Below are 57,062 nucleotides of genomic sequence, written 5' to 3'. Positions count from 1 at the left end.
CACGGGGAACGCGGGCAGTGCGGGAGAAACGCGGGGAACGCGGGCAGTGCGGGAGAAACGCGGGGAGTGCGGGCAGTGCGGGAGAAACGCGGGGAGTGCGGGCAGTGCGGGAGAAACGCGGGAGTGCGGGAGAGGGGTGTGCGGCGCTGCGGAGCGGACAGGAGACAGCGCCGCACACCGACCGGGCCCGGGGACGGCGGGGGCGAGGGGCCGGGCACACCCTCGGGTGCCCGGCCGGCAGAGTGTGCGGTTCTGCGTGTCCGCCCGAACCGCCGTACCCGGGACCGGTGTTCAGGGGGAGCGGTGCGTCACGCCGCCGGGGGAGGAGGGCGCGAAGCGGGTGAAGTACTCCAGCGCGGCGATGTCGTCGACCGCCTCGCGGCCCGCGACCTGGTCGAGGCCGGCGCCCTGGAGCAGACGCTTGACGGGGACCTCCAGCTTCTTGCCGGTACGGGTGTGCGGCAGGGCCGGCACCTCGATGACGGTGTCGGGGACGTGCCGCGGCGAGGCGTGGGTGCGGATCGCGGCCGCGATGCCGTCCCGCAGCTCGTCGGTGAGTCCGTGTCCGGGCTCCAGGACGACGAACAGCGGCATCCAGTAACCGCCGTCGGGGAGTTCGGCGCCGATGACGAGACTCTCGCGGATGCCGGGCAGCTCGTCGACGACGGCGTAGATGTCGGCGCTGCCCAGCCGTACGCCGTGCCGGTTGAGGGTGGAGTCGGAGCGCCCGGAGACGACGACGCTGCCGTGCGAGGTGCGGGTCATCCAGTCGCCGTGCCGCCAGACACCGGGGAACGCGCCGAAGTAGGCGTCCCGGTAGCGGCTGCCGTCCGCGTCGTTCCAGAAGTACAGCGGCATCGAGGGCATCGGCCGGGTGACCACCAGCTCGCCGACCTCGTCGGTCACGGGCTCTCCGTGCGCGTCGAACGCCTGGAGCGCGACGCCCAGGAGCGGGGCGGAGATCTCCCCGGGCCACACCGCGGTGAGGGGGGTGCTCCCGGCGAAACCGCTGACGATGTCGGTGCCGCCGCTGGTGGAGCCGACCTGGACGCGCGGGCCGACATGCTCGTGGACCCAGTGGTACGACCGGGCGGGCAGCGGCGCGCCGGTGCAGCCGAGGACGCGCAGCGCCGACAGGTCGAGATCCCGTCCGGGTTCGAGGCCGGCCTTCGCGGACGCCTGGAGGTAGCCGGGGGAGACGCCGAGGACGGAGGTGCGGTGCTCGGCGGCCAGCTCCCACAGGCGTTGCGGACCCGGATGGGAGGGGCTTCCGTCGTAGAGCACGATCGTCGTGCCGACCAGCAGGCCGGAGACGACCATGTTCCACATCATCCAGTTGGTGGTGGTGTACCAGCAGAAGCGGTCGCCGGGGCCGAGGCCGAGGTGCAGACCGAGGAGTTTGTGGTGGTCCAGCAGGACCCCGCCGTGGCCGTGCACGATGCCCTTGGGGGTCCCGGTGGTGCCGGAGGAGTACAGCACCCACAGCGGCGCGTCGAAGGGCACATGCGCGAAGACGCACTCCGCGGGCTCGGCGAGCGCGTCCTCCCAGCGCACCGCGTCGCCGCCCGTGCCGCCCGTGCCGCCCGTGCCGCCCGTGCCGCCCGTGCCGCCCGTGCCGTCATCCGCGTCGTCGGGCAGGCCGAGGACGGGGATCCGCACGGTGACGCGGACGGACGGCAGCGCCTCCCGCAGTGCGGCGGCCTCGGCACGGCGGTCGTGCCGGTGCCCGTTCCACCGGTAGCCGTCGGCGGCGAACAGCACGACCGGTTCGAGCTGGGCGAAGCGGTTCGCGGCACCGTCGGCGCCGTAGTCCTGGCCGCAGGCCGACCACACGGCGCCGATGCTGGCCGAGGCCAGGAACGCGACCACCGAGTGGAGGGTGTCGGGCAGGTACCCCACCACCCGGTCGCCGGCCGTCACACCCCGGCCGCGCAGCCAGGCGGCCAGCGCGCCGACCTGCCGGCGCAGTTCGTCCCGGCCGGTGTACGTGGTGGTGCCGTCCTCGTCGACCGAGATCACCGCGGTGCCGTCGGGGTCGCCGGAACGCAGCGCGTGCTCGGCGTAGTTCAGCCGGGCGCCGGGGAACCACCGGGTGGCCGGCATCGGGGCGTCGTCGAGGACCTGCTCCCAGGTGCCGCCGAGCCGGATGTCGAAGAACGCGGCGACGGCCGTCCAGAAGCCGGGCAGGTCCTCGACCGACCAGGTCCACAGGGACTCGTAGTCGGGGTGGACGACGCCGGTGCGCCGGGCGACGAGGTCGACGAACCGCGCGAGGTGCGAGGCCGCCGCCTCGGACGGGTCGGGCCGCCAGATCGGCTCGGCGGCCGTGTCCTGCTGTGCCGTGCTCATCGGGGACCTCCGGGGACGTCGCCGCGGCCCGGACCGCGGGGGTGCTGGTACATGGCGGCCGTCCTCACTCGGCCGCGGTGTGGGCGCCGGTCATCAGGGCCGCCAGGTCGTCGGGGGCGAGGAAGGACGGCGGCGGGGGCGGGCCCCAGGAGTAGAGGGCCTTGGCGTCGTCGAAGTCGCTGACCTTCCACAGGGCGTCGTCGACGATGCAGTCGATGTCGGAGTAGTACTCGGAGAAGTTGCCGGCCGGGTCCTTGAGGTACCAGAAGAAGTTGGAGCCGATGTGGTGGCGGCCCAGCCCCCAGGTGTGCCGGCCGGGGTCCTTCTCCAGCATGGCGGTGGCGCCGCGGCCGATCTCGTCGACGTCCTCGACCTGCCAGGAGGTGTGGTGCAGGAAGGCCACGGGCGCCTGCTGCACGAGGACGTTGTGGTGGTCGGTGGAGCAGCGCATGAACGCGGCCAGGCCCTTGACGGTGTCGCTGACCTTGAAGCCGATGCCCTGCCGGAAGAAGCGCTCGGAGCTCTCCTGGTCGGTCGAGCCCAGGACGACATGGCCGAGCTTGCGCGGCCTGACCGGTCCTTCGCGCAGGATGCCCGGAGCGCGCGCGTGCAGCCGGGCGTCGACGCCCGGCGCGTTGTACGGGGCGGCCGGGGCGGGAGTCTGCCGCAGACGCGGGGCGAGCTCCACCCGGACGAGGACCCCGGTGCCCGGGTCGACCGCGGACACGCTGCCGGCGGCGCGCAGGACCGGCACGTCGAGCCCGGCGAGGGAGGCGGCGACCCGGTCGAGGTCGTCGGGGTCGTCGGCGCCCACGCCCAGTTCGACCAGGCGGCGGTACGGGGAGTGCACGATGCGCAGCTGCTCGCCGCCGTCGACGGTCGTGAACGCCGCGGCGGGCCCCTGCACGGCGGCGCCGGGGGAGTCGTCCGAGGGCGTGAGGCCGAAGTCGGTGTAGTAGGCGGCCGTCTGCTCGACGTTCGGCACGCCCATGACGATCTGGGTCAGTCGGTGCAGTGACATGGTTGCGGCTCTCTTCGGGTACGGCGTGAGGGGCGGAGCGGGGTCAGGAGGCGGCGAGCATCGGGCTGCGCAGGGTGCCGATGCCCTCGATCCAGGTGAGGAGCACGTCCCCGGGGGCGAGGAACTTCTGCGGGGTGCGGGCGCCGCCGACGCCGGCCGGGGTGCCGGTGAAGATCAGGTCACCGGGGAGCAGGGGGCACACGGCCGACAGGCGGGTGATCAGTTCCGGGACGTCGAAGACCATCTCGGAGGTACGGCTCTTCTGCAGCACCTCGCCGCCTTCGAGCCGGCAGCCCAGCTCCAGGTCGTCGGGGTCCGCGAACTCGTCGGTGCTGACGAGTTCGGGGCCGAGCGGGGCGAAGCCCGGGTAGGACTTGCCGAGGGAGAACTGCGGCGCCGGGCCGGTCAGCTGCAGGCGCCGCTCGGAGAGGTCCTGCCCGACGGTCAGCCCGGCCACGTGGGACCACGCCGTCCCACGGGTGGCGCGGTGGCAGTGGCGGCCGATGACGACGACCAGTTCCGCCTCCCAGTCGACCAGTCCGTCGGGCAGCACGACGGCCGACTCGTGGCCGGTCAGGGACGTGCGGAACTTGGTGAAGACGGCCGGTTCGGCCGGCACGCTCAGCTTCGACTCCGCGATGTGGTCGCGGTAGTTCAGGCCGACCGCGAAGATCTGGGCGGGCCGGGGGACCGGAGGCCCCCACACCGCGTCGTCGCCGGGGGTCACGACCGGGGCCCCGGCCGCTTCCGGCGACGCCAGGAACTCCCGTGCCCAGGACGAGAAGGCGTCCCAGTCGGCCAGTGCCGTCTGGGCGTCGGGCCCGAACCGTCCCCGGCTCGCCTCCTCCGCGTCGACGAAGCCCTCGGGGCCCCGGACGACCAGTCGTCCGTCGATGTGTGCCAGGCGCATGAAGCCCCTCCGTGCCGTGGGGATGTCTGTCTGTCCCAGCAGTCTCGCTCCGGGATCTCGGTAAAGCAAGAGATTAACGATAATCAATGAGTCTGGCGCTCGACAGCGTGATACTCGGCGTCATGATCTCGATGTTCTGCCTGATTGGCGTTATTGCTCTGAGCTGGCGTTTCGCTGCTACGGTGTGGTGCCATGGCTGGTGAGAAGGCGACTAGAGGCGGCATCGTCTACGCGCAGATCCGGGAGGACATCCTCCAGGGAGCCCTCATGCCCGGGCAGCGGCTGCGCCTGGTGGAGCTGGCCCAGCGCCATTCGGTCAGCCAGTCGGTGGTGCGCGAGGCCCTCACCCGGCTGTCGGAGCAGGGACTCGTCGTCGCCGCCCCTCAGCAGGGCTTCCGTGTGGTCTCCGTGTCGCTGCGGGACCTCGACGAACTCACCGAGGCGCGGATCGAGATCGAGACGATGGTCCTGCGCCGGGCCGTCGCGCGCGGCGACATCCAGTGGGAGGCGGCCGTCGTCGCCGCCCACCACCACCTCTCCGGCGTCCCGGCCGTGCTGCCGGACGGCACCCTGAGCGGCGAATGGTTCGCCGTCCACGAGCGGTTCCACGAGACGCTTCTGGAGGCGTGCGGCAACGCCCGCCTGCTGGCCGTCGCCGCGGGCCTGAGGGACGAGGCCACGCTGTACCGGCGCTGGTCGCGGCCCGTCGGACAGGACGTCGACCGCGATGTGGCGGGCGAGCACCAGCGTCTGGTGGACGCCGTGCTGAGCCGGGACGCCGATCGCGCGGCCGACCTGCTCGCCCAGCACATCGACCGCACCTCACAGGCCCTGCGCACGGTGATCGAGAAGGACCCCGGCGCCCTGGCCTGACGGCGGCCGCGGCCCTGCTCCGCCGGGGCGCCGCACAGCACGTGACAGGGAGCTCGGTGCGCCCGCGCGGGCTGATTCAGCAGGCTGAGGAAATAGCCCTTGACCTGCACAAAGGCAGGCAGGGAGCGAATCCGGGGAGTGCCGGATACTGCGTGCCGTGTTCAGGTCGAAGATCTGGCGTCCAGGTGTTTCCGCAGGCCAGAGCCTTGATGGCGGCGTGCGGGTCAGCAAACGGTCAGCATCGGGCCCGATCGTGTACCTGCTCATGTCCTGCGGCGAGGTCGAGGAGGCGCCCGAGTGCACAGCTGCACCGTCTCGCGTCGACCACAAGACCGGCCGGGCGCCCCCGCCCGAGTACGCGGCGGACGCGCTGTTCCAGCTGAAGTTCTACGCCCTGGTGCTGTGGCGGCTGCGTGGCACCGTGCCGCGCAGCCCGCGGCTGGTCCACCTGGGCAGCGGGGACGTGCTCACTTACGACCCGGCGGAGGCTGATCTGCGGGCCGTGGAGCGCAAGGCGTGGCGCTGTGGGACGCGATCGGGCGGGCGACGCGGACGGGCGACCTGCTCCCGAGCCCGAGCCGGCCGTGCGACTGATGCCCCCATCGGGCGCTGTGCCCGGCCTGGGGCGGCACCCCGCCGCCTTGTCCCCTGGCCGTCACCACGGACCCGGCCGCGGGGGAGGGCGAACGCCCGGCCGCTGACGCCGGCTGAGACCGGAGGCGTCCGACACCCGCACGAGTGCGGGGGCATTATACGCCTCGCTACCGACATTTCACTCTTTTCTATGTTTTTCTTGCGAAAAAAGGTGGATTGTCGCTTCTGGGGCGCCTAGTGTGAGTGCAGACAGCAATTCGAATACATATTCGATCCGAGCGACGGCCGCACGGGGGCACGTCCTGCCGGACGAGGACCGCGTCCCCTGCCGGCCAGGCCCACCCGGAACCGCCGTCGCAGACGCCAGGAGAACGGCGTGAACCTCACCTTCACCACCGCCACCAAGGAACAGGCCAAGGCCCGCATCGCGCTCGCCGGTCCCACCGGGTCGGGCAAGACCTACACCGCCCTGGTCACCGCCGCCGGGCTCGGCGAGCGGGTCGCCCTGATCGACACCGAGCACGGCAGCGCCGCCAAGTACGCCGACGAGTTCGCCTTCGACACCCTCCCGCTCACGACGTTCCAGCCCACCACCCTCGTCGACGCGCTCGCGGTGGCCGCCCACGAGGACTACGACGTCATGATCGTCGATTCCCTGAGTCACTTCTGGTCCGGCACCGGCGGGATGCTGGAGCAGGTCGACAACGCGGCCAAGCGCCTCGGGGCGGGCGGCAGCTTCGCCGGCTGGAAGGAGGCCCGCCCCCAGGAGCGGGCGATGGTCGATGCCCTGCTCGCCTACCCCGGTCACCTCATCGTCACCATGCGCACCAAGACCGAATACGTCGTGGAGGCCGACGAGCGCGGCCGCAAGGTGCCGCGCAAGATCGGGCTCAAGCCCGAGCAGCGGGAGGGCATCGAGTACGAATTCGACATCGTCGGCGATCTCGACCACGAGAACACTCTGGTGATCTCCAAGTCCCGGGCGAAGCCGCTGTCCGGGACGGTGCTCCACAGGCCGGGCCCGGAGTTCGCCGAGGCCGTCCTCGACTGGCTGGAGGCCGGCAAGCCCGTCCCCTCCGTTTCCGACTACGTCACGGCGGCCACCGCGCCGGGCGCCGGCCACGAGGAACTGCGCGATCTGTACGAGAAGGCCCGCCGGCACAACCTGCTCGGCGCCGCCGTCCTGGACGACACCGGGGAGACCCGCACGCTCGGCCAGCTGATAGTGCGCCACGGCACCGCGGCGGCGAGGAACAGGGTCGCCGAGGACGTCGAGTCCGGGTCCGGGACCAGGCGGGAGAACGGGACCGAGCGGAAGGACAAGTCCGCATGAGCCTCAAGGAGCACGCCACACGGGTCGCCGTGCTCCGGGTGCTGCGCGACGCCGTCGACGCCGAGTACCGGACCGAGCGCCACGAGGTCCTCGAGGAGCTGCTCGCGGCCCGCGCCGAGCTGAACCTGAAGTCGGTCCGGGTGACCCTGCCGGACGACACACCGGTCGCCACCCTCACCCTCGTCGACCCCAGACCGACGGTCGTGGTCGCCGACGAGAAGGCGTTCACCGCCTGGGTGGCCGAGAACCACCCCGGCGAGGTGGAGACGCTGGTCCGGGTGCGCCCCAGCTGGCAGCGGCAATTTCTCGCCCGGCTGACCTGCCTCGAGCCGGTCGCCGACCCGTGCACCGGCGAGACGATCCCGGGGCTGGGTGTGCTGTCGGCCTCCGAACCGCGGTCGTTCAGCCTGCGCCCCCTGCCCGGAGGGCGGGAACGGATCGCCCGCGCCCTGCACATCGGCACGCTCGACCTGCGCCGCCTGCTCCCCCTCGAAAGTGGCGAGGATCCATGACCGCTGTCGTCGCCCACCCCGACCGGGACACGCTCGACATGGTGTGGTTCCTGGTCTCCCAGACCGGTCACCTCGATTGCGGCCGCTGGACGTTCGAGGACGACAAACGGCTGCGGTGCGCCTGCGGGGCCGTCCTGTACGTGTACCAGCAGCCGGCGGATGCGGCGGGAAGCGGCGCACCGGCGTCAGCCGGGACGTCCCCCCGCGGAAGGGAAGAGCGCATGCTGCCAGCCGAGACGGCCCAGCTCGTCGCCCTGGTCGCGGCGATGTGCCCGTCGATGCACCTGGAAGACACCACGACGGACGCCTGGCACCTGCTGCTCGCCGACCTGGACGTCGCCGATGTACGGGCGGCCGTGATCCGGCTGGGCAGGCAGCGGTCCGACATCGCCGCCGCCGACATCCGCGCCGAGGTGCGGGCGATCCGGGAGGAGCGGCTCGCCCGCAACCCGCTGCCGCTCCCGGACAGCGACCCCGACGACCCGCGCCGTTATCGTGCGGAACTCCTCTCGCTGGTGACCGCGATCGCCTCAGGACAGCGAGTTCGGCGCGCACCCGCCGCCCCGGGCAGTCCGCCCTCCCACCTCACCGGCTCGAAGCGCGACGCGCGTGTCCGGTCCCTCCGCGTGCCCTGTCCCTGGTGCGGGGCCGCCGCAGGCCGTCCCTGCACCGTCCCCCGGCTCGGAATCCCGCTGAGGAGGGCCCCTGCCCACCAGGCACGGCTCCTCGCAGCCGGGCTCGCCGAGCCCGGGCCGAGACAGGAGGGGGAAACGAGGTGAACCCGGTGATCGCCCCGACTCCGGAAAAGCCGCGTACCGGAGCCCTGCCACCCCTCGCCACCGCGACTCCCCCGGAGACCCGCGCCGCCCAGCTCATCCCTCACACCTGGCCGGAGCAACGCAGCCTCCCCTCCGGGCACCGTCACCACCGGTACGGGGCCGCCCGTCGAACTCGAACCGGCACGGGTGAGGAACCACCCGCCGCACGAGAGGAAAACCGCCATGGTCGGTGAAACCGTCATCACCGTCGTCGGCAACCTGACCGACGACCCCGAGCTGCGCCTCACCCCGTCCGGCGACACGGTCGCGCACTTCACCGTCGCGTCCACGCCCCGCACCTTCGACCGGCAGAGCAACGAATGGCGGGACGCCGAGACGCTGTTCCTGCGCTGCTCGGTCTGGCGGAAGGAGGCGGAGCACGCCGCCGAGTCCCTGACCCGCGGCACCCGCGTCATCGTCCAGGGGCGGCTGCGCCAGCGGACGTACGAGACCCGGGAGGGCGAGAGGCGGACCGTCATCGAGCTGGAGGCCGACGAGATCGGCCCGTCGCTGCGGTTCACCGCCGTGACGATCGCCAAACCCCCGCACACCGGTGTCCCCGCCGGTTCCCGCGGCGGCCCCCGTCCTCCCGCCGAGGACCCGTTCACCCGACCCGACGGCGGCGAGTGGCCGGTCCCCGCCGAGGCCGGACGACGTGCCCCCCGCGAGGAGGCGGAGCCCTTCTGACGGGCCGGCGCACCCGTGCGCCGGCCGCGACCGCACACCGCACCCATCCGAGGCGGACCCCATGAAGGAACAGGACCGCGAGGAAGCGCTCGAGCTCGCCCTCGCCCAGATCGAAAAACGGTTCGGCACGGGCTCGGTGATGCGCCTGGGGGACGAGCCGGAGGCCCCCGTCGAGGTCATCCCCACCGGCTCGATCGCCCTGGATCTCGCCCTCGGCGTCGGCGGCCTGCCGCGCGGCCGCGTGGTGGAGATCTACGGCCCGGAGTCCTCCGGCAAGACGACCCTGGCCCTGCACGCCATGGCCAACGCGCAGAAGGCAGGCAGGATCGCGGCGTTCATCGACGCCGAGTACGGCCTCGACCTCGAGTACGCCAAGCGGCTCGGCGTCGACACCGACGCCCTGCTGGTCTGCCAGCCGGACAACGGCGAACAGGCCCTGCAGATCGCCGACACCCTCATCCACTCCGGTGCCCTGGGCCTCATCGTCATCGACTCCGTCGCCGCGCTCGTCCCGCGCGCGGAGATCGAGGGCGAGATGGGCGACCCGCACGTCGGCCTGCAGGCCCGGCTGATGAGCCAGGCCCTCCGGAAGACCGCCGGCGCGCTGGGCCACTCCGGAACCACGATGATCTTCATCAACCAGCTCCGCGAGAAGATCGGCGTGATCTTCGGCTCGCCGGAGACCACGACCGGTGGCCGCGCCCTGAAGTTCTACTCCTCGGTCCGCCTCGACATCCGCCGGATCGAGACCCTCAAGGACGGCACCGAGCCGGTGGGCAACCGCACCCGCGTCAAGGTGGCCAAGAACAAGGTCGCCCCGCCGTTCAGGCAGGCCGAGTTCGACATCCTCTACGGCCGGGGCATCAGCCGCGAGGGCGAGCTGATCGACCTGGGCGTCCAGCAAGGCATCGTCCGCAAGTCCGGCGCCTGGTACACGTACGAGGGCGACCGGCTCGGCCAGGGCAAGGAGAACGCCCGCAACTTCCTCAAGGACAACCCCGACCTCGCCGACGAGATCGAGAAGAAGACCAGGGAGAAACTGTGCATCGCGGCGAAGCCGGAGGCCCCGGCGGCGGAGCACCGGGCGGACACGGCGAACCGAGTGGCCGCACCCGGCACCGTGCCGTTCGACCCGGCCGCGGCCGGCCGGCGCCCCACCGGGCCGGCCTCGTCGGCCCCGAGCGCTCCGGCCTCCCGCGTCCTCCTCGACGGCACCCCGGCCGGGCCGTGAAGACCAGCCGGCCGCTCCCTCACCCCGGCGCGGGGCGAACGCCGGTGAACCGGGGCGGCACCGTGCTCCCCGGCGCCGCCACGCCCCGGGACGAGACGCCGGCCCCGGGCAGGACCGCCGTCGGCAGGCCCACTGCGGCGGAGCCGGTCCACCGGCCGGTCGCGGCCGCCGCCGACGGCGAGGACCGGGTCACCGAGGCGGCGTTGCGCCCCAAGGACCTGGACGGGTTCATCGGCCAGGTACGGGTCCGCGAGCAGCTCGACCTCGTCCTCAGGGCCGCGCGGCAGCGGAGCGTCACCGCCGACCACGTGCTGCTCTCCGGTGCCCCGGGGCTCGGCAAGACCACCCTGGCGATGATCATCGCCGCGGAGATGGGAGCCCCGCTGCGCATCACCTCCGGCCCCGCCATCCAGCGCCCCGGGGACCTGGCGGCGGTCCTGGCCTCGCTCACCGGGGGCGAGGTCCTCTTCCTCGACGAGATCCACCGGATGTCCCGGCCCGCCGAGGAGATGCTCTACCTGGCGATGGAGGACTTCCGCGTCGACATCGTCGTCGGCACCGGCCTCGACGCGACCGCCATGTCCCTCGAGCTGCCGCCGTTCACCCTCGTCGGCGCCACCGTCCGGGCCGGCCTGCTGCTCCCGCCGCTGCGCGACCGCTTCGGCTTCACCGCCCACATGGAGTTCTACGACCCGGCCGAACTGGAGCGCGTCATCCACCGCTCCGCCCGGCTGCTGGAGGTGGAGGTCGAGCCCGCGGGCGCCGCCGAGATCGCCGGCCGCTCCCGCGGCACGCCCCGCATCGCCAACCGGCTGCTGCGCCGGGTGCGGGACTACGCCGAGGTCACCGCGGACGGAGCGGTCACCCGCCGGATCGCGTCCGCGGCCCTGGGGGTCTACGAGGTCGACGCTCGTGGCCTGGACCGCTTGGACCGGGCCGTGCTGCACGCCCTGCTGAAGCTGTTCGGTGGCGGACCGGTCGGCCTGTCCACCCTCGCGGTCGCCGTGGGGGAGGAGCGGGAGACGGTGGAGGAGGTCGCCGAGCCGTTCCTGGTCCGGGAGGGGCTGCTGGCCCGGACGCCCCGGGGGCGGGTCGCGATGCCCGCCGCCTGGGCCCACTTCGGGCTCGTACCGCCGCCCGGGCCGTCCCGGGCCGCGCCCCAGGGACACCGGAACGGCAGTTCCGGACAGGACGACCCGCCCGGAGGCCGCACCGGACGGACCACCTCCCCGGCCGCCCCCCGGCACCGGCCCCCGCGACGGTGAGACCCATGGCTGCCCGTACGAGAACCGCTGAGGACCGGCCGTCCTGCCGCTACGGCTCGTATCTCGCCGACACGCTTGGCATCACCGTCCCCACCGTCACCGTCCCCACCGTCGCCGTCCCCACCGTCGCCTTCTCCGGCGTCGCGGATCCCGGCGGCACACCGGCCCTCGGTCCGGTGGAGCGGACCGCGTCCGCCTGCGAAGGGCACTGGTTCCCCACCCCGCTCCTCTCCTTCGTTTGGCAGGAGCGAGGAAGGACCGAGGAGGCCGGCGAGCTCGCTCAGGCAGCAGGGCGTGTGCGGACGAGGACGGCGACGGCCCGGCTCAGCTGTCCCGCCGACGCGTCAGGAAAGTCAGCAATGGGCCGGCGTGAGTTCTGCGACACCTGCGGACCGCTGACCGGGCATGCGAACCGTTGTAGGCTCCGAAGATCGCCCTTGACCTGTAGAAGCGGGCAGGGAGCAAACATCTCGGGAGTTTCTTCATGCTGCGTACCATGTTCAAGTCGAAGATCCATCGAGCCACCGTCACCCAGGCCGACCTGCACTACGTGGGATCGGTGACCATCGACGCCGAGCTGCTCGACGCGGCGGACCTGCTGCCGGGCGAGCTCGTGCACATCGTCGACATCACCAACGGCGCCCGCCTGGAGACCTACGTCATCGAGGGCGAGCGCGGGTCCGGCGTGATCGGGATCAACGGCGCCGCCGCCCATCTGGTGCACCCCGGGGACCTGGTGATCATCATCAGCTACGCCCAGGTCACCGATGCCGAGGCGCGGGAGCTGAAGCCGAGCGTGGTGCACGTGGACGCCGGCAACCGGATCGTCGCCCTCGGCGCGGACCCGGGCGAGCCGGTGCCGGGCTCGGACCAGCGGCGCAGCCCCCAGGCCGTCACGGTCTGACCCACGAGGACCGCACAGGGGCGGGCACCGGCGCACACGGCCGGTGCCCGCCCCTGTGGTGCGCCCGGGTGACTGACCGCTGCGACCGCGGGTAACCGGGGAGTAGTCCACAGGCCATGTCCACGTCGTGCCGGAGGACACCATGACCGACCCGTATCCCGACCCCGTGCCGCCGGGTCCCACGCCCGGCCCCGAGCCCCACCCGGACCCGGTCCAGCCGCCGCCCGCGCCGCCGGGACCGCCGCCCGTACCTCCGGTCCCCGGCCCCGGTCCCGGCCCTGAGCCGACGCCCCCGGACCCCGGCCCGGGGCCCGTGCCGGCACCGCCGCCCCCGGGACCCGTCCCGGACCCGGACCCGTCCCCGATCCCGCCGGGACCGGAACCCGTACCGAACCCGGAGCCGGGCCCGCCGCTCTCCTGAGGGGGCACGCTCCGGAAGGGGCGCGGGGAATTGCGCGACACGCCCGGGACCGGCCCGCGCCCGCTCGGCCGCCGGATGCCCCCGGAAGGTCGGGCGGACATCCGGCGGTGGCAGGAGGGCAGGTCCCGCAAGGGGTGCGGGCGACCGCACCCCGGGCCGCGCAGCCCCGGGCCGCGGACGGGCCGCGGACGGCCCGCGCCCGCTCGGCCGCCGAACTCCGCGGAGCGCTAGGCGGACACCTCCGCCCGGTCCCCGCCCCACAGCGTGTGGAACGACCCGTCCCGGTCCACCCTCCGGTACGTGTGCGCCCCGAAGAAGTCCCGCTGTCCCTGCGTCAGCGCCGCGGGCAGCCGCTCGGCCCGCAGCCCGTCGTAGTAGGCCAGCGCCGCGGAGAAGCCGGGCGTCGGCACGCCCTGCCGCGTCGCGGCGACGACCACCTCGCGCCAGTCGTCCTGCGCGTCGGCGATCTCACGGGCGAACGTCTCGTCGGACAGCAGGCTCGGCAGATCGGCGCGGGCGTCGTACGCGGCGCGGATCCGGTCCAGGAACGCCGCGCGGATGATGCAGCCGCCCCGCCAGATCGACGCGACCCTGCCCAGGTCGATGTCCCAGCCGTACTCGTCGCTGCCCGCGGTGATCTCGTGGAACCCCTGCGTGTACGACACGATCTTCGAGGCGTACAGCGCCTGCTCGACCCGGTCCGCGAAGGCGGCGGCCTCCGCCTCGCCGAGCGGCGACGCCTTCGGTCCGGCCAGCCCGCGGGACGCCTCCCGCAGGGCCGCGTGCCCGGACAGCGAGCGCGCGAAGACCGCCTCGGCGATGCCGGACACCGGGACCCCGAGGTCGAGCGCGATCTGCACGGTCCAGCGGCCCGTGCCCTTCTGCTCGGCCTGGTCCACCACGACGTCCACGAACGGCCTGCCGGTCGCGGCGTCCACGTGCGACAGCACCTCGGCCGTGATCTCGATCAGGTAGGAGTCCAGCCGGCCGGTGTTCCAGGTCCGGAAGATCTCCGCGATCCGCGCGGGCTCGTACCCGGCGACGTCGCGCAGCAGCTGGTACGCCTCGCCGATCAGCTGCATGTCGGCGTACTCGATGCCGTTGTGCACCATCTTCACGAAGTGCCCGGCGCCGTCCGGACCGACGTGCGTGACGCACGGCGCCCCGTCGGCGGCCTTCGCGGAGATCTTCTCCAGCATCGGGCCGAGCGAGTCGTAGGACTCCACGGGCCCGCCGGGCATGATGCTCGGCCCGTTCAGCGCGCCCTCCTCGCCGCCGGAGACGCCCATGCCGACGAAGTGGATGCCCTGCTCACGCAGGTCGCGTTCACGGCGCCTGGTGTCCGCGAAGTGCGCGTTGCCGCCGTCGATGATCATGTCGCCGGGCTCCAGGAGCGGCGCGAACTCCCGGATCACCGCGTCGGTGGGATCGCCCGCCTTCACCATGATGACGAGGCGGCGCGGCCGCTCCAGTGCGGCCACGAACTCCTTGGCCGTCTCGGCCGCGATGAACTCGCCCTCGCTCCCGAACTCCTCGACGAGCGCGTGGGTGCGCGCCGCCGTCCGGTTGTGCACGGCCACCGTGTAGCCGTTGCGCGCGAAATTGCGGGCGAGGTTGCGGCCCATGACCGCGAGTCCTGTGACGCCGATCTGGGCTGAAGTGCTCATTCCGCCTGCTCCTAGAAGATCCGGTGGCTGTGCTGGTCGCTGGAACGGACCGTGCCGGGCGTGTGGCCGTCAGTATCGCCCCCCGGGCCATCCTGGCGTGCCGGTACGCCAGGCGCACGTCCGACTCTCGGAGCTCAGTACGTACACGAGGCGCATGATCCTCAGCGAAAGCGCGCCGGACCTCGTCAACGAGGGGTGCATCCCGGCCACTTAAAGTGACCGTGAGGCCGATTGCCGTCTTGTCATGGCCTGTTAGCCACCTTTACTTTTGGCCCTCCTGACGCTTGTCGAGGGGGCACTTCATGGCCGTACGCGGCCGGCACCGCCGGTATCAGCCGAACATGATCAACCGAGCCTCACTCACCGTCACGGCGGGCGGTGCCGGTATGGCTCTCCCGCTCGTCGGCGCAGGTGCGGCCCAGGCTGCCGACGTGGAGACCTGGGAGAAGGTCGCCGCGTGCGAGTCCACCAACGACTGGAACATCAACACCGGCAACGGCTACTACGGCGGCCTCCAGTTCACCCAGTCCACCTGGGAGGCGTACGGCGGCACCGCCTACGCGCCCCGCGCCGACCTCGCGACGCGGCAGGAACAGATCGCGATCGCCGAGAAGGTCCTCGACGGGCAGGGACCCGGGGCCTGGCCGGTGTGCTCGCAGCGGGCCGGTCTCGAACGGGGCGGCGAACGCCCCGACGTCCGCCCCGGCGGCGAGAAGAAGGCGGCCAGGAGCACCGCGCGCGAGGTGCGCGACGTGCAGCCGCAGACCACGCCGCAGTCCCGGGCGGGCCGGGCGGAGATGTACACCGTCGTCCGCGGCGACAGCCTGTCGCGGATCGCCGACCGCGAGGACGTACGCGGCGGCTGGCGGGGCCTGTACGACGCCAACCGCTCCGTCATCGGCGCCGACCCGGACCTGATCGTGCCGGGCCAGCGGCTCAGCCTGGACGGCACCGCGGCCGGGCACCGCACCGGGCGTCCCGCCCCGCAGAAGAAGCGCCCGGAGGCCGAGCCCGAGCGGAAGCCGTCGAGGTCCGCGGAACGCACCGGGAACCGCGGCGCCGCCCTGGTGGCCCCGGTGGACGCCCCCTCCGGCACGCCGTACCACAAGGCCGGATCGTCCTGGTCGAAGGGCTACCACACCGGCGTCGACTTCCCCGTGCCCACCGGCACCTCGGTGAAGGCGGTCGCGCCCGGCCGGGTGGTCACCGCCGGGTGGGCCGGGTCCTTCGGCTACCAGGTGGTGCTGCTGCACGAGGACGGCCGCTACTCGCAGTACGCCCATCTGTCGGCGATCGCCGTGCGGTCCGGGCAGAGCGTGGGGGCGGGGCAGCGCATCGGACGTTCCGGGTCCACCGGCAACAGCACGGGCCCGCATCTGCACTTCGAGGTGCGGACGGGGCCCGGCTTCGGCTCGGACATCGACCCGCTCGCCTATCTGCGAGCGGGCGGCGTCAGGATTTGACACGCACACGGTGCCGGTCGAGCACCGGCAGCGGCACGTACGGCATGGCGTAGGCGGGGAGGAGTGCCACGGCCCTCTCCCCGGCCCGCCGGTCGTCGAAGGCGTCGGCGGGCCGGGGAGAGACGTCCGCCGGCCGGTCGTCGGGTCCGGCGGCCGCGCCACGGGCGGAGACACCCGCGGTGAGCGGCGCCGCCGCGAACACGTCCTGCACCGCCACCAGCACGTCCTCCACCGGCACGAACGCGTCCTCCGTCGGCGCGGCCACGGGCCCGTCGGCGGCGGTCCGCTGTGCGACGACGGACCCCCGGGGCACCGCGGCGGCACCTGGGCCGGCCGCCTCGGCCGGCCCGCCCGACGGTCCCGGCCGGGCCGCGGCGGCGCCCTCGGTCCGTGCGATGCGCTCGGTGGTCAGCAGGATCAGACCGCCGGCGGCGACCACACCGCAGCCCAGGGCGAGCACGGTGCCCGCCGTGCCGTAGCGGAAGGTCTCGCCGAACATCGTGATGCCCACCGCGGCCGCCACCACCGGGTTCACCACGGTCAGCGTGGCCAGCGGCGCGGCGAGTCCGGCGCCCCGGTAGGAAGCCTGCGACAGCAGCATCCCGGCGGTCGCCAGTACACCGATCGCGGCGAGCGAGGGCACGTCCGCCGCCGTCACACCGCCGGTCCAGTCGACCGCGACGGTCTTGGTGAACACCGAGGACATCCCGAAGGCGATACCGGAGCCCGTGGCGAGGATCATCGCGCGCACCGCAGGATGCCGGTGCGCGGCCCGGCCGGCCACCATCAGCGCGGCGACCACGGCGCCGGTGACGACGAAGATGCCGACGCGCTGCGGCCCGCTGAGCGACTGGCTCGCGGGCGCGCCGACGAGGGACAGCAGTCCGGCGAGGCCCACCGTGGCCATGATCGCGCCGCGCCAGGCGGTCGCGCCGGCCCTGCGGCCCACGAAGAGCGCCGCCATGGGCAGGGCGAACACGATGGTCAGGGCGCCGAGCGGCTGGACGAGACTGAGCGGGCCGTAGGCCAGCGCCACCACATGGAGCAGTCCGCCGAAGCCGTTCAGCGCGACCGCCGCCCACCAGCCCGGCCGGCGCAGCGGTGCGTACTGCTCGCCGGGGGAGGTCTCCGCCACACGCTCCTGCACGATCGCTCCGCCCGCGTACGCCACGGCGGACACGAACGACAGCAGCACGGACAACGCGAGGGCGCTCATCGGCTGCTCCTCTGCGCGAGGCGGGGCTGTGCGGCCCCACGCGGCGAACGGTCGGCTTCCATGAACAACACCTTGCCCCCTTCCGCTGTTCCCGTCGTCGTCCCTGAGCACTCAATGGCTCCTACTACCGATGGAGTACGCAGGTGATCCCATCCTCCCCAAGTCGGGTGACGGCGGCGCGACACCCTGAGGTCCCACCCCTTAGGGGGCTTGGTACTACTGCTGTTCGTGGAACTCGACCCCGATCTCGCCGCACTGCGGCCCCTCGGCCCCTTCTTCGCCGTGCGCCCCCTCCCGGGCACGGCCGGAGAGCCCGCACGCCCGCTGCCGACGCTCGCGCACGCCTACGGAATCCTCACATCGGATGTTTACGGGAATCCACTGACTTTCCGCGTCCGCAAGGTCGCCGCCGCCCTGCGCGCCCCCGAGCCGCGCGTCGCCGCGTCGGTGGCCCATCTGGGGCTCGCCGCGCGGCTGTGGTCGATCGCGCTGGGCTGCGCCGCCCGCTACGGCCGGCTCCCCGACCTGGACCCGGGTCTGCTGCACTGGGACCCCGACGGCGGCGCCCCCGAGGACCTGTGGCTGCGCGAGGTGCGGCCCGGGGCCCCGGCCGACGCGGACGGCCTCGCCGACGCCGTCCTGCTCGGACACCTGGAGCCCCTGGCCGCGGCCCTGCGCTCCGGTCACCGGCTCGCCCCGGGACTGCTGCGCGGCAACGCGGCGTCGGCGCTCGTGGGCGCAGCCCGTGAGACGGACCGCTGGGCGCGGGCGAACGGCGTCCCCGGCACCGGCGAACGGACCCGCGCCCTGGCCGCCGAGCTGCTCACCCACCCCCTGCTGTCCGGCACCGGCACCCTCACGGGCACGTCCTTCCGGCGGCGCAGCTGCTGCCTCTACTACCGGATCCCGGGCGGCGGTGTGTGCGGCGACTGCTGTTTCCCCAGCCCCCCGCGCTCTTCCCCGCACGCCGCATCTGGGTGACCATGAGGAGCCGGATGCGACGAATGGGGGTTCCTGGTGCGAGTGGGGCTGCTGACGCGGGAGTATCCACCGGACGTCTACGGCGGTGCCGGCGTCCATGTGGAGTTCCTCGCCCGGGAGTTGCGATCCCTGGTCGACCTCGACGTCCACTGCTGGGGCGAGGCGTCCCGCGCGGACGGGGCCGACAATGTCGTGCGCCATCGCCCCTGGGCCGCGCTCGACGGCGCCAACGACGCGCTGCGCACCTTCTCCGTGGACCTGGCGATGGCGGCCGCCCTGGAGGGCCGCGAACTCGTCCACTCCCACACCTGGTACGCCAACCTCGCGGGTCACCTCGCCAAGATGCAGTACGGCATCCCGCACGTGGTGACGGCCCACTCGCTGGAGCCGTTGCGCCCCTGGAAGGCCGAGCAGCTCGGCGGAGGGTACGCCCTGTCCTCCTGGGCCGAGCGCGGCGCGGTCGAGGCCGCCGACGCGGTGATCGCCGTCTCCGGTGCCATGCGCCAGGACATCCTCGACTGCTACCCGGCCCTCGATCCGGCCAGGGTGCACGTCGTGCACAACGGCATCGACACCCGTCTGTACCGGCCCGACCCCGGCACCGACGTGCTGAAGCGGACCGGGATCGACCCGGACCGCCCGTACGTCCTCTTCGTCGGCCGCATCACCCGGCAGAAGGGCGTGCCCCATCTGCTGCGCGCGGTGCGGGACATCGATCCGGCCGCCCAGGTCGTGCTGTGCGCGGGCGCGCCCGACACCCCGGAGATCGACCGTGAGTTCCGCGACCTCCACGAGGAACTGAGCCGGGTCCGCGACGGTGTGCACTGGATCCCGAGGATGCTCCCGCGCGCCGAGGTGATCCAGCTCCTCACCCACGCGGCCGTGTTCGTGTGCCCGTCGGTGTACGAACCGCTGGGGATCGTCAACCTGGAGGCGATGGCGTGCGGCACACCGGTCGTGGCGTCCCGGGTCGGTGGAATACCTGAGGTCGTCGAGGACGGCGGAACCGGGCTGCTGGTGCCCGTCGACGACGGCTTCGAGGCGGGTCTGGCGCACGCGCTGGACACCGTTCTCGCAGATCCGGCGGGTGCCCGGACCATGGGCGAGGCCGGACGGGCCCGCGCGGTGGAGGAGTTCGGCTGGGACGCGATCGCCCGGCGCACCGCCGCTCTCTACACGAAGATCCTCGAACAGGCTTAGCCCCCGCCGCCCAGGGGCAGGGAACGGTCAACCACCGTGAGGGGAGCGGCGATGCGTCGTGGGGGACCTTCAGTTCTCGGGATCGTGCTGGCGGGGGGCGAGGGCAAGCGCCTCATGCCCCTCACCACGGACCGTGCCAAACCGGCGGTCACGTTCGGCGGCACCTACCGCCTGGTGGACTTCGTCCTGTCCAACCTCGTCAACGCCGACATCCTGCGCATCTGTGTCCTGACGCAGTACAAGTCGCACTCGCTGGACCGGCACATCACCACCACCTGGCGGATGTCGAGCCTGCTCGGCAACTACATCACCCCCGTGCCCGCCCAGCAGCGGCTCGGCCCGCGCTGGTACCTGGGCAGCGCGGACGCCATCCTGCAGTCCCTGAACCTGATCCACGACGAACAGCCCGAGTACGTCGCGGTGTTCGGCGCCGACCACGTCTACCGCATGGACCCGCGGCAGATGCTGGCCCGGCACATCGAGACCGGGGCCGGGGTGACGGTGGCGGGGATCCGGGTGCCGCGCACCGAGGCGTCGTCGTTCGGCGTGATAGCGCCGGGCTCGGACGGCCGCACCGTGGAGCGGTTCCTGGAGAAGCCCGCCGACCCGCCCGGACTGCCCGAGGCCCCGGACTGCGTCTTCGCCTCGATGGGCAACTACATCTTCACCACCAAGGTGCTGGTCGAGGCGCTCCAGCGGGACGCCGAGGACCAGCGCTCCGTGCACGACATGGGCGGCTCGATCCTGCCCCAGCTCACCCACCGGGGCGAGGCGCAGCTGTACGACTTCAGCGAGAACCACGTCCCCGGCGAGACCAGCCGGGACCAGGGCTACTGGCGTGACGTGGGCACGCTCGACGCGTACTACGACTCCCACATGGACCTGATCGCCGAGCGCCCCGCGTTCAACCTCTACAACCGCAGCTGGCCCGTCTACACCCACTCCAACCAGCTCTCGCCCGCCCGGTTCAACGGCGGAGGCATCGCCGGCGAGTCGATCATCAGCGCGGGCTGCCTGATCCGCGGACAGGTCACCCGGTCCGTGCTGTCGCCCGGCGTGGTCGTCGATCCCGGGGCGGTGGTGCAGGGCTCGATACTGCACGACAACGTGCACATCGGACGGGGCGCCGTGGTCCGGGGCGCGATCCTGGACAAGAACGTGGAGGTCCCGCCGGGTGCGACCATCGGCGTGAATCCGGAGCGCGACGGCGAGCTGTACACCGTCTCGAAGAACGGTGTGATCGCGCTGGGCAAGGGGCAGCGCGTGCCGTGAACTTAACCGACTCTTAACTGTGTGTAGCCCGATCGTCCTTGACCGTGATCGCCGCCCCGGGTTTGACTGCTGGCTCATCCGCCGCCGACCCGAGGCAGGCCCGTGACTTCAGATCCGCTCGCACCCCTCGACCTGGCGTTCTGGAACATCGAGTCCCCCGAGCACCCCATGCACCTGGGCGCGCTCGGGGTCTTCACGGCGCGCACGCCCGCCGCGGGCGCCCATGCCGCCGACCTGCTGGCGGCGCGGGCGGCCGCCGTGCCCGGTCTGCGGATGCGCATCCGCGACGCCTGGGAGCCGTCCCGGCTGCTGCGCCCCCGCACCTTCGGCGGTGCCACCCGTGAGGAGTGTCCCCGCTTCGACCCGCTCGACCATGTCGTCCTGCACGCCCCGGCCGGTGACTTCCAGGCCCGCGCCGGGCAGCTCATGGAGCACTCGCTGGACCGTGGGCGGCCGCCCTGGGAGGCGCACGTCCTGCCGGGGGAGGACGGCGCGTCCTTCGCCGTGCTGTTCAAGTTCCACCACGCCCTCGCCGACGGACTGCGGGCCCTCACGCTCGCCGCGGCCGTCCTGGATCCCATGGACATGCCCGCGTCCCGGCCCCGCCGGCCCGAGGAGCCCCGGCGCGGCACGCTGCCCGACGTGCGCCGGCTGCCCGGGCTGGTCCGCGGTGCCCTGTCCGACGTGGGCCGCGCCCTCGACATCGGCGCCTCCGTGGCGGTGTCCTCGCTCGGCGTGCGCTCGCCGGACGCGCTGACCGCCGGATCCACCGGCACCCGCCGCACCGCCGGAGCCGTCCTCGACCTCGACGACGTGCACCGCGTCCGCAAGAGCGCCGGCGGCACCGTCAACGACGTCCTGATCGCGGTCGTCGCCGGCGCCCTGCGCCGCTGGCTCGACGAACGCGGCGACAGCAGCGACGGCGCCGCCCCGCGTGCCCTGATCCCCGTCTCCCGGCGCCGCCCGCGCACCGCGCATCCGCAGGGCAACCGGCTGTCCGGCTATCTGATACGGCTCCCCGTCGGCGACCCCGACCCACTCGGCAGGCTCGGCACGGTCCGCGCGGCGATGGACCGCAACAAGGACGCCGGACCCGACCGGGGCGCCGGAGCGGTGGCCCTGCTCGCCGACCACGTTCCCGCGCTCGGCCACCGGCTCGGCGGGCCCTTCGCCGCCCGGGCGGCCCGGCTCTGGTTCGACATCCTTGTCACCAGCGTCCCGCTGCCCGGCGTCGGCATGCGGCTCGGCGGCCATCCGCTCGCCGCCGTCTACCCGTACGCCCCGCTCGCCCCCGGTCAGGCGCTGGCCGTCGCCGTCTCGACGTACCGCGGGCGCGTCCACTACGGGCTCGTCGCCGACGCCGCGGCCGTACCGGATCTGGACCGCCTCGCCGAGGCTCTGGAGCGGGAGGTGGAGACGCTCGTCACCGCCTGCGGTCCTTGACCTCCGCGGTTTTTGGCGGTGCGGCCCGGCGCTCCGTAGAATTCCCCGTTCGAAAGCGGGCGCGACCGGAGCACCGCGACGAGGGAAACAGGGAACGGCAGCGGCGATGACGGTGACAGAGGACGGTCCGGCGATCACGGACGAGGTCGTGCACGGGCCCGGCATCGACCCCGAGCGGCTCGCCGTCTGCCTGAGCGTGCTGGAGGAGCTCGACCGGCTGGACGTCGACCACCCCGACGCGATCATGGTGCGCCGGGCCACGTCGCACGTCTACCGCACGGTCAAGCAGCGCCGCCGCCAGGAGCGCCGGGCCGCCAAGACCGCGCACGACAAGGCGGTCACCGAGGCGACCGCCACCGGCTCCGCCCAGCGCATCGACGACGAGACCGAGGGCATCCTGCCGTCCTCGAACACCGAGGAGGGCAGGATCGCGGGGATACTCCAGCGCCCGCGCTCCTGCTACACCTGCAAGTCCCGGTACGTCGAGGTCGACTACTTCTACCACCAGCTGTGTCCGGACTGCGCCCGGGTCAACCGCGCCAAGCGCGACGCCCGCGCCGACCTCTCCGGCAAGCGCGCGCTGCTCACCGGGGGCCGCGCCAAGATCGGCATGTACATCGCGCTCAGGCTGCTGCGCGACGGCGCCCACACCACGATCACCACGCGGTTCCCCAAGGACGCCATCCGCCGCTTCAAGGCGATGGACGACTCCGCGGACTGGCTCCACCGGCTGGAGGTCGTCGGCATCGACCTGCGCGACCCCGCCCAGGCCGTGGCCCTGGCCGAGCAGGTCGCCGAGCAGGGCCCGCTCGACATCCTGATCAACAACGCGACCCAGACGGTACGCCGGCTGCCCTCCGCGTACGCCGCGCTGGTCGAGGGCGAGAGCGCCCCGCTGCCGGCCGGTGAGCTGCCCGCCCATCAGGTCATCGGAGCCTTCAACTCGGGCGCGGTCGACGGTCTCGCCGCGCTGCCCGTGGGGGTCTCCGGGCTCGACGCGCAGAAGGTGGCCGACCTCGCCCTGGTCGCGGGCAACGCCAGCGTGGAGCGGCACCGCGCGGGCACCGCGATCGACGCGGGCGGTCTGCTGCCCGACGTCGTCGACACCAACACCTGGGTGCAGACCATCGAGCAGATCTCGCCGGTGGAGCTGCTGGAGACCCAGCTGTGCAACTACACCTCGCCGTTCATCCTGATCAGCGCGCTGCGGCCGGCCATGGCCGAGGCCGCGCGCAGGGCGGCCAGCAAGCGCGCCTACGTCGTCAACGTCTCGGCGATGGAGGGTGTGTTCAACCGCGGCTACAAGGGCGCGGGGCACCCGAACACCAACGCCGCCAAGGCCGCGATGAACATGGTGACGCGGACCAGCGCGCAGGAGATGTTCGACGCCGACGGCATCCTGATGACCTCGGTCGACACCGGATGGATCACCGACGAGCGCCCGCACTTCGACAAGCTGCGTCTGGCCGAGGAGGGTTTCCACGCGCCCCTCGACCTGGTCGACGGCGCGGCCCGGGTCTACGACCCGGTCGTGCGCGGCGAGGCCGGCGAGGACGTGTACGGCGTCTTCCTCAAGGACTACGCGCCCGGCAAGTGGTGACACCGGGGGCGGGCGTGTGACGAGCGGCGGGCCCCGCGCTCAGTCGACCGCGCCCGTCCGGGAGCGGCGGGCCGCGAGCAGTTCCAGCAGGGTGCGCCAGTCCTCCAGGACGCCCGCGTCGAGGCCGGGGACGCGGGCCGTCTCATGCGCCTGACGCAGGGTCAGCGCGTCGTCGGCGAGCGGACCGGGACCGGCCGGACGCGGATGCGTGTGCAGCCGTACGAGCCTGGAGACACGCTCGCCCAGCAGGGGGCGTACGGCGTCCGCGCCCAGGTCCGCGTGCTCGTGGGTCCCCTGGGTCCCACGGGATCCGTGGAGCTCAGGGGATCCGTGGGGGGTGCCGGGCCGCAGGACGTGGCCGATGTCGTGCACCAGCCCGGCGATCTGGAGCTCCTTGTCGGCGGGGCGGCCGCGGCGCAGCAGGGCGGCGGTCTGCAGGGAGTGCTCGTGCAGGTCGACCGGGGTGTCCGGGCGGCCGACGCCCCGGCATGCGCCCAGCAGGTCCATCAGCTCGTCGACGCCGCGCAGCTCCATGGGTTTCGTCCTCCCGCGAGACAGCCGTAGCGGTACGCCAGCAGATCATGGCGAGCTTTCGGCCGGACCAACGGGATCTGAACGCCGTTCCAGGGTCGAAAACAAGTTCGACCGGCTGGGCCGATCGAGTGGCCGCAGAGTGACCGATCGTGTACCAAAGAGGTACGAATCGCTCGCGCTCCGAGCGCGCCCGACTTCGGATAGTTACCCGATGTTTTCAGCCCGATCGAGCGGGCACCCGCTCATCTGGTTATCCTGGCTCGGACGGGCAGCACAGCGGGTCCTACCCACACCCACGGTCCGTCCCGGGAACGGCCGGTGACAACGGTCCGCTCTCGCACCGAACAATCGGCGCCACCGCGTCCGGACGGATTCAAGCCAGACCCGAGTGGCCGCCAGGTGCCGGAGTGCAACCTGACCGGACTGCCCGAGGGTGACCCGACACATAAGGAGTGCGCGGTGACACCGGAGAAGACTCACCTCGACCAGCGCCCCAAGGAACGCACGGACCGTGCCGGACGCCGTCCCGGCGACATCGGCAGCCTGGACGTGTGGGCCCGTTCGGCTCCCATCCGTCTCGCGGGCTACGAGGACGACCTCGCCGAGCCCCACATCCTGCCCAGCGTGGACTGAGGCGCTGCCCGTCGACTCCGTGGGGGCGTGTGGGACGCACGCCCCCACGGGTGTGTCCCGCCACGGCCCCCTTCGGCCGGCCCTTCTCGGCCGCCGCGGCTCCCTCAGCCGATCGGCGCCGTGCGCGTCCAGGGACGCAGCTTCTCCAGCAGCCCCGCCATGAACAGCAGTTCCGCCTCCGACCCCGGCCGCCCCACCAGCTGGACCGCGCAGGGCGCACCGGAGGGCAGCGTGCCGAACGGTACCGCCATGGCCGGCCACCCCGTCAGGTTCCACGGCGGCGTCGTCGGCGAACAGAGGCTGTTCACCGCGATGTTGCGCAGCCAGCCGCGCTCGTGCCAGGCCGCGGCCGCGGGGGCGTGCCGGGCCAGCGCGGGCATCAGCAGCACATCGTGCTCCGCGAAGAACGGCTCCAGCCGGCGCCGCAGGGCCTCACGGCTCCCGCCGTCGCGCACCCCCGCCACGAAACGCCGCCCCACCGCGGCGTGCACCCGGGTGCGCCGGGCCAGCAGCCGCGCGTCGAGCCCTTCGGCGTCCACCGCCGTACCCGCCGTCCAGTGCCGTACGGCCGTGACGCCCAGCGACACCGGATACGGCGGATCGGCACGCCGCACCCGGTGCCCGGCCCCGGCCAGCAGCCGGGCCGCCTCCCGCACGGCCTCCCGGTAGGGCTTCGCGATCACGGTCCCGGCCAGCGGGCTGCGCAGCGACACCGCCACCGAACGCGGCCGTCCCTCCTCGGGGACGGCCGCCTCCGTGTCCGCGAGCACCGACAGCATCAGCCGGGCGTCCTCGACGGTCGTGGCCAGCGGCCCGTTCTCCGACATGCCGAACCAGTCCCCCTCGCCGATACCGGCGGGGACGACGCCGTGTCCCGGCTTGACGGTGACCAGACCGCAGTGGGACGCCGGTATGCGCAGCGAACCCATTCCGTCGTTGCCGAGGGCGATCGGCGTGAACCCGGCGGCGACCGCGGCCGCGCTGCCCCCGGAGGAGCCGCCCGCGCTGCGCGAGGGGTCCCAGGGATTGCGGGCGGTGCCGTGCACCCCCTCGGTCGTGCCGAAGACACACAGCTCCGGGACGTTGGTCAGGCCCACCACCACCGCGCCCGCCGCCCTCAGCCGCGCCACCGCCACATGGTCCTCGGCGGCCGGGGTGTCCGGGGTCGCCGCCGAGCCGACACGCATCGGCTCACCGCGCACCGCAAGATTGTCCTTGACCGCCACGGGCACCCCCGCGAGCGGCAGTTCCGCCAGGTCGCCGCGCGCCCCCACCTCGTCGGCCTCGGCCCGTGCCGCCTCGCCGCGCACCGCCCGGAAGGCCCCGATCCGGCCGTCCAGCCGCTCGATCCGGGCGAGGTGCCCGGCCACCACCTCCCCGGGGGTGACCTTCTTCTCCCGCACGGCGGCGGCGATGTCGACGGCGGTCCGGCCCACCCAGCTGGTCACGGCGGCTCCTCGGGGCAACGGGGCTACTGGCGAGTACGCAGGGAGAACTCTGCCCGCCCACGGGGCCCTTCGTCGAGAGGCCGGAGCCCCTTCACGCGCGGCGCGGCAGCGGGAGCGCACGGAGCGGTTCGGCATGCGCGCGGCGGGGGAGCTGTACACCTCGGCGGCCCCCGCGACCGTGACCCGGGCCCGGCAGCACCGAGACGACCCACGGAGCACCCCATGCATGACGACCGCACCCTCGTCGAGGCCAGGCTGAGGCGTGTCCTCGACGAACGCATCCGCCCCGCCGTGTACCCCGAGTCCGTACCGCTGGAGGTGGCCGTGTGGCACGCCCCCGACGAGCCGGTCCCGGTCGCCGAGGGTCTCGCGGCCGAGCCGGAACCGATCGGGGCCGGCGCCCGGTGGGGCGCCCCCTGGGGCACCAGCTGGTTCCGGGTCACGGGGACCGTGCCGCGGGAATGGGCCGGGCGGACCGTCGAGGCGATCCTGGATCTCGGCTTCGACGAGAACATGCCCGGCTTCCAGTGCGAGGGACTGGTCTACCGGCCCGACGGCACCCCGGTGAAGGGCCTCAACCCCCGCAACCAGTGGGTGCGCGTCGCAGCGCCCGCGGCCGGCGGCGAGGAGGTGCTCCTGCACATCGAGGCCGCCTCCAACCCCGTCGTCCTCGGCCACCACCCCTTCCGGCCGACCCCGCTCGGCGACAAGGAGACGGCCGGCACCGAGCCGCAGTACACGCTGACCCGGATGGACCTCGCCGTCTTCGACCGGGCGGTGTGGGAGCTGGTGCTCGACCTGGAGGTGCTGGGCGAGCTGATGGCCGAGCTGCCGGTGGACGCGCCGCGCCGCTGGGAGATCCTGCGGGCCGTGGAGGCGGCCCTGGACGCGGTCGACCTCCAGGACGTGGGCGGCACGGCGCAGCGGGCGCGTTCCCTGCTGCGCCCCGCCCTGTCCGCCCCGGCCGCGCCCTCCGCGCACCGCATCAGCGCGGTCGGCCACGCCCACATCGACACGGCGTGGCTGTGGCCGCTGCGGGAGACGGTCCGCAAGGTGGCCCGTACGGCGGCCGGCATGGCGGCCCTGCTGGAGGACGAACCGGACTTCGTCTTCGCCATGTCGCAGGCCCAGCAGTGGGCGTGGGTGAAGGAGCACCGGCCCGAGGTGTGGGCGCGGGTGAAGAAGGCGGTGGCGGACGGCCGGTTCGTGCCGGCCGGCGGCATGTGGGTGGAGTCGGACACCAACATGCCCGGCTCGGAGGCGATGGCCCGGCAGTTCGTGCACGGGAAGCGGTTCTTCCTCGACGAGTTCGGCACCGAGAACGACGAGGTCTGGCTGCCCGACACCTTCGGCTTCGCCGCGGGCCTGCCGCAGATCATCAGGGCGGCCGGCTCCAGGCGGCTGCTGACGCAGAAGATCTCCTGGTCGCGGACGAACGAGTTCCCCCACCACACCTTCCGGTGGGAGGGCATCGACGGCACCCGGATCTTCACCCACTTCCCGCCCGTCGACACCTACAACTGCTCCATGAGGGGCGGCGAGATCGCCCACGCCGCCCGCAACTTCAAGGACAAGGGCGTCGCCCGCCACTCCCTCGCCCCCACCGGCTGGGGCGACGGAGGCGGCGGCACCACCCGCGAGATGGTCGCCAAGGCGGCCCGGCTGCGCGACCTGGAGGGCTCGGCGACCGTCGTGTGGGAGACCCCGGCGGCCTTCTTCGCCAAGGCCGAGGCCGACTACCCCGAACCGCCCGTGTGGGTCGGCGAGCTCTACCTGGAACTCCACCGCGCCACCCTCACCAGCCAGGCGCAGACCAAACAGGGCAACCGGCGCAGCGAGCACCTGCTGCGCGAGGCCGAGCTGTGGGCGGCGACCGCGGCCGTCCGCACCGGATCCCCCTACCCGTACGCGGAACTGGACCGCATCTGGAAGACGGTCCTGCTGCACCAGTTCCACGACATCCTGCCCGGCTCCTCCATCGCCTGGGTGCACCGCGAGGCCCGCCGGACCTACGCACAGGTGGCCGAGGAGCTGAACGGCGTCATCGGCGCCGCCCAGCGCGCGCTGGCGGGGGAGGGCGAGCGGGAGCTGGTCTTCAACTCCGCACCCCATCCCCGCAGCGGCGTCCCCGCCGGCGGAGCCGGCGCCCCGGTGAAGCCCCGGCCCGCGACCCGCGCACCCCGCGCCGAAGGCGGTTTCCTCCTCGACAACGGGCTGCTGCGGGTCGAGGTCGACGCCGCCGGGCTGGTCGTCTCGGTGTACGACGTCGAGGCCGACCGCGAGACCGTCGCGCCGGGCCGGGCGGCGAACCTGCTCCAGCTCCACCCCGACCTCCCCGTCATGTGGGACGCCTGGGACGTCGACGCGTTCTACCGCAACACGGTCACCGACCTCACCGGCGCCGACGAGGTCACCGGCGACGGCGACGGCGCCTCCGTGCGGGTCGTGCGCTCCTTCGGGGCCTCCCGTGTCACCCAGGTGCTCACGCTGGCACCGGGCGAGCGGCGGCTGGTGCTGGACACGGAGGTCGACTGGCACGAGACGGAGAAGTTCCTCAAGCTGGCCTTCCCGCTGGACGTGCACGCCGAACGGTACGCGTCGGAGACCCAGTTCGGGCATGTCCACCGGCCCACGCACACCAACACCAGCTGGGAGCAGGCCCGGTTCGAGGCGTGCAACCACCGGTTCGTGCACCTGGAGGAGCCCGGCTGGGGCGTGGCGGTCGTCAACGACTCGACGTACGGCCACGACGTGACCCGTACGGTGCGCACCGACGGCGACCTCGGCACGACCACCACGGTCCGGGTCTCCCTGCTGCGCGCCCCGCGCTTCCCCGACCCCGAGACCGACCAGGGTCTCCACCGCTTCCGGCACGCCCTGGTGCCGGGCGCGGGGATCGCCGACGCGGTCCGTGAGGGCTGGTGGACGAACCTGCCCGAGCGGCGGCTCACCGGGGCGCGCGAGGTCGCCCCGCTGGTGACCGTCGACGACGACGCGGTCGTGGTCACGGCGGTCAAGCTCGCCGACGACGGCAGCGGTGACGTGGTCGTCCGCTTCCACGAGGCGCACGGCGGCCGTTGCCGTGCCACGCTGACACCCGGTTTCCGGGCCGCGGCGGTGCAGGTGACCGATCTGCTGGAGCGCCCGCTGCCGCAGACCCCCGCGCCCCGGCTCGACGACGGCCGGATCGCCGTACGCCTGCGGCCGTTCCAGCTGGTCACCCTCCGGCTGAAGCGGGCCTGAACGCCTCGGTCGGGGCCCTGACGGGACCGGCTCAGGGGAAGGGCCGGTCCCGGAGCCATTCCTCCACCTGGGCCACATGGGCGGCTGCGGCGGCCCGGGCCGCCTCCGGGTCACGGGCCGTCAGCGCGCGGTGGATGGCGGCGTGTTCGCGGCGGGTGCGCTCGACGGCACCCTCCCCCTGGTGCCCGCGCAGGATCCGGGCGCGGAAGGTGCGGCAGGACAGCCCCTCCAGGATCGCGGCGAGGGTCTCGTTGCCGGCGGCCAGGGCGATCTCGCGGTGGAAGGCCAGGTCGTGCGCGAGGAGTTCGTCCGGGTCGTCGGTCGCGTCCATGGCCGACAGATGACGTTCGGCGGCGGCCAGCTGCCCGGGCGTGATGCGCGCCGCGGCCAGTGCCGTCGCCGCCGACTCAAGGACCCGGCGTACCTCCAGCAGCTCCATCAGCCGGGGCCCGCGCGACAGGTCGGCGACCACGCCGAAGGTCTCCAGCAGGTCCCCGGCCCGCAACTGGGTGACGTAGATACCGGATCCGTGGCGGGCCTCCAGCACTCCCAGCACGGTCAGCGCGCGGATGGCCTCGCGCATCGAGCTGCGGGAGATGCCCAGCCGGGCAGCGAGCTCCCGCTCGGTCGGCAGCCGCTCGCCCGGCTCCAGCAGGTCCTCCGCGATCATCGCCCTGATCCGCTCGATGGCGCGCTGTGTCACCGTGCCCTTCCGCGGGGTGTCCGCCCGGGCGCTCGGCATCGCGTTCACGCCGTTCCTCCTGTCACCGGTGGGCGCAGTCTAGCCAGCGGGGTGGTCCGACCAATGCGGCAATCTGGCCCGGCCGGAGGGTGTCATGGCCCCGGATTGGTCTGATAAGCATGCGGTCGTCGATGCCCCGGAACCGAAAGGCACTCCGTGTCCGCGATCGCCGCCCGCATCACCGCCGTCGACACCTTCGACGTCCGCTTCCCCACCTCCCGCGACCTCGCCGGCTCCGACGCGACGAACCCGGACCCGGACCGCTCCGCCGCCTGCGTCGTGCTGCGCACCGGCGAACCCGGCGAACCCGGCGAACCCGAGGGCCACGGCTTCGCCTTCACCGCCGGCCGCGGCGACGGTGTCCGGGCCACCGCGGTCGGCGCCGTCGTGGACGCCGTCCGGGACCCGGCCGCCGGACGGGCCGCCCTGGAGGCCCGCCGCCCCACCGGACGTCCGGTGGGCGCCGAGGAGACCGCGGCCGCCGTCGCCCGCCCGGCCGGCCCGCTCTCCGGCACCGCCCTCGCCGTGGACGGCGGCATGCAGGGCCTGCGGCTGCGGCCGGTGAGCCGGTGAACCGCCTCGGCTCCAGCGGTGTCGAGGTCAGCGAACTGGCCTTCGGGGCCTCCGCCGTCGGCAACCTCTACACCGAGGTCTCCGAGACGCAGGCGCACGAGGCCGTGGCCGCGGCCTGGCAGCGGGGCATCCGCTACTTCGACACCGCCCCGCACTACGGCCTCGGCCTGTCGGAACGCCGCCTGGGAGCCGCGCTGCGCGAACGCCCCCGGACGCAGTACACCGTCTCGACCAAGGTGGGCCGCCGTCTGGAACCCTCCGGCCGCGGCGGCGACGACCTCGCCCACGGCTTCGCCGTCCCCGCCACCCACCGCCGCGTGTGGGACTTCAGCGCGGACGGCGTACGGCGCACCCTGGAGGACAGCCTGGAACGGCTCGGCCTCGACCGTGTCGACGTCGTCTATCTGCACGACCCCGACGACCATGCCGAAGAGGCGTTCCGGGAGGGCTACCCGGCGCTGGAGAAGCTCCGCGCGGAGGGAGTGGTGGGCGCCATCGGGGCGGGCATGAACCAGGCCGCGATGCTCACCCGCTTCGTCCGCGACACCGACGTGGACGTGGTGCTGTGCGCCGGCCGCTACACCCTGCTGGACCAGCAGGCGCTCACCGAGCTGCTGCCCGCCGCCCAGGCCCGCGGCACCTCCGTCGTCATCGGCGGCGCGTTCAACTCCGGCCTGCTGGCCGACCCGAGGCCCGGCGCCACCTACAACCACGCCACCGCCTCACCGGAACTGCTGCACCGCGCGCTGCGGCTGAAGTCCGTCGCCGCCCGCCACGGCACCACCCTGCGCGCCGCCGCGCTGGCCTTCTGCGCCGCCCACCCCGCGGTCGCCTCCGTCCTGGTCGGAGCGCGCTCGGCCCATGAGGTCGTCGACTGCGCGCACCAGTTCGCCGCCCCGGTGCCCGCCGAGCTGTGGCAGGAACTGCGCGACAGCGGACTGCTGCCCGCCGAGGCGCCCGTACCGGGGGAGACGGCGCGGTGAGGGCCCTCGACGGCCCTCTCCTCCGGGGCCCCGCCGCGCGCGGGCAGCCCTGGAGCGCCGGGCCGGTCACGGCCGCCGGTCCAGCCGGGTCGGCGGCAGATACTCCCGTACGTACGTCCGCTCCCAGCACGCGCCCGTCTCCCGCAGCTCCCGCCACGTCGTGTAGCGGTAGCGGAACAGCCGGGCGCGCACGAAGCGCGGCGCGGTGTCCGGCGGGAACGGCGAGCTGCGCAGCAGCCGCAGCGTGTCCCGGTCGTTCTCCAGCAGCCGCTCCACCAGCGCCCCGAACCAGGCCCCCGCATAGGACGGTGACAGCGCGGCGAACCACATCAGCCAGTCGAGCCGCAGATGGTAGGGCGCGAACTGGCGCGGCCAGTGCCGGGGATCACCGGGCTTGCCCTTGAACTCGTACTCCCTCCAGTCGGATTCCGCGCGCGGCACGTCGTCCAGCGTGCCCTCGACCACCACCTCGTAGCGGATCCGGCTGACGCTGCCGAACGCTCCGTAGGTGTTGACCAGGTGCAGCGGATCGAAGGAGCGGTTCATGACCTGGCGCCGGGAGATCATGTTCCGCACCGGGTGGTACGAGAGGAACAGGATCAGCGCGGCGACGCCGAGCACGACGACCTCGTACCAGAGGGGGGCGTCCGGCACGGACGGCGGGTCGGCGGGGAACTCGATCGCGGACAGGGCCACCACGACGGTGATCCAGTTCAGCCAGGAGAAGTTGCCGGACAGCACCAGCCACAGCTGGGTGGCGATCATCAGCGCGGCCGCCGCGCCCGCGACCGGCTGCGGTGTGAACAGCAGGACGGGAACGCCGAGTTGCACGACATGGTTGGCGGCGGCCTCGACCCGGTGCAACGGCCGGGGCAGATGATGGAAGAACCAGCTCAGCGGACCCGGCATCGGCTGGGTCTCATGGTGGTACTCCAGACAGGTGAGCCTGCGCCAGCAGGCGTCGCCGCGCATCTTGATCAGACCCGCGCCGAACTCCACCCGGAACAGGATCCAGCGCAGCAGGAAGAGCACCACGACAGGCGGCGCGACCTCGTCGTTGCCGAGGAAGGCGGCGAGGAAGCCGACCTCCAGCAGCAGGGACTCCCAGCCGAAGGAGTACCAGGTCTGGCCGACGTTGACGACCGACAGGTACAGCACCCACGGCACCAGCCACAGCAGCATCGCGCCCCACAGCGGCAGGAGGCCGTCCGCCCCGGCGGCCAGCGCCGCGGACACCGCGCAGCCCGCCCAGGCGCAGGCGGCGAAGAAGCGGTCGGAGTAGTGCAGCTGGAACAGGCTCGGCGCCCGCCGCAGCGGCACCCGGGCGACGAACCGCGGCACCGGAAGCATCCCGCGCTCGCCCATGAGCGGGCGGAACTGGAGCACGGCCGTCAGGAAGGCCACGAGATACACGGCGGCCAGCGCCCGCTGGAAGACCAGCCGGCTCAGCCAGTAGTCGGGTGCGGTGAACCAGTCCAAGGCCGTCGCTCCTCATCTTCCGCCCCTTGTCCACCGTGCCCCGGTCACGGTGCGTCGTCACCCGCTCCGCTTGCGTCACTCGAGCGAGTGAAGCAGACAATGGTGAGGTATTGCCCGAATTCAGGCGGGAGAACGTGGTGCGCTCACCCGGGTCACCCATCCGAACCCTCGTCGTCGCCTGCGCGCTCTCGACGGTGCTCCTCTCCACCGGCTGCGGCGACGACGGCCCCGGCGCGGCGGGCGGCGGGGTCGTCCTCCAGCCGGCCGGCGTACGGGGACCCGACCCCTTCACCCCCTCCACGGACATCCCGTCGCCGCAGCCGTCGCCCGTCCCGTCCCCGCCCCGGCGGCAGGCGGCCGTCGCCGCGCCGCGGTCCGTCTCCGGGACCACGCCCGGCCTGTACGCGGGTACCCCGCGCACCGGCAGCTGCGATGTGCGGCGGCAGATCGGCCACCTCACCGCCGACCCGGCCAGGGCCGGCGCCTTCGCCGCCGTCGAGGGTGTCGCCCCGCGGGACCTGCCCGGCTATCTGCGCGGTCTGACCCCGGTCGTGCTGCGGGCCGACACCAGGGTCGGCAACCACGGCTACAAGGACGGCCGGGCGACCGGCTACCAGGCGGTGCTCCAGGCCGGCACCGCCGTCCTCGTCGACACCAGGGGCGTGCCCCGGGTGCGCTGCGCCTGCGGCAACCCGCTCCTGCCGCCGGCCGGGAGCGGTCCGGCGGCGGTGACCGAGGGCACCTCGTGGTCCGGCTACCGGCCCGCCGAGGTCGTCGTCGTCACTCCGGCGCCCCGGGCGGTCACCGGGATCACGATCGTCGACATCGCCGGCCGCACCTGGATCGAGCGGCGCTGCGGCCACGACACCCGCCACGACCGGTCCGTGCCGCCGCCCGCGTGGGCGACCCGGCCACCCGCCCCGAGCGACCCGGCGAGCCCGGGCACGCCGGTCCCGCTCACGTCCGTGGCGGGCACCCCGAGCCCGAGTCCGAGTCCGAGTCCGGGCACGTCCCGGCCGTACCCCCGTGACCTCGTCGCACCGCCCGATTCCTCGGTGCCGTCCGCGGCGCAGGCCGGCTGTGCGGCCCCGACGGTCACCGTCACCCCGGGTGCCGCGCGCCCCGCCGCATCGCCCGCGGCCACGGGCTGCCCGAGCGCGGCGGCGACCTCCGCACCCCCGCCGGCCGAGCCGCCGAGTCCGCCCGGCACGGGCACGGCACCGGGCGACGAGACCTCCGGGGACGTCGGCCCCGAGGCCGTTCCCGACAGCCCCGACGTCCCCGACGGCGGCGGCCTGATCCCCGACGATCGCGCGGGCACCGAGAGCGTCTCCGGCGGCCCGGCCGACGTCTTCGACGGGTGAGCGGCACGCCTTCCGCGGGGCCGCCCGGCCAGGCGGCTCCCACTCGAAGAATCGGGCAAATACTGGCAAGGTGGGCCCATGGTTGATCGGGGAGCGAACGAACTGTCACTCCCGGACGACTGGCCCGTCCACGCGAACGCGGTGCTCGCACTCAACCGCATGGGCAGCTTCGACTGGGATCTGGACACCGGCCTGATGGTGATGGACGCCCAGGCCCACGAGGTCTTCGACGTGCTGCCCCAGGAGTACGACGGCCGCCCCGAGACCCTCGGTATCCGCGTGCCGCCCGGCGAGGGCCGCCGCCTGGACACGATGGTCTCCCAGGCGCTGAAGAACGGCAGCGAGAACTACGGCGCCTACTTCCGGCTGCGCACCCGCGACGGCACCCTGCGCTGGACGCACACCCAGGGCTACATCCGCCGCGACGAGCAGGGCCGCCCGCGCCGCATCATCGGCATCGTCCGCGACGCCACCCAGGAACTCGCCGACATCGAGGCGCACAGCGAGCGCCTGGTGCGCGACGACGCCCGTCGCGAGCAGGCCACCGTCATCCAGCTCGCCACGGCCGCCCTCGCCCACGCCCGCACCGTCCAGGACGTCATCGACGTCGTCAAGGACACCCGCGGGCTGACCCATCTCGGCGCCACCAGCCTCGTCCTGGGCCTGGTCGAGGCGGGCCGCATCCGGCTGATCGCCGAGGGCCCCACAGGCAGCTTCGTCCCCGGCACCGACGTCACCGGCATCGACGAGCCCTACCCGATGAGCGAGGTGGTCCGCACCCTCAGCCCCCGTTTCATCGAGTCGCCGGAGGAGTTCGCGGCCGGCTACCCGATCCTGTGGCCGCACATCACCGACCTGCGGATCACCTCGGCCGCGTATCTGCCGCTCATCGTCCAGGCCCGCCCGATCGGCGCCATGGGCCTGCTCTACAACAACCGGCGCGGCTTCAGCGGCGAGGAGCGCAACATCCTCGTCGCCATGGGCAGCAGCATCGCCCAGAGCCTCCAGCGGGCCATGTTCTACGAGCAGGAGGCGGACATCGCCCAGGGCCTCCAGCAGGCCATGCTGCCGCGGACGATCCCCAGCGTGCGGGGCGCCGACGTCGCCGTCCGCTATCGCGCCGCCTCCATCGGCGGCGCCATCGGCCGGGACATCGGCGGCGACTGGTACGACCTCATCCCGCTGCCCGGCGGCCGGGTCGGCGCGGTCATCGGCGACGTCCAGGGCCACGACACCCACGCCGCCGCCGTCATGGGCCAGCTGCGGATCGTGCTGCGCGCCTACGCCGCCGAGGGCCACACCCCGGCCACCGTGATGGCCCGTGCCTCCGTCTTCCTGCACGAACTCGACACCGACCGCTTCGCGACCTGCCTGTACGCCGAGGCGGACCTGGCCACCGGAGTGGTCCAGGCGGTACGTGCCGGGCACATCGACCCGCTCGTGCGGCAGACCGACGGGACCTGCCGACGTGTCCCCGTCGAGGGCGGGCTGCCGCTCGGCCTGTCCGCGGAGTTCGGCAGCCTGGAGTACCCGGTCTCCACGATCGAGCTCGACCCCGGGCAGACCCTGCTGCTGTGCACGGACGGCCTGGTGGAGAAGCCCGGTGCCGACCTCGCCGACGGCATGCGCACCCTCGCCGGGCTGATCGCCTCCGGCCCGCAGGACGTACGGCGTCTCGCCGACATGCTCATCGACCTCGCCGAGGAACGCGGGGGCGACGACGACGTGGCGCTGCTCCTGCTGCACCGCCGCGGCCAGGACGTGCCCCAGGGCGGAGGGGGCCGGCTCCAGCAGCATGTGGCCTCCGGCGACCCGGAGGCGCTGCGCGAGGCCCGGCGCATGATCCGTACCGCCGTCCGCTCCTGGGGCGTCCTCGACAGCGCCGACGAGATCGAGCTCGTCGCCGACGAGATGATCACCAACGCCCTGATGCACACCGAGGGCGCGGCGATCGTCACCCTGCGGGCCCTCGCCGGCGGCCGCCGGCTGCGCGTGGAGGTCGAGGACTCCTCCAGCGCCCTGCCCCGCCGCCGCGAGGCCGGGGAGTCCGGCGTCTCGGGCCGCGGTCTGCTCCTGGTGGACCTGCTCGCCGACGACTGGGGCGTGGAGGCCCGGGGCGGCGGCAAGTGCGTGTGGTGCGAGTTCGAGGTGCCGCAGGAGACGTGAGCGCCCGTGTCCCGGACGGCACCGCGGACGTACGCCGGGACTCCCCGGGGCCGCGGCGCCCGCCGGGGCGGCCGGACGTTCCCGGGGCGGGGCCGCGGACCGGCTGAGGGCGGGGAGGAGGAGCGGCCCGCGGACCGTCCCGCCGAAGCGGGCCGCCCTCGTGCGCCGGGCCCGCTGCCGGAGGGGTGTCCTAGGCTGGCGGCACATGATCCACAGGTGAGGTTTTCCGACCCGGGAGGCACCGTGACCACCCTGCCCGACCGCCCGAACAGCGCGCTGCTCGTCATCGACTTCCAGAACGACGTCGTCACGGCGGTCCACGACCGCGAGGGCGTCGCCGCCAACATCGCAGCCCTGGTCGACCGGGCCCGCGCGCAGGACGTCGACGTGGTCTGGGTGCAGCACTCCGACGAGGAGCTGCGGCGCGGCAGCGAGGGCTGGGAGTTCGTGCCGGAGCTGGTGCGCCGCGAGCCCGAGCCCGTCGTGCACAAGAGCTACCGGGACTCCTTCGAGGACACCGACCTGGAGGAGGTGCTGGCGGGGCGGGGGATCGGCCGGCTCTACGTCACGGGCGCGCAGACCGACGCCTGCATCCGCTCGACCGTCCACGGCGCCTTCACCCGCGGCTACGACGTCTTCCTCGTCGGGGACGCCCACACCACGGAGGACCTGACCGCGTACGGGGCCCCGGCCCCGGCCCAGGTGATCGCGCACACCAACTTCTACTGGAAGGGCCAGAGCGCCCCGGGCCGCGCCGCGGGCACCGTGACCACGGCGGAGGTCGACTTCACGGGCTGAGCCGCGCCTGCCGGGGGGCGGCGGAGGATCAGGAGGCCGGGATCGCGACGAGCCGCTCCCCGGCCGCGGTGCGCACCTCGTAGCGGACGATGTCCCCGAGGTGCATCGCGGAGCCGCCCTCCACCTCGTTCGGGCGGGCGTCGTGCGTGGACACCTTCCAGCTGGTGACGGTCTCCTCGGAGCCGTCGCGGCCGACGGCCACCAGCCGGCAGGAACGCGGACCGGCCGCGTCCTTGACCTCCAGGTCCACCCGGCTGCCCCAGGGCTCGTCCTCGGTGGTCACCTGCGCCCACACACCGGAGCGTTCGTCGGTCGCCGAGACGCGGACCGCGCCGCCGTCCCCGCCCGCCGTCAGCGCGATCGTGGGCCCGGCCACGGCCAGCACCACGGAGGCCGCCACGGCGTACAGCACCCTGCGGCGTCCGGCGCGACGGCGGGCGGCCACCTCGCCGAGCAGCCGGTCCAGCAGCCGTGCGCCCGCTCCCGCCATGGGGTGCACCGAGCGCGGGGTCGCGCGCCGGTAGAGCATCAACTGCCGTGTGACCGGCCCGAACTCGGTCACATGAGCGGTGCACTGAGGGCACTCCATGAGGTGGTCCTCGAAGCGGAAGGACTCCGCCTCGTCCAGCACGCCGAGCGCGTAGGCGGCGACGTCGCGATGCCTTTCCAGGGACCTCATGCCGAATCCTCGTGCCGTTGAGTGCGGGTGGGGTTACTCCTTGCTCCCATCCGTACGCACCGGACGGCCGAATCACTCAAGTCACGCGGGAATCGGCGCCAGGGGATTCGGAGCCCTCGGGCCCGCGGATTGGTCGCCGACGGAAAAAAGTCGGAATCGGACCCGAACCCGTGGGACGAAGGCTCAGAACAGGCTGATGGCGAGGTGCCCCAGCGGCAGCCCGAGCTGCCAGGCCGGGGTCCACACCTCGGGCCCCTCCTCCTCGCCCGCCGTGCCGCCCGGCACCGCGTTCAGGTCCGGCGCGAGCAGCTCGGTCTCCTCCAGCCAGCGCCAGGCGGCGGCGGCCAGCTCCAGATCGGGCACCGGCCCCCCGGCCGCGGCCGCCTGTTCGGTGAGCTCGGCCATCCGCTCACGCACCCAGTCCTGCCACGGCTGGTCGTACGCGGTGAGCGACAGCCATGTCTCCAGCTGGGTGATCACCCGGATCCCGGAGAGCTCGCCCTCGGTGTCGGACAGGAAGACGGTGAGCGCCAGCGCGTCCCGGCCGGCGCGGAACTCGAAGGACGTCGGCGGCATGAGGTCGCCGGAGCGCAGCAGCTCGTCGGCGATGTACTCGGCGTACAACCAGGCCATGGGGACGGTGAGTTCCCCGCCGCCCTGGCCGTCCGTGCTCTGACCTCTGTGCAGCATCCCTTCCTGCCTTCCTCCGGTGCGTACGCGTCGCCCGGCCCCGGCCCCGTCGTGTCGGGGGCCCATCCGGAAAACGGATGAGGACAGCCGATTACTCAACCGGGGTCCTGGGCAAGGCGCTTTACGGAGGCTTGACCCGGCAGTCGGTTTCAGCGCAGGTCGGCCGCGTATCCCGGAAGCACCCGGCGCAGGGCGCGCAGCGCGTAGTACGCGCGCGACTTCACGGTACCGGGCGGGATCCCCAGCGTTTGCGCCGCTTCCGCCACACTCGCCCCCTGGAAATACACCAGCACCAGGACTTCACGGTGCTCCGGAGTGAGAGTCTTCACAGCCTCGCGCACATCGACCGTCGCGGCCGACCGCTCGGCGTGGTCGGCGCACACCCCGGCGCTGTCCAGGACGGCGTCGCCGACCTCCGCCGGGCGTGCCTGCCGGGCCCGCCGCGCGTCGATGGCGAGCCGCCGGGCGACGGTCAGCAGCCAGGGCCGTACGGACGTGAAGGCGTCGGCACGCAGCGCCTCGGGATGCTGCCAGGCGCGCACCAGCGTCTCCTGCACGAGGTCCTCGGCGCGTTGCCGGTCGCCGTCGCAGAGCCGCAGAAGCAGCGCGAAGAGGGGCCGGCCGTGCTCCCGCTGCAGTGCGGCGAGCTCGTGCTCGGCGGTCGTCGTCCCGGGAGTGAGCGTGGTGGCGGCCGTCATGGCCGTATGGCACCGCAGGGGCGCGCGGCAGGACAGGGAGCGCGCAGGGATGTGCGGCGGACGGTCGAACGCGTCGGCGAACGGTTCGACGAACGGTCCGGACAGCCCCGTACACGCGGACCGGACGGGTTAAAGGGGCCGGGCGGGCCGTTTGCGTGGCCTCTCACCTTCGTACCTATTGATGGGTAAATATGATCAATGTGAGGTGAACGGATGATCGCACGCAGACGCCAGGTCGCCCTCGCCCTGACGGCCCTTCTCACCGCGGGCGCCGCCTGCCAGGCCCAGCACCGGGAACCCCCCGCCCGGGCCGGACACCCCGCGCCCGGCGCCGCCTCCCGCGGCTTCACCCTCGTCGCCTCCGGGGACGTCCTGCCGCACAGCTCGATCATCGACCGGGCGCGCTACGACGCCGGCGGCACGGGCTACGACTTCCGCCCCATGCTCGCCGGCGTCCAACCGGTCGTCTCACGTGCCGACCTGGCGCTGTGTCACATGGAGACCGTGTACGGGGCGGACGGCGACTACTCCGGCTACCCCGCCTTCAAGTCCCCGCCCGAGGTCGCCCGGGCCCTCGCCGCCACCGGCTACGACGGCTGCTCCACCGCCTCCAACCACAGCCTCGACGACGGAGCCGACGGCATCCGGCGCACCCTGGACGCCCTGGACCGGGCGGGCGTACGGCACGCCGGCACGGCCCGTACCGAGGGCGAGGCGCGCACCGTCACCCTCCTGCGGGCCGGCGGGGCCGACGTCGCCCACCTCTCCTACACCTACGACACCAACGGCTACCCGCTGCCGGACGGGCAGCCCTGGGCCGTGAACCTGATCGACGAGCGGCGCATCGTCGCCGACGCCCGCGCGGCCCGTGCGGCGGGCGCCGAGGTGGTCGTCGTCTCCGTCCACTGGGGCACCGAGTGGCAGGACGAGCCCGACGAGCAGCAGCTCCGGCTCGCCCGCGCCCTCACCGCCTCCCGCACCGGCGGCCGGCCCGACATCGACCTGATCCTCGGCACCCACGCCCATGTGCCGCAGGCGTACGAGAAGGTCAACGGCACCTGGGTGATCTACGGCATGGGCGACCAGATCGCCGGCGAGATGACCAACCACGAGGGCCTTCCCGACCCGCGCGGCAACCAGTCCACGCTCGGCCGCTTCACCTTCGCCCCGCCCGCCGAACCGGGCGGCCGCTGGAAGGTCACCCGGGCCGAGTTCGTCCCGCAGCTGTTCGACGTCGACGCCGGACGGGTGGTCGACCTCGACGCCGCGCTCGCCCGGGGCGCGGACGTCCGGTCCGTGCGCGACCGGATCCGGGACGTCGTCCTCAGCCGCGGCGCGGCGAAGGACGGCCTGGTGACGGCCAGGTAGCAGAAGCTCAGGGCACCACGGTCAGCGGCCACCGCCCGGCCTTCACCAGCCGGATCGCCACCGACCCGGCGGTGCGGTGGCCGGCCTGCCCGGACGCGCCGACGACCACGGCGTCCGCCTTGAGCTCGTCGGCCGCCTGCACCAGGCCGTTGATACGGGTCGCCGCGGAAGGCGTGGAACTCCCGGCGCACCTCGAACGTCCCCCTGACCCGCTCGGCGGCCTCACGGATCTGCGCCACGAGGTCCTCGGCGACCGCCTCGGTGGCCTCTGCCGCCGGCACGCCCGGCGCCACCCCCGTCGTCGTCACCGGCTGCACGTACACCACGGCCGGCAGCGCCCGCTGCCGCCGGGCCGGACCGCCCGCGTGGGCCGCGGCCCGCAGCGAGGAGTCCGAGCCGTCCACGCCGGCCACGACGACCTCGGGCCCGTCGGTGCCCCGCTCGAACCGATGCTGTTCCGTCACGGCGCCGAGGCTGTCGGAACCCCTGCCTCCGGCAGCCGTCCGGTACCGGGAGCCGCGGACCGCGCCCACTGGGCCGAGCGAGTGCAATCGCACCGCCGCACCGGTGGCACGGGGGTGCGGCACCCTTCCCCCGGGCGACTGATGAGTCATGAAGAAGGATCAGTTGTTCACCAGGCGCCGGGTGTTGCTCGCCGGCGCGGCCGCCGCGGGCACGGCCGGTCTGCTGACACCGGGGGGCGAGCCCGCCGCGCCCCCGCCCCCCGCGGCCGGAGCCCCCGCCCGCGCGGTCCCCCTCAAGCCGTCCGCGTACCGTCTCCAGCCGCTCACCGGCTACGGCCCGCCCCGCACGGTCCCCGGCAGGACCCCGGTGCGCCACGAGCCGCTGCTGAAGATCTCCGGACGCGGCCGGACCATGGTCCTGACCTTCGACGACGGGCCCGACCCCCGCTACACCCCCGAGATCCTCGACACCCTGCGCGACCACGACGTACGCGCGATGTTCTTCGTGTGCGGGGAAATGGCCTCCTCCCACCAGGACCTGCTCGCGCGGATGTCCGACGAGGGCCATGTCGTCGGCAACCACACCTGGTCCCATCCCCTGCTGACCCGGCTCAGCCGCTCCCGGATCCGCGAGGAGATGGAACGTACCTGCGAGGTCATCGAGGAGGGCTACGGCGACCGCCCCGAGTGGTTCCGCGCCCCTTACGGCGCCTGGAACCGCGCCGTCTTCCAGCTCGGCGCCGAGCTGGGCATGGAGCCGCTCGCCTGGACCGTCGACACCCTCGACTGGACCAGCCCCGGCACCCGCGCCATCACCCGCCGCGTCGAGAACGGCGCCGCCCCCGGCGTCGTGGTGCTCTCGCACGACGCCGGGGGCGACCGCTCCCAGAGCGTGAAGGCGCTGCGCGCCTATCTGCCGCAGCTCCTGGACGCCGGGTACCACCTCACGGTGCCGCGCCGGCAGTACGCCTGAGCGCCACGGCCCGCCCGGCCGGGGCCGCGCTCAGCGCACCTCGGCCAGGCGGGCGAACACGACGACATTGCCGTCGTAGCCGTTCTGCTTGGAGAAGCCGCCGCCACAGGTGATCACCCGCAGTTCCGCGGCGCCCTTGGAGGCGTACACGCGGTCGCCGGGGAAGTTGTTCTTCTCGAACACCTCGATGCCGTAGATCTCGAACACGGCCGTCTTGCCGTCCTGGCGGGCGATCTCGACGCGATTTCCCTTCTTCAGGGCTCCGAGACCGTAGAACACGGCCGGCCCCTGCTGGTTGTCGACGTGCCCGACGACGACCGCCGTGCCCTTCTCGCCGGGGGTCACCGCGCCGGTGAACCAGCCCGCCAGATCGGGATCCTCCGGCGGCGGCGCGCCCACCCAGCCGTCCGAGTCCAGACCCACGGACATGACCGGCGCGTCGACCTGGATCGCCGGGATCCGCACCCGGTCCGGCACGGAGTACGGCAGCGCGTCGGGGGCCCGTCCGAGGAGGCCGCCCGGCGCGGTGCGGCTGTCGGCGGCCGCGGCGGACGCCGGCTGCGGCGGGCCCACGTCGAACTCCCCTGACCCGTTGCGAATGAGCGCGAGGCCGGTCAGCAGGACCAGCGCTATCACGCCCCAAGGGGCGCGCTTCTTCCGCCGCTCCTCCTCTTCGGCCAGTTCGGCCAGCTCGGACGCAGACATTCGCCATCCCCTCTCGACGCGGCCGTCGCCACGTCAATTCGCGCATACGAGAACGCTAAGTGCCGCGCGCGGAACCGGCGACGGGTGCGGAGACGAACGGGTTATGCGGAAGAGTCCCGGTGCGCCATCCGAGTAGCGCCGAACAGGAATTTTCTGACGGTCCGTGACCTGCGGCAATATCCGATTGTGCGGTTTTCCTTCGGCGTGTCGCCTCACCAGGACGGACCATTGCCGAAATGCGGGCGCGTGCAGGGCGTCTGAGGGTCGTCTGCGGGAGGCGTTTTCTCGCCGATCGACCGGGGACGGGCCCCGGGGCGCCTTCCGCGGAGGATCACATGCGCAACTCTCGTGCCCTGGCGGTCTCGGCCGTCGCGGTCGCCGCGTTCGGACTCGCCGCCCCCACGGCCGTCGCCTGGGACGGCGGAGGCAACAGCGGCGGCAACAGCGCAGGCAACAACGGCGGCGACGACGGCGGTGGAAACGGCGGAAACGGTTTCGGCGGCGGCAACGGCGGCAACGGTTTCGGCGGCGACGGCGGCGGAAACGGTGCCGGCGGCAATGGCGGCAATGGCGGCAATGGCGGCAATGGCGGCAACGGGGGTGGGAACGGCGGGAACGGCGGCGGAAACGGCGGCGGGAACGGCGGTGGAAATGGCGGCGGGAACGGCGGGAACGGCTTCGGCCACGGCGGCGGCAACGGTTTCCCCAACGTCTCCAGCAACATCGTGGCGCTGCCCAGCGTCATCGCGCGGGGCGGCCAGCTCACCATCAGCGTCGACGGCTGCCCGCGGGGCGGCACCGCCACGTCGCACGCCTTCCCGGCGACCCGGCTCGAACCCGTCAACGGTCCCAACCAGACCGCGCGGGGCACCGCCACCGTCAACAACGACGCGAGCCCCGGCCCGTACAGCATCACGGTCCACTGCACCGGCCGTCAGCCGCTGACGCGGGACAACGCCTTCACCGTCATCGGCGGTGTGCGCGGTGGTCTCGGCGGCAGCAGCACCAGCGGTGCCACCCCGACCGACATGGCCATCGGCGGCGGTCTGGTGGCGCTGGCGGCGATCGGCGGCGGCGTGTTCTGGATGCGCCGCCGAGCCGAGAAGCGCGCCTGAACCGGGAGAACCGCGCCCTCGTCCCCCGATCCACGTCATCCACAGCGCACATACGGCTTCGCCCCCGGTCGAAGGATCCGGGGGCGAAGCCGTCACGGGTGCCGTCAGGCGCCGTCGTCGCCGGTGCGGCGGCGGGAGAGGTGGTACGCCGCGCCGATCGAACCCGCGATGAGCGCGGCACCGAGCCCGATCTCCTTCAGGTCGAACCCGGCGAGGCTGCCGCCCTCGCCGGCGTGCACGCCGTGCGGTGTCAGAGGAACCGGAGTGGGGACGACCGGGCGCCCGCCCGCGATGCTCACGTCCGTGGAGCCGCTCACGCCGTCGCAGGTGAACGTCACCCGGTACATGGCGCCGATCTTGACGTCCCAGTCGATCACCGCGGTGCCCGAGGAGTGACCCGGCCGGATGGTCACGGTGTCGAAGATGCCCGACGTCACCGTGACGCTGCCTCTGCATCTGCCCAGCTCGCGGTCGACGCGCAGCGTGACCTGACCGCCCGCGGCGATGGTCGTGGGCAGGACGCTGAAGCCGAACGGTGTGATGTCCGGGTCGCCCTTCGCGGCGGCGGCCGGTGCGGAACAGGCGAGGGCGGTCACGCCCAGCAGTGCGGCCGAGGCGACGCGTCGTATCGCGCGCATGGTCAATCCTCCGGTCCCCGAGGAGCAGCTGCGGACCTTTTCCGCGTGCGCCAGAAATGCACCTCGATGACCGAAACGCTAGGAAGGTACGCACAGGTGCGCTAACGCAGTCGCGCGAATGGGGCAAGAGCGTGCGCCGCCCGGGGGACGGCGACGGCGTGGCGGCCGCCCCCGGGGGCACCGAGGGTGAAGGGCCGTCAGCCCCGAAGGTGCGGGAACAGATGCAGGAACGGCTCCGCCGACGCGGTGATGCCCCGGCTGTAGGGCGCGTCGAAGTCCCAGATCAGGAAGAGCAGGAAGGCGATGAGCGCGGAGAACAGCCCGGCGAGGACGAGTTCGCGCGGGGTCCGCCGGATCTGCAGCGCCAGCACCATGCCGATGGTGATCACGGCCCCCGCGAGCAGCCCGAACCACACCACCCCCGGCATCGTCGCCCCGATCGAGGTGGCCCGGGAGCTGCGGGCCTGGTCGGCGGCGGCGACCTGGTCCACCAGCGGCTGGTACGCCTGGGCCTCGAAGTCGTTGCGGGGCTCGTAGTCGGTGACGTCCTGGCGGATGCGCGCCAGGAGCTCCTCGCCCCGCTCGCTCACCTCGTCGTGGTCGGCCATGTGCTTCCACTCGGCGGTGACGACGTGTCCGACATAGGCGTTGACATCCTCCCGGATCCGGTCACGGACGTCGGGCGGGTAGACCCGGACCCGCTCCGAGACCTCGTGCAGCGCCTGGGCCTCGGCCCGTACCTGCTCCTGGGCGCCGCTGCGGGCCTCCCAGACGCCCGCGATGGCGAGGCCCAGCACGATGGCGTACACCACACCGATCCACATCGTCATGTACTCGATGACGTCCGGGGTCTCGCTGGGATCCTCGTCGTCGCGCGCCGCGCGGTTGCGCAGCAGGGTGATCGCGACGACCACCGCGCACGCGGCGAGCATCGCGAGGGTGAGAACAAGCCATTCCGGCAACACATGCCTCCGGGGGGTCAGCGCGCCCGCAGCGCGGCCACGGCGATCACCGCGGGAACGGTGATGAGCAGGACGAAGGTGAGCGGTGAGGTGCCGTGGCGCGTGGTCCGCCGCAGTACGGGGGCCTTGTACGGCGGGTAGCTGACCGCGGCCGCCGAGGGGCGCGGTGCGGGGTTCGGCCTCGGCTGCGGCGGTGGTGCGGGGGCGGGGGTCGGTGCCGGTGCGGGGGGCGGCGGCGGTGCGGGTGCCGGTGTGGGGGAGGGCGGCGGCGCGGGTGCCGCCGGCGGTGCCAGGGGCGGCGGCGTCGGCCGGGGCCTCGGCGGCGGGGGCGGCGGCTCGGGCGTCGGCGTCGGCTCCGGCGGCGTGGGGGACGGCTTCGGGGGCGGCGGTGTGGGTGTCGGCGTGGGTGTCGGTGTGGGTGTGGGTGTGGGCGTCGGCTCGGGGCAGGGCGGCGGAGGAGGCGGAGGCTCGGGACACGGCGGGAACGCCGGCCGGTCCGGGCCGTCGCCCGCGACGACCGCTGTCCCGCCGTCACCCGCGACCACCGCGTGGCCGCTGCCCGCGGCCGTCACCGCGTGGCCGTCGCCCGCGATCACCGCCACGTGGCTGTCGCCCGCCACCGCCACCACCTCCGTGCCCCCGGGCCCCGTCGACACGTAGGCGCAGGCGTCGGCCACCGCCGCGCCGGCCGGCACGCCCGCCAGGGCCCAGGTCAGCGTCACCAGGGCCAGCGCCCGCAGGGCGGCGGCGCGGCAGGTCGGTTCGGGTCGGTGCACGACCGAGATCATGAGCCCCGCGGACCGCTGGTACGCCCGGGCTGCGAAGGATTGCCCCGAACGGGGGACGTGTGCCCGCACCGGGTTTGAACGGCGCCGTCGCGCGGCGGCGGACGGGCCCGGAAAAAGAAATCCTCGCCGCGCTTGAACGCGGCCGTGACCCGCTGCGTACCTCATGCCGTGCGGCGGCTAAGACAGCACGCTGCAACATCTCTGTGACTGTGGGGAGTTGAAATGAAGACCTCCTGGCGGAGCGCCTCGTTCGTGGTGGGTGCCGTGGCCGTGCTGGCGCTGACGACGGCGTGCGGTCAGGAAGAGGGAGCCAAGTCGGCCAGCGAGAACGTGGGCGCGGCCGGCGTGGCCGCCCCGGCCGCCGGCTACGGCTCCACCGGTGGTGGCTACGACGCCGGCACCGGCGGCACGGACGGACAGGCGGCCGGGGCCGGTGCGGCCGACGGCCAGCCGATCGCGGCCGAGGGCGCCGGCAAGCTCGCCGTGGCGACCGACGCCGAACTGGGCGAGATGCTCACCGACAGCGCGGGCCGCACCCTGTACCGCTTCGACCAGGACACCGCGGAGCCCCCCAAGACCAACTGCGACGGCGACTGCGCCACCGCCTGGCCGCCGGTCCTCTCGGACGACGCCAGCGCCGGTGAGGGCATCGACCCGGCACTGCTCGGCGAGGTGACCCGCTCCGACGGCACCAAGCAGCTCACCGTGGGCGGCTGGCCCGCGTACCGCTACGCCAAGGACGTCAACCCCGGCGACACCAACGGCCAGGGCGTGAAGGGCACCTGGTTCGCGCTCGCCCCCGACGGCAAGAAGGCCACGCTGGCCTCGCTGCCCGGTCTGTCCACCCGCAAGGACCCGAAGCTCGGCGAGATCGTCGTGGACCGCAACGGCATGACGGTCTACCGCTTCATGAAGGACGAGGCATGGCCGAAGCCCGTCTCGGCGTGCACCGACGCCTGCCTGGACAAGTGGCCCGTCGTCGAGCCGGTCGCCACGAACGACACCAAGGGCGTCGCGAAGAAGGGCCTGATGAGCTTCACCCGTCCCGACGGGCAGAAGCAGCAGACGGTCAACTGCTGGCCGATCTACACCTTCGCCGGCGACAAGGCTCCCGGTGACACCAACGGCCAAGGCGTCGGCGGCACCTGGTACGCCGTGGCGCCCGACGGCAAGCCGATCGGTGCTCCCAAGGAGTAACCCGGCGGCCTTGCCCACCGGTCCGCCCCTCCGCCCCCACGGAGGGGCGGACCGCTTTGGCATGCCCGCATTGGCTCACCGGAACAATTCGGCACATGCCGCAGGCAGTGACCGGGAACGGATGGTCAATTTCCGTTTCCACTCGCTCCTTTGGCAGGCGATCAGTAGCCTCAGCTCGAACACCGGATCGCCTATGCCTTGGAGAAGTTGATGGAGCGTCCTGCCTGGGCCCCACGGAGCATCGACATCTCGGTGCCGAGCATCTCCCGCATCTGCGACTACTACCTGGGCGGTTCGCACAACTTCGAGGTCGACCGGGAAGCCGCTCGAAAAGCGATGGAGTTCCTGCCGGGCCTGCCCAAGATCATGCAGGCGAACCGGGCGTTCATGCGGCGTGCCGTACGTCACGCGGTGGACGAGGGCGTCACCCAGTTCCTGGACATCGGCTCCGGCATTCCCACCTTCGGCAATGTCCACGAGGTGGCGCAGCGGGCCCACCCCGGAGCGCGTGTCGTCTACGTCGACCACGACCCGGTGGCCGTCGCGCACAGCCACGCGGTGCTGGACGGCAACGAGGACGCCGACGTCGTCGCCGCCGACCTCAGAAAGCCCCACGACATCCTCGGCAGCCCTCAGGTGGAGCGGCTGATCGACCTGAACCGTCCGGTGGCGCTCCTCCTCGTTGCCATACTGCACTTCGTGGAAGACACGGACGACCCGTACCGGGCGGTGGCCGAGCTGCGCGACGCGCTCGCCCCCGGCAGCATGCTGATCCTCACGCATGCCTCGTACGAGGGAATTCCGTTGCCCGCCGAGCGGGCCGAGGGCGCGGTGGACGTGTACAAGGACATCCGCAACCCGCTGATCATGCGCTCGCGCGAGGAGATCGCGCGGTTCTTCGAGGGGTACGACATGGTGGAACCCGGACTGGTGCCGATGCCGCGCTGGCGGCCCGACACCGCACCGGAGGACGAGGATCCTTACGCGTTCTCCGGTTTCGCGGGCGTGGGGCGTACGGCGTGATCGCGGAACCCGACGGGCCCGAGGGCAGAATCCGCCGGTTCGCGACGATCTGGAGCCGGGCGGTGTTCCCGGTCACCGTGACGTCCCTGACCCGGCCGGAGTTCGAGACGCAACTGCTGCCGCTCGCCCGGCGGCTGAGCGAGGCGCTGCGGGCCAGGACCTTCGACGCCGCGGAGGGCAAGGCGGTCGGCGCGGAGCTCGTCTCCGCCCACTGCACCGACCCGGAGGCGCTCAGCCGCACCCTCGACTGCGTCGACGCCTACCTGGTGCTCTACTGCGGCGAGGACGGCCCCCAGGAGGACCTGCGGGCGCGTTCGGCGCGGCTCCAGCACGCCATGGCCGCCGGGTTCGCGAAGGCGCTGCGCGCCCGCACCCTCGCCGAGCAGGAGGCCATCGCCCAGGCCGCGCTGCGCGCCCAGGGCGTGGTGGCCCAGGCGCTGCACGCCAGCGAGGCCCGCTTCCGTGCGGTGTTCGAGGGCGCGGCCATAGGGATCGGCATCGCGGACCTCGACGGCAACGTCCTGGAGGTCAACGACGCCCTGCTGCGCATGTTCGGCGGCTCCGAGCAGAACCTGCGCGGCCGCAACGTCTGCGACTGGACGCACGCCGAGGACGCGCCCCAGGTGCGGCGGCTCTACCAGGAGCTGGTGCGCGGCGAACGCGAGCACTACCACGTGGAGAAGGCCTTCTACCGGCCCGACGGAACGGCCCTGTGGACCAACCTCACGGTCTCCCTGCTGCGCGACCCCGAAGGTCGCCCGCAGTACCAGCTGGCGCTGATGGAGGACACCACCGAGCGCCGCCTGCTCAACCTCCGGCTGCGCTACGAGGCCACCCACGACGCCCTCACCGGCCTGCCCAACCGCACCCTGTTCTTCGAGCGCCTGGAGAAGGCCCTCAACGCGGGCCCGGACCAGCGCTTCGGCCTGTGCTACCTCGACCTGGACGGCTTCAAGACCATCAACGACAGCCTCGGGCACGCCGCCGGCGACCGGCTGCTCGTCGAGGTCGCCGACCGGCTCCAGTCCTGCGCCACCGCGCCCGGCGAGATGGTCGCCCGTCTGGGCGGTGACGAGTTCGTGGCGCTGACGACGGGCCCGGACACCCGGCACGAGGTCGACGAGCTCGCCGCCCGCATCATGAACGTCCTGCTCGCCCCCGTCCGGATCGACGGCCGCGAGCTGACCGTGCGGGGCAGCATCGGCATCGTCGAGGGCCCGGCGGGCGGCCAGCGCAGCCCCGCGGAGGTGCTGCGCAGCGCCGACATCACCATGTACCGGGCCAAGTCGGCGGGCGGAAACCGCTTCGAGCTGGCCGACCCGGAGGCGGACGCCCGCGCCATCACCCGGCACGGTTTGACCACGGCCCTGCCCGCGGCCCTGGAGCGCGGCGAGTTCTTCATCGAGTACCAGCCGCTGGTCCATCTCGGCGACGGCGGGGTCCGGGGCGCCGAGGCCCTGGTGCGCTGGCTGCACCCGCAGCACGGCGTCCTCGGCCCCGACCGGTTCATCCCGCTCGCCGAGGCCACCGGCCTGATCGTCCCGCTGGGCCGCTGGGTCCTGGAGCAGTCGGTGCGCCAGGCCCGCGAGTGGCGCGAGCGGTACGCCGACGCCGGCCCGCTGCGGATCAACGTCAACCTCTCGCCCTGCCAGCTGAACCATCCCGGCCTGGTCCAGGACACCGTCGACATCCTGGAGGCGGCGGGCGTCACCCCCGACGCGCTCTGCCTGGAGGTCACCGAGTCCGCCCTCATCGGCGCCGACGACGACCTCCTCAAACCCCTGCGCCGCCTCGCCGAGATGGGCGTGGACATCGCCCTCGACGACTTCGGCACGGGCTACTCCAACCTGGCCAACCTGCGCCGGCTGCCGGTGAGCGTCCTGAAGCTGGACCGCTCCTTCACCCAGAGCATGCAGCGCTTCCCCGCCGACCCGGTCGATCTGAAGATCGTGGAGGGCATCGTCTCCCTGGCCCACAGCCTCGACCTGGCGGTGACGGTGGAGGGCGTCGAGACGGGCGCCCAGGCGGAGCAGCTGCGCATACTGGGCTGCGACACGGCCCAGGGCTGGTACTACGCCCGGCCGGGCCCGCCGGACCGCCTGCACGAGCTGGCCCTGGCCGACGCGACGGGGTGATCTCCCGTCCCCGGGGGCGCGGGGCCGCACCGTCCTGGGGCTTTGCCGCGTGGGCGCGAGGGGCCACGACGGACGGACGGCGGGGCACCACCGGAACCCCGAGGGTGCGCGTCACCGCTCCAGCAGCATCCGCTGCAGCTCCCGCGCGGCCCGGGGCGGAGCCACGTCGCTGCGGTGCGCCAGCGCGATGGTGCGATGGAGTCCGGGCCGGGCCAGCGGGGTGACCCGCAGTCCGTGTCCGGACCGGGCCGCGACCATCCGGGGCACCACGGCCACCCCCAGCCCGGCCCGTACGAACCCCAGCACGGCGTCCATCTCGCCGCCCTCCACCGCGAAGTCCGGTTCGAAGCCCGCGGAGCGGCACGCGGCGACGGTCAGCTCCCGCAGGTCGTACCCGTGCCGGAACATCACCAGCCGTTCCCCCTCCAGATCAGCGACCGCCACGGTCCGCCGTCCGCCACCCGGCCGGGGCGCGTCCGGCGACGACACGACCACCAGGTCCTCCCGCAGCAGCGCGACCGTGGTCAGCGCGGGCGACGGCGTCGGCAGCGGCAGCACCACCAGCGCCAGGTCCAGCGCCCCGCGCGCGAGCTGCCGTACGAGGTCGTGCGAGCCGCCCTCCTCGATCAGCAGCCGGATGCCGGGATACCGGTCGTGGAAGGCCCGCAGCACGTCCGGCAGCAGACCGGTGCACAGGCTCGGCGTCGCGCCCAGACGCACCCGGCCCCGCTGGAGCTGCACCAGCTCCTGCACCTCGTGCCGCGCGGTGTCCGCGTCCGCGAGGATGCGCCGGGCCAGCGGAAGCAGCGCCTCGCCCGCGTCGGTCAGCGTGATGTTGCCGCGGGCCCGCTGGAACAGATCGGCCCCCAGCTCCCGCTCCAGAGCCTTGATCTGCTGCGACAGCGACGGCTGGGCGACATGGACGACCTCGGCCGCCCGGGTGAAGTGCCGGGTCTCGGCGACCGCCACGAAGTACTGGAGCTGCTGGAACTGCACCCGGCCAGCATAGCCGTTGCCTATCGAAACGAGCTGTTCCATGTCTTGGACCGATGGGGACCTTCGGCCCTAACGTCGTGACCCATGGCTCTGGCAACGCGGACGGACCGACGGCCGTCCATGGCGCGCACGATCTGGGACAGCTCCGTCGGCAAGAAGACGGTGATGGCTGTCAGCGGGCTGATCATGCTGCTGTACCTGGTCGTCCACATGATCGGAAACCTGAAGATCTTCTTCGGGGCGGGCGAGTTCGACCACTACGCGCACTGGCTGCGCACCGTCGGCGAACCGTTCATGCACTACGAGTGGACCCTCTGGCTGGTCCGGGTCGTCCTGGTGCTCGCCGTCGTGGCCCACGCGACGTCCGCGTACCAGCTCAGCCGCCGGGACATCAAGGCCAGGCCGAACAAGTACGCCCACCGCAGGGCACGGGCGAGCTACGCCACCCGCACCATGCGGTGGGGCGGCATCATCCTCGGCCTGTTCATCGTCTGGCACATCCTGGACCTGACCACCGGCACCGTGCACAGCGGCGGGTTCCAGGAGGGGCACCCGTACCAGAACGTCGTGGACACCTTCTCCACCTGGTACGGCAACGTCGTCTACATCGTGGCGATGCTCGCCCTCGGCCTGCACGTCCGGCACGGCTTCTGGAGCGCGGCCCAGACCCTGGGCGCCGGCAGCCGCACCCGCGACCGCGTCCTGAGGGCGACCGCGAACGCCCTCGCCCTGCTGCTCACGGCCGGCTTCATATCCGTGCCCGTGGCCGTCATGACCGGAGTGGTGAGCTGAACATGACCTACACCGACTACACGGCCGGCGCACCTCTCGCCGACACCAAGGCCCCCACGGGCCCCGTCGCCGAACGCTGGGACAAGCGGCGGTTCGAGGCCAGGCTGGTCAATCCCGCCAACCGGCGCAAGCACACGGTGATCGTGGTCGGCACCGGCCTCGCGGGCGGCTCGGCCGGCGCCACGCTCGCCGAACAGGGCTACCACGTCGTCCAGTTCTGCTACCAGGACTCCCCGCGCCGCGCCCACTCCATCGCCGCCCAGGGCGGCATCAACGCGGCGAAGAACTACCGCAACGACGGCGACTCGGTCCACCGCCTGTTCTACGACACCGTCAAGGGCGGCGACTTCCGCGCCCGTGAGTCCAACGTGCACCGCCTGGCACAGATCTCCGTCGAGATCATCGACCAGTGCGTGGCGCAGGGCGTGCCCTTCGCCCGTGAGTACGGCGGTCTGCTCGACACCCGCTCCTTCGGCGGCGTACAGGTGTCCCGCACCTTCTACGCCCGCGGCCAGACGGGCCAGCAGCTGCTGCTGGGCGCGTACCAGGCGCTCAGCCGCCAGATCGCGGCGGGCAACGTGGAGCTGCATCCGCGCACCGAGATGCTCGACCTGATCGTCGTCGACGGCCGGGCGCGCGGGATCGTCGCCCGGGATCTGGTCACCGGGAAGATCGACACGTACTTCGCGGACGCCGTCGTCCTCGCCAGCGGCGGCTACGGCAACGTCTTCTATCTGTCGACGAACGCCATGAACTCCAACGCGACCGCGGTGTGGCGGGCGCACCGGCGCGGTGCCCACTTCGCCAACCCCTGCTTCACCCAGATCCACCCGACCTGCATCCCGCGCACCGGCGACCACCAGTCGAAGCTGACGCTGATGAGCGAGTCGCTGCGCAACGACGGCCGGATCTGGGTGCCGAAGGCGAAGGGCGACACCCGCCCGGCGAACCGGATCCCCGAGGACGAGCGCGACTACTACCTGGAGCGCATCTACCCCTCCTTCGGCAACCTGGTGCCCCGCGACATCGCCTCCCGCGCCGCGAAGAACGTCTGCGACGAGGGCCGCGGCGTCGGCCCCGGCGGCCAGGGCGTCTACCTGGACTTCGCCGACGCCATCGCCCGGATGGGCCGCAAGGCGGTGGAGGCGAAGTACGGCAACCTCTTCGACATGTACCAGCGGATCACCGACGAGGATCCGTACGAGGTGCCGATGCGGATCTACCCGGCCGTGCACTACACGATGGGCGGCCTGTGGGTCGACTACGACCTCCAGACCACGGTCCCCGGCCTGTTCGCGATCGGCGAGGCCAACTTCTCCGACCACGGCGCGAACCGGCTCGGCGCGTCCGCGCTGATGCAGGGGCTCGCCGACGGCTACTTCGTCCTGCCGGCCACGATCAACGACTACCTCGCGCGCAACCCGCACCAGGGCGAGGTGACCGGTGAGCACCCGGTGGTGCAGGAGGTGCTGGCCGAGACCGAGGACCGGCTGAACCTGCTGCTGTCCGTCGACGGCGACCGCACGCCGGACTCCTTCCACCGCGAGGTCGGCGAACTCATGTGGGAGTTCTGCGGAATGGCCCGCACGGACGCCGGACTGCGCAAGGCCCTGGAGCGGATCCCGCAGATCCGCGAGGAGTTCTGGCGCCGCATCAAGGTGCCCGGCACCGGCGAGGAGTTCAACCAGTCGCTGGAGAAGGCCAACCGCGTCGTGGACTACCTGGAGCTCGCCGAGCTGATGTGCCTCGACGCGCTGCACCGCGCGGAGTCCTGCGGCGGTCACTTCCGCGAGGAGTCCCAGACCCCGGACGGCGAGGCGGCCCGCCGGGACGAGCAGTTCTCCTACGCCGCCGCCTGGGAGTTCACCGGCACCGGTGAGGCGCCCGTCCTGCACAAGGAAGACCTGGTCTTCGAGTACGTCCATCCCACCCAGCGGAGCTACGCATGAGGCTCACCCTGCGCGTCTGGCGGCAGAAGAACGCCGACGCCGACGGCGCCATGTCCACGTACGAGGTGGACGGCATCTCGTCCGACATGTCCTTCCTGGAGATGCTGGACACGCTCAACGAGGAGCTCATCCTGCGCGGTGAGGACCCCGTGGCCTTCGACCACGACTGCCGCGAGGGCATCTGCGGCGCCTGCTCGCTGGTGATCAACGGGGACGCGCACGGGCCCGAGCGGACCACCACCTGCCAGCTGCACATGCGGTCCTTCCGCGACGGCGACACGATCGACATCGAGCCGTGGCGGGCCTCCGCCTTCCCGGTGATCAAGGACCTGGTGGTGGACCGGACGGCGTTCGACCGGATCATCCAGGCCGGCGGCTACGTCACCGCGCCGACCGGTGCCGCACCCGAGGCGCACGCCACGCCCGTGCCCAAGCCCGACGCCGACTTCGCGTTCGAGCACGCGGAGTGCATCGGCTGCGGGGCGTGCGTGGCCGCGTGCCCGAACGGGGCGGCGATGCTGTTCACCTCCGCCAAGGTCAACCATCTCAACGTGCTTCCCCAGGGGGCGCCCGAGCGGGAGACCCGGGTGCTGGACATGGTGGCGCAGATGGACGAGGAGGGCTTCGGCGGCTGCACGCTGACCGGCGAGTGCGCCACCGCCTGCCCCAAGGGCATTCCGCTGATGTCCATCACCGGCATGAACAAGGAGTGGCTGCGGGCCGTACGCAAGTCCAAGCGGTAGGGCCCGGCACCGGGGCTCCCGCGCGGCCCCGACGGGGGACAGCAGACGTTCGCCGACAAGGTGCGGACGGGCAGGGCCGGGCGTGGTGCTCAGGCCCGGCCCTGCCGAGGTTCTCCCTGCCCGCCACCCGCGCGACACCGGCCGGCCGGCGGAGCCGTACACCCCGGACACCCGGTCCGAGCCGTTCAGCGTCCGCACATCCGGCCTCTCCAAACCGGTCACGTACACGACAACCGACGTCGGAAGAACAGGGGTGTTCCCCGTTCCGCCCGACCGGCCCGTGTCCAGGAGAGAGCCATGACCGGTGTCACCACGCTCGACCGCCCCCCGCAGCCCGCGGCACCCACCCGCTACACCGTCGGTCTGGCCCGCGACGAGGAGGACGTGCGGGCGGCGCAGCGGCTGCGGCACGACGTGTTCGCGGGGGAGATGGGTGCCCTGCTGTCCACCCCGCAGCCCGGCCTCGACATCGACCCCTTCGACGCGTACTGCGACCATCTGCTGGTCCGCGACGCCCTCACCGGCCAGGTCGTCGGCACCTACCGGCTGCTCCCGCCCGAGCGGGCCGCCGTGGCCGGACGGCTCTACTCCGAGGGCGAGTTCGAGCTGTCGCGGCTGGACGGGATCAGGCCCGGACTGGTCGAGGTCGGGCGGTCCTGTGTGCATCCCGACCACCGGGACGGCGCGGTCATCGGACTGATCTGGGCCGGCATCGCCCGCTACATGGTGGACGGCGGCCACGAGTGGCTGGCCGGCTGCTGCTCCCTGCCCCTCGCCGACGGCGGCGCGCTCGCGGCCGCCACCTGGGACCGGGTGCGGGCCAGGCACCTCGCCCCGGAGGAGTTCCGGGTACGGCCGCTGCTGCCGTGGGACGCCGACCGTGTGACCCGCCCCGCCGGACGCACGGAACTGCCGCCGCTGCTGCGCGGATACCTGCGCCTGGGCGCCTGGGTGTGCTCGGAGCCCGCGCACGACGTGGACTTCGGGGTCGCCGACCTGTACGTACTGCTGTCGATGCGCCGGGTCGACGCGCGCTATCTGAAGCACTTCCTCTCGCTCGTCCCGGCCTGATGAGCGTCTGGCTGCCCGGGGCGCCCTGCACCCCGCGGGAGTGCGTGGAGGCGACGGGCGTGTCCGTCGTGACCGGAGTGCTCGGCGCGCTGCGGCTCACGGCGGTGATCGGGCTCCTCCTGGCCGGGATCGCGCTGGCCCCGTTCGGCGCGCGGATCCCGGCCGGGGCCGTGCGCCGCTGGAGCCGGTGGATCGTACGGGCCGCGGGGGTGCGGGTGCGGATCACCGGCGGCGCCGCGCCCGCCGGCGGGCTGCTGCTGGTCGCCAACCACATCTCCTGGCTGGACGTCCCTCTGCTGGCCGCCGTACGGCCCGCCCGCATGCTGGCCAAGCGGGAGGTCCGGCAGTGGCCG

47 protein-coding genes and 5 pseudogenes (1 of these 52 only partly in view) are annotated in these 57,062 nt (G+C 73.1%); 34 read left to right on the top strand and 18 right to left on the bottom strand.

Annotated features, from left to right (window positions below; all coding sequences use genetic code 11):
* Positions 1-291: 291 nt before the first annotated feature.
* From ACIQGV_RS15940 to ACIQGV_RS15930, 3 genes are all read right to left on the bottom strand, one after another.
* Positions 292-2,349, bottom strand: coding sequence for an acetoacetate--CoA ligase (locus ACIQGV_RS15940; RefSeq protein WP_402494933.1), 2,058 nt, complete (start codon positions 2,347-2,349; stop codon positions 292-294).
* A 64-nt stretch (positions 2,350-2,413) separates the two neighbouring features.
* Positions 2,414-3,370 (bottom strand): VOC family protein, encoded by a 957-nt coding sequence (locus tag ACIQGV_RS15935; RefSeq protein WP_402494931.1) that lies wholly within the window; start codon positions 3,368-3,370, stop codon positions 2,414-2,416.
* Between the two features lie 43 nt (positions 3,371-3,413).
* Positions 3,414-4,280 carry a fumarylacetoacetate hydrolase family protein gene (locus ACIQGV_RS15930; RefSeq protein ID WP_402494929.1) on the bottom strand — a complete coding sequence of 289 codons (867 nt, stop codon included), beginning with the start codon at positions 4,278-4,280 and terminating at the stop codon, positions 3,414-3,416.
* 192 nt (positions 4,281-4,472) lie between these two features.
* Between ACIQGV_RS15930 and ACIQGV_RS15925 the strand changes: the two genes are divergently transcribed.
* The 9 genes and pseudogenes from ACIQGV_RS15925 (at position 4,473) to panD (ending at position 12,497) form a co-directional block, all read left to right on the top strand.
* On the top strand, positions 4,473-5,153 hold the full coding sequence (locus tag ACIQGV_RS15925; RefSeq protein ID WP_402494927.1) for a GntR family transcriptional regulator: 681 nt from the start codon (positions 4,473-4,475) through the stop codon (positions 5,151-5,153).
* A gap of 319 nt (positions 5,154-5,472) precedes the next feature.
* Positions 5,473-5,864: pseudogene (locus ACIQGV_RS15920) on the top strand (RecB family exonuclease); the annotation flags it as partial.
* Positions 5,865-6,123: 259 nt separating this feature from the next.
* Positions 6,124-7,080 carry an ATP-binding protein gene (locus tag ACIQGV_RS15915; protein ID WP_402494924.1) on the top strand — a complete coding sequence of 319 codons (957 nt, stop codon included), beginning with the start codon at positions 6,124-6,126 and terminating at the stop codon, positions 7,078-7,080.
* Positions 7,077-7,592 carry a hypothetical protein gene (locus tag ACIQGV_RS15910; RefSeq protein WP_402494923.1) on the top strand — a complete coding sequence of 172 codons (516 nt, stop codon included), beginning with the start codon at positions 7,077-7,079 and terminating at the stop codon, positions 7,590-7,592. The genes ACIQGV_RS15915 and ACIQGV_RS15910 overlap by 4 nt, the downstream gene beginning before the upstream one ends.
* Positions 7,589-8,371 (top strand): hypothetical protein, encoded by a 783-nt coding sequence (locus tag ACIQGV_RS15905; protein WP_402494922.1) that lies wholly within the window; start codon positions 7,589-7,591, stop codon positions 8,369-8,371. Before ACIQGV_RS15910 ends, ACIQGV_RS15905 begins: the two co-directional genes overlap by 4 nt.
* A gap of 222 nt (positions 8,372-8,593) precedes the next feature.
* On the top strand, positions 8,594-9,097 hold the full coding sequence (locus ACIQGV_RS15900) for a single-stranded DNA-binding protein (protein ID WP_402494920.1): 504 nt from the start codon (positions 8,594-8,596) through the stop codon (positions 9,095-9,097).
* 61 nt (positions 9,098-9,158) lie between these two features.
* Positions 9,159-10,328, top strand: a complete 1,170-nt coding sequence (gene recA, locus ACIQGV_RS15895) for a recombinase RecA (RefSeq protein ID WP_402494919.1) — start codon at positions 9,159-9,161, stop codon at positions 10,326-10,328.
* Positions 10,329-10,372: 44 nt separating this feature from the next.
* The gene (gene ruvB, locus ACIQGV_RS15890; protein WP_402494918.1) at positions 10,373-11,593 is read left to right on the top strand and encodes a Holliday junction branch migration DNA helicase RuvB; all 1,221 of its coding nucleotides are present in this window, start codon (positions 10,373-10,375) and stop codon (positions 11,591-11,593) included.
* A 484-nt stretch (positions 11,594-12,077) separates the two neighbouring features.
* Positions 12,078-12,497 carry an aspartate 1-decarboxylase gene (panD, locus tag ACIQGV_RS15885; RefSeq protein ID WP_402494916.1) on the top strand — a complete coding sequence of 140 codons (420 nt, stop codon included), beginning with the start codon at positions 12,078-12,080 and terminating at the stop codon, positions 12,495-12,497.
* Between the two features lie 648 nt (positions 12,498-13,145).
* On the opposite strand, the gene gndA is transcribed toward panD, so the two are convergent.
* On the bottom strand, positions 13,146-14,585 hold the full coding sequence (gene gndA / locus ACIQGV_RS15880) for an NADP-dependent phosphogluconate dehydrogenase (RefSeq protein WP_402494915.1): 1,440 nt from the start codon (positions 14,583-14,585) through the stop codon (positions 13,146-13,148).
* Positions 14,586-14,887: 302 nt separating this feature from the next.
* On the opposite strand from gndA, the gene ACIQGV_RS15875 reads away from it, so the two are divergent.
* Entirely contained in the window at positions 14,888-16,048 is a 1,161-nt protein-coding gene (locus ACIQGV_RS15875) for a transglycosylase family protein (protein ID WP_402494913.1), read from the top strand.
* On the opposite strand, the gene ACIQGV_RS15870 is transcribed toward ACIQGV_RS15875, so the two are convergent.
* On the bottom strand, positions 16,038-17,264 hold the full coding sequence (locus ACIQGV_RS15870) for a DMT family transporter (RefSeq protein WP_402494911.1): 1,227 nt from the start codon (positions 17,262-17,264) through the stop codon (positions 16,038-16,040). The two genes, ACIQGV_RS15875 and ACIQGV_RS15870, sit on opposite strands and share 11 nt — an antisense overlap.
* A gap of 210 nt (positions 17,265-17,474) precedes the next feature.
* Between ACIQGV_RS15870 and ACIQGV_RS15865 the strand changes: the two genes are divergently transcribed.
* The 5 genes from ACIQGV_RS15865 (at position 17,475) to ACIQGV_RS15845 (ending at position 23,760) form a co-directional block, all read left to right on the top strand.
* The gene (locus ACIQGV_RS15865; RefSeq protein WP_402494909.1) at positions 17,475-18,245 is read left to right on the top strand and encodes a (2Fe-2S)-binding protein; all 771 of its coding nucleotides are present in this window, start codon (positions 17,475-17,477) and stop codon (positions 18,243-18,245) included.
* A 36-nt stretch (positions 18,246-18,281) separates the two neighbouring features.
* The gene (glgA, locus tag ACIQGV_RS15860) at positions 18,282-19,445 is read left to right on the top strand and encodes a glycogen synthase (protein WP_402494907.1); all 1,164 of its coding nucleotides are present in this window, start codon (positions 18,282-18,284) and stop codon (positions 19,443-19,445) included.
* Between the two features lie 51 nt (positions 19,446-19,496).
* Positions 19,497-20,717, top strand: coding sequence for a glucose-1-phosphate adenylyltransferase (glgC, locus tag ACIQGV_RS15855; protein ID WP_402494905.1), 1,221 nt, complete (start codon positions 19,497-19,499; stop codon positions 20,715-20,717).
* Between the two features lie 102 nt (positions 20,718-20,819).
* Positions 20,820-22,160: a wax ester/triacylglycerol synthase family O-acyltransferase gene (locus tag ACIQGV_RS15850; RefSeq protein ID WP_402494903.1), complete on the top strand. Its 1,341-nt coding sequence runs from the start codon at positions 20,820-20,822 to the stop codon at positions 22,158-22,160.
* Positions 22,161-22,266: 106 nt separating this feature from the next.
* Entirely contained in the window at positions 22,267-23,760 is a 1,494-nt protein-coding gene (locus ACIQGV_RS15845; protein ID WP_402494901.1) for an SDR family NAD(P)-dependent oxidoreductase, read from the top strand.
* A gap of 39 nt (positions 23,761-23,799) precedes the next feature.
* On the opposite strand, the gene ACIQGV_RS15840 is transcribed toward ACIQGV_RS15845, so the two are convergent.
* Positions 23,800-24,294 (bottom strand): HD domain-containing protein, encoded by a 495-nt coding sequence (locus ACIQGV_RS15840; protein ID WP_402494900.1) that lies wholly within the window; start codon positions 24,292-24,294, stop codon positions 23,800-23,802.
* A 459-nt stretch (positions 24,295-24,753) separates the two neighbouring features.
* On the opposite strand from ACIQGV_RS15840, the gene ACIQGV_RS15835 reads away from it, so the two are divergent.
* Positions 24,754-24,927 carry a hypothetical protein gene (locus tag ACIQGV_RS15835; protein WP_402494898.1) on the top strand — a complete coding sequence of 58 codons (174 nt, stop codon included), beginning with the start codon at positions 24,754-24,756 and terminating at the stop codon, positions 24,925-24,927.
* Positions 24,928-25,031: 104 nt separating this feature from the next.
* Here ACIQGV_RS15835 and ACIQGV_RS15830 read toward each other — a convergent pair whose 3' ends face one another.
* Positions 25,032-26,375 (bottom strand): amidase, encoded by a 1,344-nt coding sequence (locus ACIQGV_RS15830; RefSeq protein ID WP_402494896.1) that lies wholly within the window; start codon positions 26,373-26,375, stop codon positions 25,032-25,034.
* 222 nt (positions 26,376-26,597) lie between these two features.
* On the opposite strand from ACIQGV_RS15830, the gene ACIQGV_RS15825 reads away from it, so the two are divergent.
* On the top strand, positions 26,598-29,618 hold the full coding sequence (locus ACIQGV_RS15825; protein ID WP_402494894.1) for an alpha-mannosidase: 3,021 nt from the start codon (positions 26,598-26,600) through the stop codon (positions 29,616-29,618).
* Positions 29,619-29,649: 31 nt separating this feature from the next.
* Here ACIQGV_RS15825 and ACIQGV_RS15820 read toward each other — a convergent pair whose 3' ends face one another.
* Positions 29,650-30,360: a FadR/GntR family transcriptional regulator gene (locus tag ACIQGV_RS15820; protein WP_402495005.1), complete on the bottom strand. Its 711-nt coding sequence runs from the start codon at positions 30,358-30,360 to the stop codon at positions 29,650-29,652.
* A gap of 156 nt (positions 30,361-30,516) precedes the next feature.
* Between ACIQGV_RS15820 and ACIQGV_RS15815 the strand changes: the two are divergent.
* From ACIQGV_RS15815 to ACIQGV_RS15805, 3 genes and pseudogenes are all read left to right on the top strand, one after another.
* Positions 30,517-30,747 (top strand): annotated as a pseudogene (locus ACIQGV_RS15815) (fuconate dehydratase); the annotation flags it as partial.
* A pseudogene (locus ACIQGV_RS15810) lies at positions 30,736-30,933 on the top strand (short-chain dehydrogenase); the annotation flags it as partial. The pseudogenes ACIQGV_RS15815 and ACIQGV_RS15810, both read left to right, overlap by 12 nt.
* A complete protein-coding gene (locus ACIQGV_RS15805; protein ID WP_402494892.1) occupies positions 30,930-31,916 on the top strand; it encodes an aldo/keto reductase in 987 nt (328 codons plus the stop codon). The pseudogene ACIQGV_RS15810 and the gene ACIQGV_RS15805, both read left to right, overlap by 4 nt.
* Positions 31,917-31,982: 66 nt before the next feature.
* Here ACIQGV_RS15805 and ACIQGV_RS15800 read toward each other — a convergent pair whose 3' ends face one another.
* Positions 31,983-33,395, bottom strand: coding sequence for a lipase maturation factor family protein (locus tag ACIQGV_RS15800; RefSeq protein WP_402494891.1), 1,413 nt, complete (start codon positions 33,393-33,395; stop codon positions 31,983-31,985).
* 110 nt (positions 33,396-33,505) lie between these two features.
* Between ACIQGV_RS15800 and ACIQGV_RS15795 the strand changes: the two genes are divergently transcribed.
* The 3 genes from ACIQGV_RS15795 (at position 33,506) to ACIQGV_RS15785 (ending at position 37,723) form a co-directional block, all read left to right on the top strand.
* Complete coding sequence (locus ACIQGV_RS15795) at positions 33,506-34,759, top strand: DUF6777 domain-containing protein (protein ID WP_402494889.1); 1,254 nt, start codon at positions 33,506-33,508, stop codon at positions 34,757-34,759.
* A gap of 78 nt (positions 34,760-34,837) precedes the next feature.
* Positions 34,838-36,925: a SpoIIE family protein phosphatase gene (locus tag ACIQGV_RS15790; RefSeq protein ID WP_402494887.1), complete on the top strand. Its 2,088-nt coding sequence runs from the start codon at positions 34,838-34,840 to the stop codon at positions 36,923-36,925.
* Positions 36,926-37,168: 243 nt separating this feature from the next.
* Positions 37,169-37,723 (top strand): cysteine hydrolase family protein, encoded by a 555-nt coding sequence (locus ACIQGV_RS15785; protein ID WP_402494885.1) that lies wholly within the window; start codon positions 37,169-37,171, stop codon positions 37,721-37,723.
* A 28-nt stretch (positions 37,724-37,751) separates the two neighbouring features.
* Here the strand turns inward: ACIQGV_RS15785 and ACIQGV_RS15780 are convergent, their stop codons facing one another.
* The 3 genes from ACIQGV_RS15780 to ACIQGV_RS15770 all read right to left on the bottom strand — a co-directional run bounded on the left by ACIQGV_RS15780 (position 37,752) and on the right by ACIQGV_RS15770 (position 39,790).
* Positions 37,752-38,402, bottom strand: a complete 651-nt coding sequence (locus ACIQGV_RS15780) for a zf-HC2 domain-containing protein (protein ID WP_402494883.1) — start codon at positions 38,400-38,402, stop codon at positions 37,752-37,754.
* Positions 38,403-38,585: 183 nt separating this feature from the next.
* A complete protein-coding gene (locus ACIQGV_RS15775; RefSeq protein WP_402494881.1) occupies positions 38,586-39,092 on the bottom strand; it encodes a hypothetical protein in 507 nt (168 codons plus the stop codon).
* 149 nt (positions 39,093-39,241) lie between these two features.
* The gene (locus ACIQGV_RS15770) at positions 39,242-39,790 is read right to left on the bottom strand and encodes a sigma-70 family RNA polymerase sigma factor (protein ID WP_402494880.1); all 549 of its coding nucleotides are present in this window, start codon (positions 39,788-39,790) and stop codon (positions 39,242-39,244) included.
* 213 nt (positions 39,791-40,003) lie between these two features.
* Between ACIQGV_RS15770 and ACIQGV_RS15765 the strand changes: the two genes are divergently transcribed.
* Positions 40,004-41,158, top strand: a complete 1,155-nt coding sequence (locus ACIQGV_RS15765) for a CapA family protein (RefSeq protein ID WP_402494879.1) — start codon at positions 40,004-40,006, stop codon at positions 41,156-41,158.
* Positions 41,159-41,165: 7 nt separating this feature from the next.
* Here the strand turns inward: ACIQGV_RS15765 and ACIQGV_RS15760 are convergent.
* Positions 41,166-41,622, bottom strand: a pseudogene (locus ACIQGV_RS15760) (universal stress protein).
* Between the two features lie 148 nt (positions 41,623-41,770).
* On the opposite strand from ACIQGV_RS15760, the gene ACIQGV_RS15755 reads away from it, so the two are divergent.
* Positions 41,771-42,595, top strand: coding sequence for a polysaccharide deacetylase family protein (locus ACIQGV_RS15755; RefSeq protein WP_402494877.1), 825 nt, complete (start codon positions 41,771-41,773; stop codon positions 42,593-42,595).
* A gap of 30 nt (positions 42,596-42,625) precedes the next feature.
* Here the strand turns inward: ACIQGV_RS15755 and ACIQGV_RS15750 are convergent, their stop codons facing one another.
* The gene (locus tag ACIQGV_RS15750) at positions 42,626-43,300 is read right to left on the bottom strand and encodes a class F sortase (protein ID WP_402494875.1); all 675 of its coding nucleotides are present in this window, start codon (positions 43,298-43,300) and stop codon (positions 42,626-42,628) included.
* A gap of 713 nt (positions 43,301-44,013) precedes the next feature.
* On the opposite strand from ACIQGV_RS15750, the pseudogene ACIQGV_RS15745 reads away from it, so the two are divergent.
* Positions 44,014-44,415 (top strand): annotated as a pseudogene (locus ACIQGV_RS15745) (hypothetical protein); the annotation flags it as partial.
* Between the two features lie 104 nt (positions 44,416-44,519).
* Here ACIQGV_RS15745 and ACIQGV_RS15740 read toward each other — a convergent pair.
* The 3 genes from ACIQGV_RS15740 to ACIQGV_RS15730 form a co-directional block, all read right to left on the bottom strand.
* Complete coding sequence (locus ACIQGV_RS15740) at positions 44,520-45,053, bottom strand: hypothetical protein (protein WP_402494874.1); 534 nt, start codon at positions 45,051-45,053, stop codon at positions 44,520-44,522.
* Between the two features lie 197 nt (positions 45,054-45,250).
* Positions 45,251-46,015 (bottom strand): DUF4239 domain-containing protein, encoded by a 765-nt coding sequence (locus ACIQGV_RS15735; protein ID WP_402494873.1) that lies wholly within the window; start codon positions 46,013-46,015, stop codon positions 45,251-45,253.
* A 17-nt stretch (positions 46,016-46,032) separates the two neighbouring features.
* A complete protein-coding gene (locus ACIQGV_RS15730) occupies positions 46,033-46,791 on the bottom strand; it encodes a hypothetical protein (RefSeq protein ID WP_402494871.1) in 759 nt (252 codons plus the stop codon).
* A 234-nt stretch (positions 46,792-47,025) separates the two neighbouring features.
* Between ACIQGV_RS15730 and ACIQGV_RS15725 the strand changes: the two genes are divergently transcribed.
* From ACIQGV_RS15725 to ACIQGV_RS15715, 3 genes are all read left to right on the top strand, one after another.
* On the top strand, positions 47,026-48,000 hold the full coding sequence (locus ACIQGV_RS15725; protein WP_402494869.1) for an SCO0930 family lipoprotein: 975 nt from the start codon (positions 47,026-47,028) through the stop codon (positions 47,998-48,000).
* Positions 48,001-48,210: 210 nt separating this feature from the next.
* Entirely contained in the window at positions 48,211-49,023 is an 813-nt protein-coding gene (locus ACIQGV_RS15720; RefSeq protein ID WP_402494867.1) for an SAM-dependent methyltransferase, read from the top strand.
* Positions 49,020-51,158 (top strand): putative bifunctional diguanylate cyclase/phosphodiesterase, encoded by a 2,139-nt coding sequence (locus ACIQGV_RS15715; protein WP_402494864.1) that lies wholly within the window; start codon positions 49,020-49,022, stop codon positions 51,156-51,158. Before ACIQGV_RS15720 ends, ACIQGV_RS15715 begins: the two co-directional genes overlap by 4 nt.
* Before the next feature lie 111 nt (positions 51,159-51,269).
* On the opposite strand, the gene ACIQGV_RS15710 is transcribed toward ACIQGV_RS15715, so the two are convergent.
* Complete coding sequence (locus tag ACIQGV_RS15710; RefSeq protein WP_402495002.1) at positions 51,270-52,154, bottom strand: LysR family transcriptional regulator; 885 nt, start codon at positions 52,152-52,154, stop codon at positions 51,270-51,272.
* 120 nt (positions 52,155-52,274) lie between these two features.
* Between ACIQGV_RS15710 and ACIQGV_RS15705 the strand changes: the two genes are divergently transcribed.
* From ACIQGV_RS15705 to ACIQGV_RS15685, 5 genes are all read left to right on the top strand, one after another.
* Positions 52,275-52,946 (top strand): succinate dehydrogenase, encoded by a 672-nt coding sequence (locus ACIQGV_RS15705; RefSeq protein ID WP_402495001.1) that lies wholly within the window; start codon positions 52,275-52,277, stop codon positions 52,944-52,946.
* 2 nt (positions 52,947-52,948) lie between these two features.
* The gene (locus ACIQGV_RS15700) at positions 52,949-54,895 is read left to right on the top strand and encodes a fumarate reductase/succinate dehydrogenase flavoprotein subunit (RefSeq protein ID WP_402494863.1); all 1,947 of its coding nucleotides are present in this window, start codon (positions 52,949-52,951) and stop codon (positions 54,893-54,895) included.
* Positions 54,892-55,638, top strand: coding sequence for a succinate dehydrogenase/fumarate reductase iron-sulfur subunit (locus ACIQGV_RS15695; RefSeq protein ID WP_402494861.1), 747 nt, complete (start codon positions 54,892-54,894; stop codon positions 55,636-55,638). The genes ACIQGV_RS15700 and ACIQGV_RS15695 overlap by 4 nt, the downstream gene beginning before the upstream one ends.
* 297 nt (positions 55,639-55,935) lie before the next feature.
* Positions 55,936-56,709, top strand: a complete 774-nt coding sequence (locus ACIQGV_RS15690; RefSeq protein ID WP_402494859.1) for a GNAT family N-acetyltransferase — start codon at positions 55,936-55,938, stop codon at positions 56,707-56,709.
* A protein-coding gene (locus ACIQGV_RS15685) for a lysophospholipid acyltransferase family protein (RefSeq protein WP_402494857.1) crosses the window boundary here: on the top strand, positions 56,709-57,062 show its 5' portion. It continues 495 nt past the right edge of the window; only the first 354 of its 849 coding nucleotides appear in the window; its start codon is at positions 56,709-56,711; its stop codon lies off the right edge, out of view. Before ACIQGV_RS15690 ends, ACIQGV_RS15685 begins: the two co-directional genes overlap by 1 nt.

It is taken from the genome of Streptomyces sp. NPDC093094 (assembly GCF_044754345.1).
Classification (GTDB): Bacteria; Actinomycetota; Actinomycetes; order Streptomycetales; family Streptomycetaceae; genus Streptomyces.
The sequence above is the reverse complement of the archived record's forward strand: the minus strand, read 5'-3'. Positions and strand labels throughout refer to the sequence as shown.

What these genes read in the sequence shown, in the direction of transcription:
- ACIQGV_RS15765 (WP_402494879.1), top strand. Translation starts at nt 40,004, where the DNA reads ATGATCGCACGCAGACGCCAGGTCGCCCTCGCCCTGACGGCCCTTCTC.
- ACIQGV_RS15825 (WP_402494894.1), top strand. Translation starts at nt 26,598, where the DNA reads ATGCATGACGACCGCACCCTCGTCGAGGCCAGGCTGAGGCGTGTCCTC.
- glgC (WP_402494905.1), top strand. Translation starts at nt 19,497, where the DNA reads ATGCGTCGTGGGGGACCTTCAGTTCTCGGGATCGTGCTGGCGGGGGGC.
- ACIQGV_RS15910 (WP_402494923.1), top strand. Translation starts at nt 7,077, where the DNA reads ATGAGCCTCAAGGAGCACGCCACACGGGTCGCCGTGCTCCGGGTGCTG.
- ACIQGV_RS15925 (WP_402494927.1), top strand. Translation starts at nt 4,473, where the DNA reads ATGGCTGGTGAGAAGGCGACTAGAGGCGGCATCGTCTACGCGCAGATC.
- ACIQGV_RS15775 (WP_402494881.1), bottom strand. Translation starts at nt 39,092, where the DNA reads ATGCTGCACAGAGGTCAGAGCACGGACGGCCAGGGCGGCGGGGAACTC.
- ACIQGV_RS15740 (WP_402494874.1), bottom strand. Translation starts at nt 45,053, where the DNA reads ATGCGCGCGATACGACGCGTCGCCTCGGCCGCACTGCTGGGCGTGACC.
- ACIQGV_RS15720 (WP_402494867.1), top strand. Translation starts at nt 48,211, where the DNA reads ATGGAGCGTCCTGCCTGGGCCCCACGGAGCATCGACATCTCGGTGCCG.
- ACIQGV_RS15750 (WP_402494875.1), bottom strand. Translation starts at nt 43,300, where the DNA reads ATGTCTGCGTCCGAGCTGGCCGAACTGGCCGAAGAGGAGGAGCGGCGG.
- ACIQGV_RS15905 (WP_402494922.1), top strand. Translation starts at nt 7,589, where the DNA reads ATGACCGCTGTCGTCGCCCACCCCGACCGGGACACGCTCGACATGGTG.
- ACIQGV_RS15820 (WP_402495005.1), bottom strand. Translation starts at nt 30,360, where the DNA reads ATGCCGAGCGCCCGGGCGGACACCCCGCGGAAGGGCACGGTGACACAG.
- ACIQGV_RS15695 (WP_402494861.1), top strand. Translation starts at nt 54,892, where the DNA reads ATGAGGCTCACCCTGCGCGTCTGGCGGCAGAAGAACGCCGACGCCGAC.
- ACIQGV_RS15755 (WP_402494877.1), top strand. Translation starts at nt 41,771, where the DNA reads ATGAAGAAGGATCAGTTGTTCACCAGGCGCCGGGTGTTGCTCGCCGGC.
- ACIQGV_RS15690 (WP_402494859.1), top strand. Translation starts at nt 55,936, where the DNA reads ATGACCGGTGTCACCACGCTCGACCGCCCCCCGCAGCCCGCGGCACCC.
- ACIQGV_RS15700 (WP_402494863.1), top strand. Translation starts at nt 52,949, where the DNA reads ATGACCTACACCGACTACACGGCCGGCGCACCTCTCGCCGACACCAAG.
- ACIQGV_RS15725 (WP_402494869.1), top strand. Translation starts at nt 47,026, where the DNA reads ATGAAGACCTCCTGGCGGAGCGCCTCGTTCGTGGTGGGTGCCGTGGCC.
- ACIQGV_RS15900 (WP_402494920.1), top strand. Translation starts at nt 8,594, where the DNA reads ATGGTCGGTGAAACCGTCATCACCGTCGTCGGCAACCTGACCGACGAC.
- ACIQGV_RS15770 (WP_402494880.1), bottom strand. Translation starts at nt 39,790, where the DNA reads ATGACGGCCGCCACCACGCTCACTCCCGGGACGACGACCGCCGAGCAC.
- panD (WP_402494916.1), top strand. Translation starts at nt 12,078, where the DNA reads ATGCTGCGTACCATGTTCAAGTCGAAGATCCATCGAGCCACCGTCACC.
- ACIQGV_RS15940 (WP_402494933.1), bottom strand. Translation starts at nt 2,349, where the DNA reads ATGAGCACGGCACAGCAGGACACGGCCGCCGAGCCGATCTGGCGGCCC.
- ACIQGV_RS15935 (WP_402494931.1), bottom strand. Translation starts at nt 3,370, where the DNA reads ATGTCACTGCACCGACTGACCCAGATCGTCATGGGCGTGCCGAACGTC.
- recA (WP_402494919.1), top strand. Translation starts at nt 9,159, where the DNA reads ATGAAGGAACAGGACCGCGAGGAAGCGCTCGAGCTCGCCCTCGCCCAG.
- ACIQGV_RS15845 (WP_402494901.1), top strand. Translation starts at nt 22,267, where the DNA reads ATGACGGTGACAGAGGACGGTCCGGCGATCACGGACGAGGTCGTGCAC.
- ACIQGV_RS15780 (WP_402494883.1), bottom strand. Translation starts at nt 38,402, where the DNA reads ATGAGGTCCCTGGAAAGGCATCGCGACGTCGCCGCCTACGCGCTCGGC.
- ACIQGV_RS15705 (WP_402495001.1), top strand. Translation starts at nt 52,275, where the DNA reads ATGGCGCGCACGATCTGGGACAGCTCCGTCGGCAAGAAGACGGTGATG.
- ACIQGV_RS15930 (WP_402494929.1), bottom strand. Translation starts at nt 4,280, where the DNA reads ATGCGCCTGGCACACATCGACGGACGACTGGTCGTCCGGGGCCCCGAG.
- ACIQGV_RS15875 (WP_402494913.1), top strand. Translation starts at nt 14,888, where the DNA reads ATGGCCGTACGCGGCCGGCACCGCCGGTATCAGCCGAACATGATCAAC.
- ACIQGV_RS15790 (WP_402494887.1), top strand. Translation starts at nt 34,838, where the DNA reads ATGGTTGATCGGGGAGCGAACGAACTGTCACTCCCGGACGACTGGCCC.
- ACIQGV_RS15840 (WP_402494900.1), bottom strand. Translation starts at nt 24,294, where the DNA reads ATGGAGCTGCGCGGCGTCGACGAGCTGATGGACCTGCTGGGCGCATGC.
- ACIQGV_RS15870 (WP_402494911.1), bottom strand. Translation starts at nt 17,264, where the DNA reads ATGAGCGCCCTCGCGTTGTCCGTGCTGCTGTCGTTCGTGTCCGCCGTG.
- gndA (WP_402494915.1), bottom strand. Translation starts at nt 14,585, where the DNA reads ATGAGCACTTCAGCCCAGATCGGCGTCACAGGACTCGCGGTCATGGGC.